The organism is Zhenhengia sp., assembly GCF_046966505.1.
GTDB lineage: Bacteria > Bacillota > Clostridia > Lachnospirales > Cellulosilyticaceae > Zhenhengia > Zhenhengia yiwuensis.
The window spans coordinates 1-57,671 of the sequence record NZ_JBKVCH010000017.1; the positions used below are offsets into that span (position 1 = coordinate 1).

A 57,671-nucleotide genomic window follows, 5' to 3' on the forward strand; every position below is an offset into this window, starting at 1 on the left:
TAATTATATATTTTTTTCTATAATCTACTAAATCCAAAATTTAAATTTCTATAATATATACTCTAATTTTCATATATAAATAACTGTGTAAAAAAGAGGAAGAGGCAGTATTTTACCCTACTGCCTCTTCCTCTTTTTATATACGAATTAAAGTATTTGTATCTGCTAAGACTTCATCTAAATTTGCTATTTTAGCAACATCCCAATAAGCATCTCTATGGAAAGTCATATAAAGTGCTTTTAATACGATAAGAATTTTCTTTTCTTTATGAACTTCATAAACTAATTGATTGTCAGCTTTAATTTTAATTAAATTACCCTTTACTTCTTTTGAAAAGGTTTCTCCATTATACTGCACTACCTGTCTACTGTCTGTAAGAAACTTTGCAAAATCGAATCTTGTTTTTATTTGTTGCACTTCATTCATCATCAAATACCTACCTCTATTAATCACTTTTTCTCGTGTATACAATATACAGTATACTGTATTATGATTATTATTATATATTTTTTATCTGTGTTATGCAAGCCTATCTTTTAAAATTTTCACGATTATTTTGACTTCCTAATAGACTAAGATTAATAGAGTCTGCTTGAATGAGTTTTTCTTGTTCATTTTTTTGAGTTTCTGTGGTACTTGGAATAGTACCTTCTAACTGTCCTCTAATACTTTGTGCACGTAATCTACCAAATGCTTTTAAGACTGTTAAAGATGCCTTATACTCATCATAACTATAAAAAGCTGTAGCATCCTCTCTTACATAATCACCAATTAAAGCATCTAACTGATCAATACGTTTTTCATAAAGACCACTTTCAAAATATGAGGCTATTGCACTTTCTAAATCATTATGATAAGCATCCTTATACTCAGATACTTCAAGAAGCTTTCCTATGATAGGACGCTCTTCTAAAGAAACTCCTGAAACAGGTGTATCAATAGGGAAGTTAATTACAGCTGTACTACTTCCACCTTGAAAAGTACCAAAAGATAAGTTATAGTCCCATGGTAACATAGAAAGTTGTCCCTTTTCTTCATAGAGATAGTAATTATGTTGCATATTACTTAAGTAACTATCTAAGTTAACGAGTATTGTATTAGCTGCAAAATATTTAAGCACTTCTGGAACATTTATATAAGTCTCTAGCTCTTCACCTAAACTTAATTTTTTTAGAGCTGTTACAACGCGCCCTTTGTCTTCGTCTGATGTTTTAAACACCGCACTTTCAAATACTGTTTTATAACTTTCTAAATTATCATCTGTATATACTAAGTTACTTCCACCACTATCTCTATCCATAGGCATACCTTGCCCTTTATCTTTAAAGTCTTCACGTGGGAACTCTCTCGATGGCATTTCAGGTGGTTTATTCCCGACCATCTGCCTATCTTCTTCGCTTGGCATAGATATCTGGCTCTCTTCACCTCCTACACCACTTGGCGTAGGCATCTGACTTCCTTCATTACCTGGTATTGGCATTTGTCCACTTTCACCTTCTGCTTCACTTGGCATTGGTATTTTTCCGCCCTCGCCTTCTGCTCCATTTTGCATTGGTATTTGTCCACCTTTATCTCCTTGTGGCATTTCAGGTCTGTCGCCTTCATTAGGCATCTTTCCTCCACCACCCATATTCATTGTTTCAGGTTTATACAGCTTACCATAGTCTGCTCCATAGTTACGTATAGCAAAAGATTCTTCAAGCGCTTCTAATGCCAAATAAAGACCCCACGGCTCTCCATTAACTGTAATACTGGTAAAAGCATATAAAGGCGTCTTAATACCCATGTAGTCCATTAAATCATAAGATAAATATTCTTTCATATAAGTAGCATCTGCATACATATTGTTCACTACTAGCTTATCAAGACCATAATAAGTCTGTCCTTTTACATAGTGGTCAAATTCAAATTTGAAGCTTACTCTGTCAGTATTAGGGTCATTAGCGACCTGCGTTAGGCTCGTATTCCCTTTAGGCCGTATACCTACATTGTAAATCGTCTCACCATTAATCACTACATCACACTTTACATACTCCTCCTGAAGTGCATTATCTAACATATTCTGCCACTCCTCAGGATCCATTTGTATATCAATAGTACTTACTGCATTTTTATCAAAAAGTTTTTCAGCATACTCAGATACATGGGGCACTGGAACAATCCCTAATACCTCAGGCTTAAATAAGAAGATACACATAAAACATGTTACAATCCCAACAGCGATTAAAGTCCACACATGAATATGTTTGCTGGTAATCATCCCATATAGTCTCCGTTATAACTTACAAGTACTGCACTAGTAACACCTTTTAAATCTGAAATTTGATTAACAAACTGTGTAGTTTTATCTTTTAAGCGTATTTCAATACTTAGTTCAATATTGCTTGCTGTAATAGTCTTAGATTTAATCATATGTTTTTTTACATTCTTTTCTACTGTACCCATTACTAAATTTTCAGCTTCATCATTGCAACAATTAATCACCAGAATATAAGGATTATCTGAAGTTTTCTTATTGACAAAGATAACCATAATAATACCGATAAACAAAGAACCAAAAAAAGCAAGTGGAATAAGTCCTGCTCCAATGACAATTCCTACAGTAATAGCCCAAAATAAAAAGGCTATATCAAGTGGTTCTTTAATAGCTGTTCTAAATCGTACAATAGATAATGCCCCTACCATACCAAGAGATAACACGACGTTAGATGTTACAGCTAAAATAATCAGTGTAGTAATAAGTGTCATAGCCATTAAGGAAAGACCGAAACTAGCTGAATACATAACACCGTTAAAAGTCTTCTTATACACTAGAAAAATAAATAAGCCTAATACGAAGGCAAGTCCTAATGCAATACACATATCTAAAGGTGAGAAAGCTGTCACCTTTTCAATAAAACTAGATTTGAAAATATCATTAAATGTCATACCTTATCCTCTTTTCTTTTTATCTTGTCTAGCCATACATCCTGCAGACTGCATATTTTGAAAAAGCTGAACCTCTTCTATTTGGTGTCTGCACAAGATCAGCCATAATTGCTGGTAAAAAGGCATCATATTTCACTTCAAGAATCATAGTGCCTGGCTCATTTACCTGAATCATAGGTGCCTCTAAGTCAAATAAGTCTGTTAGATAAAGGCCTGTCCGAATATTTCGATCTATGGTAATGCGTACATTACCTGGTTCATAAACAAAAGGCTCTCTTATGTAATCTACTAAAGTCTTAGGTCTTAGTTGCTCATTATACATTTTTATATACAGTTCCATAAGGAGAGGGTCTTCTTCATACTTCATCCACTCTATACCACCTGCAAGTATAGCCTCACACTGCATCTTTGTAATAGGTGTGGATTTCTTATGACACAGCCCATTTAATTTACTCTTTTTTTCTAGACGTATAAAATCAAAATTATCATTGTAATAACGAATGCGGAATTTTTCTCTATTATTGACACCATCAATTTTCTCTCTTAAAGCTTTGTCATGAAGATTATCAAAATAAAGGCTCCTTATACGATACTGCCCTGATACATCCACATTTTTGTCTGACTTTGCAATAGATTTAAGCCTCATTTTAAGTGCAATGTAATCGCCTATATTAATTGTATGTTTCAGCTCATGTCTAAATTTAAGCTGTTCCTCCTTCATGTTCTCACCACCTTTTTCTTAAGCTAGTACTAGATTACTCTCCTAATGTGATAACTATCTGAACATCTTCTGAAAACTAACTAAAAAAGGAGAGATGTATCATCTCTCCTTACTTCTTCTATTCAATTCAAACCAGAAGTTACTTCCTTTTCCCTTTTCACTTAGTACACCATACAAAGCATGATGCTGCTCTAATATATTTTTTACAATAGAAAGTCCTAAACCTGTACCAATCTGTGCTCTTTTATGAGTTTTATCAATCTTATAGTATCTTTCCCATACATAAGGTAGCTGCTCCTTATCAATCCCTTCTCCCGTATCTATAATTTCGACTTTAACTTGATCTTGGGTGGCAAGCTGTCTTATAGTAACCTTCTTATCTAACCCTGTATAATTAATGGCATTATTTATCAGATTATAGAGCACTTGTGAAATTTTAAGTTCATCTGCCTCAATATAAACGTCCTCTTCATATAAAAAATTTAGTTCATATCCTTGTTGCTCTATAAGCTTTGTATACCTTTCTAAAATCTCTTTAATACTTTGAGTGAGATTAAAACGCTTAAAGCTTAAGACCATTTCTCCATCTTGAAGTTTTGAAAGCTCTAACAAGTCTGTTACAAGCATACTAAGCCTTGAAGCTTCATCAATAATGACTTGTACATTATCAGTTGTATCTTCTCCTGGTAAGTCACGAATCATTTCGCCATAGCCTATAATCATGGTCAAAGGGGTTCTTAAGTCATGAGATACATTAGCAACAAGTTCTCTTCTTAATGTTTCCACCTTGGAAAGCTCCCTTGCTGCATAATTTAAAGTATCATTAAGTTCTCTAATTTCTCTATAACCTGACCCTTCAAATACAATATTATAATTACCTTTACCTAATTCTCCTGCTGTATGGGTTATTTTCATAATAGGTTTTGATATTTTTTTAGAAATAAAGAAAGCAATCAAAATAGCTACCACAAGTAAAATAAGAGTAATATATATAAGTTGTACTCTTAAAGTATCCACAGTGGCCTGAACCGGTGTCAATCTCGTCGTTAGGAAAAGCATAACCTGCACTCCATTATTCACCGTTACCATCTGTGTATAAATAAGACTCTCCATTACCTTTTTCCCGTATGGTGGCATTTTGCCAATGAATGCTCTATCTTCATGCATGAAAGGCCTTATATCCTCCTCATTAATAAAGGATAAAGCTTCTCCTCCTCCTTCTAATGTCTTATGATAGTAGGCATATAATTCACTTCTAGGAATTATTTGTATACGTTCTCCAGGTGCTCCAGCTGCCTCATAAAGTACCTGCCCTGTGGCATCTACAATTTTAACTTCCATATCATTTTGACTTGCAAGTCTTTCTAGTAGTTGGTCTAATTCTTCATGGTCGATGTTTTTTACAATAGTATAGGCAGCTTTTTTAATACTACTTGTTTTAATTCCTTTATAAAAACTTTCTAAGGATACAACTTGGAAAATCCATAAGATTACAAGCATAATCCCCACAAATCCTATGAGATAGGCATAGAGCTTCCATTTAATACTGAACCTATCAGCTTTCAAACCTATATCCCACCCCTCTTAGTGTAACTATAAATTTGCTATAGTGTCTAAGGCTCCGTCTTAATAGCTTAATATGGGTATCTAGTGTTCTATCATCTCCATAAAAATCATATCCCCATACTTGGTTTAAAAGCTGCTCTCTTCTTAGAGCAACACCTTTATTTTTAGCCATATAAAAGAGTAACTCATATTCTTTAGGTGACATATCTATTTTTTCCTCATCTATATAGACTAGACGACCTGTGAAATCAATTTTAAGTCCTTCACTCTGCATAATATCTTTCTGAGCTATTTCTTGACCTGACTTACTTCTTTTAAGAACAGCTTGTACACGCATCATAAGCTCTTTAGGTGAAAAAGGCTTAACCATATAGTCATCTACACCTATTTCAAAGCCGTGAATTTTATCATACTCCTCACCTCTAGCAGAAAGCATAATAACAGGTACCTCTGAAAACTCCCTAATTTTTTTGCAAGCTGAAAAACCATCTAGTTCCGGCATCATAATATCCATAACAACTAAGTCAAAGTTCTCCCTCTGGCACATTTCTATAGCCTGCATGCCATTTTCAGCTTCCTTTACTTCATAGCCTTCAAAGAGGGCATATTTTTTAATCAGTGCTCTGATTTTCTCTTCATCATCTACAATGCACAGTTTATACATAGTACACTCCTTCATTTTTACTTTCTTTTATTATACAGTATCCAAAATAATTTATGTGATAACTAGGTGAAAATTTAAAAGGGTACTGCATAATATTTTCATTATGCAGTACCCCTTTTTTAAAACAACACTTGTTTTAAGCAATCCCCTTAGTAATTGATTGCTCTGACTTCAAAATAAGCTTGTGGATGTACACAGACTGGACATACTTTTGGTGCTTCTGGTCCTTCATGAATATGTCCGCAATTTCTACAAATCCATTGCACCTTTTCTTCTTTATGAAATACTTGATTGGTATCTAGATTTTGATAAAGTTTTCTATAACGCTCCTCATGCTCTTTTTCAATTTTAGCAATTTCTTCAAATAAAAAGGCAATGTGGTTAAAGCCTTCTTCTCTTGCTTCTTGAGCAAAGTTCTTATACATGTCTGTCCATTCATAATTTTCTCCAGCTGCTGCATCTTGTAAGTTCTCTTTCGTCTCCCCAATACCTTCATGAAGCAGTTTGAACCAGATTTTTGCATGCTGCCTTTCATTGCTCGCTGTTTCTTCGAAAATAGCTGCAATTTGAGTATAACCTTCTTTTTTAGCTTTAGACGCATAATATGTATATTTATTTGTCGCTTGTGATTCTCCTATAAAAGCTGCAAGTAAATTACTTTCTGTTTTCGTTCCTTTTAAATCCATTTTATTTCACTCCTCTACTGTGATTTTACACTCTTTATACTATATGCTTCTGCGTCTTTTGCTCATGTCATAAAAATATAAGAAATGAAAAGCGCAGCCTACGACTATTCAGTCCGCACGCTGCACCTTCCCTAGTTTGTATAAAATTAAATGAAACGAATAAGCCTATGCTGCCTGACCAAGCTCTACTGGCTGTGTTTCGGCTTCTGGTTCTACAACATTAATTCTATTTTGAAGCTCAGTACCTTCTGTTCCCTTTGTTTGCAAATACTCAATAACAATTTCATCAAGAGCAGAGAATTCTCCTAAGCTCTTACATTCTGCAAACATGGTGTAGTTATCACCACCCGCTGCAATAAAGTCATTGGTTGCGAGCTTATAAGTTGCTTTAAGGTCAAGCGGCTTGCCACCTACTAAAACTTCTACCACTCTGCTACCTACTTCCTTTGAAGGATCAAAGGTATATCTCATGCCAGCTACATGGCTAAAGGCGCCGTTTGCTTCTGGGTATTTAGCTACGCCTACTTCAAGGGCATCTTTAATGTCCTGACCTGTTACTTCAATCATAACACCATAGTTACCAAATGGTAAAACAGTAATAACATCTTTCTTTGTAATATCGCCATTTTCTATAGAAGCACGAATCCCTCCGCCATTTGTAAGGGCTACATCTGCTCCTGTAGTTTCAAGAAGTGCATTGGTTATAAGGTTACCTAAATTACTTTCACCTTTACGCACAACTTCTCTTTCACCTACAAGTTTCATATCTGTTTGGCCTACTACTTCTGAAGTAATCACTTCAAAATCTTTCTTAATTTCTTCAATGACTGCTTTTACAGCATCATCTTCACTAAGACTCATTCCCTCTTGTTTTGTAAGAAGCACTGGTACTATATCAAAGGTACCATCTTCTTTGAAATAGAAATTAACCTGGCCAAGTTGCTCTATATACTCTCCAGCTTGAACAATAAGGGTATCCCCTATTTTCTTACCTTCTGGTAAAACAGTGTGACTATGTCCATCTACAATAAGGTCGATTCCCTTTACCTTTTCAGCTACATCAAAACTTGTTTCTACTGCTTCATCTTCATAGGAACCTAAATGTGTAAGGGCAATAATTATATCTGCCTTATCTTCAAGTTCTTTCACCATTTCTCCCGCTACTTCACTAGGTGATTTAAAGGTAAGTCCTGCTACATTTTTAGGATGTGTTTGATACGTTGTGCTTTCTGTAGAAAGTCCAAAAATAGCAACCTTTTTACCTGCTACTTCTTTAATGATATAAGGTGTAAGAAGTGGTGTGCCATCATCTTTCATAACGTTAGCAGATAAAACTTTTCCACCCATAATTTTATCAAGTTCCACAAGGCGTTCATAGCCATAGTTATAATCATGGTTACCTGATGCCATAGCATCATACCCAATAGTGTTTAAAATCTTTGTCATAGCTTCACCTTTTGTTGTGGTTACAATCGGAAGTCCATGAAGTGTATCCCCTGCATCAAGTACAAGTACATGATCTTCGCCATAACTTTCACGCATATTATTCACTTTAGTTGCAACACGTGCAAATCCCATTCCGTCTCCTGCTTCAATACGTGTATGCGTATCATTAGTGTGGATGACTGCCATATAGTCTTTATAAGTTGGATGAAGCCCTGCATGAATCAAATCTGCTTCTGTAATGGCTCTTACATTCTCTGTACGACCATCTGATGATTTTGGAATAGTCAGTACACCATCATTGACAGCTTTTACTGCTATGGTGTGAAGCTCTTCATCCCAATTGGTTCCGATAATCTTCCAGTTGTTGTTTGTAACTGGAGTCATTGTACCTTCTTTTTCAATGTACTCTTTAATATACGTTCTAAGTGCTTTTGGTGCAGATTCCATATAAGGTGTCCCTGATAGAATCTTTTCACCATCTGGGCCAATCCCACTATAACGGTAATCATTAATAGCAAGTTTAAGCACTGTATCGTCTGCAAGAGGCTCGCCTTTATACATAACATTTGTAATACGACTACCTACTGGCTTACTAATATCAATCTCATAGTCTACGCCTTCAAACATATCATAAGCATAGCCACGAATAGTTGGATTAAAGCTAATGGTCAAATCACCTGGTTTATAAGTATTGTAATAAGCAGCTGACCATTCCATATAAGCTTTTAATTCTTTACCTGTTACTTCTACCCCTACTAAAGTATTGGCATATTGATAAATATCAAATACATTAGCAAAGTTTAACTCACCTTTTGGTAAATTAGAAGTAGATCTAAAAAGTGCTGCTGCAGCTACATCCGCACCTGTTGCTTCTAACTGTACTTTATTAATAAGATCAATAAGTGCTGTATCTCTTACTTGTGCTTCTGGAATGCCTTTTACTTCTGGAGCTGGATGGAAATCTTCTGTAGCCTCGCCAATAGAGTCTTTTAAGAATTCCATTGTTTCATTATGATATTTTTCTGTGGCTTTTGTTGTAACTGGGTCTGGTTCATAATCTTTAAGTGGTAAAATAGTAGAAGATGTATGTTTTACTTCCCATTTACCATCTTTATTAATAAGCTGAATATCAAAGCGTACGACTTCTCTATCTTTCATAGGTGCAGCAATAGTTACACCATTAATCTCTTCTTGAACTGTTTCATGGTCATGCCCAATCAGGAATGCATCGATTTCTGGGCATCTTTCAGCTACAAGTTTTGCTGAATCGCTACCATCTGCTTCATGTCTGCTTTCAAGGCCAGCATGAGCTGTAGCAACGATGACATCTACTTGTTCTTTTTCTTTAAGAATCTTCACATACTTTTCAGCTTCATCGGCCATATGCTTAAACTCTAAATCTTTTACACCTTCTTTATTTGCATCCCATCTAGGAATAGAAGGCACAGTTAGCCCTAAAATACCTACTTTAACATCCCCTACTTCTTTTACGATATAAGGTGTAACAAAATTTTGCCCTGTCTCTTTTACATAAGTATTGGCACTTAAAATCGGAAAATCGGCTTCTTTTTCAATCTTCTTAATCATTTCTGTTCCAAAATTAAATTCATGGTTGCCAAGGGTCATGCTGTCATAACCAATCACATTCATAATGTCCATAACTGGATTAGGTTTTGTTAAATCTGAATTATATAAGTCATCTGTTAAGATTGTTCCTTGAATGGTGTCTCCATTGTCAATTACGAGTGTATTAGGGTTTTGTGCCTTAGTCTCTTTCACCAATGTAGCGGTTCTAGCAAATCCACTATTAGCATAGTCCTTATTGGCTTCATAAGACCAACTTGTCAAATTTCCATGCATGTCACTTGTGCCAAGTATAGTGAGCGTCATTTCCTTTGCTGCTCTATCTCTTGCCCATGTTGGCATAGCAAAAGACATTATCATGAGTAATGATACAAAAACACTGATAGACTTCCTGGCAATACGGTTCACGTTATCCCCCCTAAATCATTTGGAAAACCTATATTTTATGTATATTATAGGAGTTGTTTAAAAATAACCTGATATAAAAAATAGACTATTGTACTTTTACAATAGTCTATTAGGTCTTTTAACTAATGAAAGAAATCTTTGATTTCTTCTTTTACATCTTCTTTTATTTCATGATAAGCTGTTTGCATATGTTCCATTTTACTTTGGATTTTTTGTTTATTAAATTCTTGCTTAACTTCTTGTTTAATATTTTCAGCAGTAAGTTTTGTAATATCTACTGCATCTTTCATTTCCTTTTGGGCAGTTTCCTTTAGGTTCTTCATAAGTGTCATAGCCATCATCCTTCAAGTAGATTTAAGATAACATTATTATGTACACTCTTTCTACTTTTTATGCACGCTCTTCTAGAAACAGTCGGATATAACCTTCTTCCTTCTGTATATTTAAAATATGCCCCTTTAAATCTATTTCAAAATTAGCAAAGCTTGAATATAGGTCTACATCCCTCATAATATGAATCGTTACATCTTGTCTATAAGGCGATGTACGTACTAAGACTGCTCTTGATTTAGGAAATTGAAGACGTGACATAAGAGGGTGAGTCAATTCTAAATTTACTGGGTAGGATAAGGTCTCAATAAAGTAATCCCTATCCTCTCCTCTTTGAATCGTTCTTGCTTCTAAATTCGTCGTAAATAATGTTGTTTTCATACTGTAAATCCTTCATCCTTTATACATAAACTTTTTAATACCTCTCTATCTTACACCTTTTATAAAACATATTTACATTAATTTAAATTTAAACTAAAATAAACTAAATCTTATTAAAAGAGGCGAATACATATGTCAAAACCTTCTTGGCTTACCATTGAATTTATAATTTATGTGCTGAAATGTTTACTAGGCTTAGTTTTATGCTATTTCTTCTATTGGCTATTTCCAGAATATCGCTTTTATTGGAGTATTGTTTCCGTGCTTCTTGTCATCTCACCGGATGACTTAGATTGTAAGAAACTTCCCATTGACCGTATGAAAGCAAATATTACTGGCTCTCTAGTAGGCCTTCTTCTTTTTATCATTCATCCTCCTAATCTCCTAATGATGAGTATAGGGGTAGTCACTACTATTTTAATCTGCTATAGGATTCAGTTAGGTACTGCAACGCGTTCTGCACTAGCTGCTCTCATTATTGTTCTTGTTCAACAGCTTAATGACCACTCACTCATTAGCGCTTTTGAGCGTATGGTGAGTGTGGTACTTGGGTGCCTTGTTGCACTCTTTATTACTTACTTATTTGAATATACTCATAAATGGCTTACAGGCCGTTAATTACTTAAAGAGGCAATCACTTGTGTTTGTCTCTTTTTTGCAAGTTCATAATTGGTACTTAAAGCATAACGGCTTGGTGACTGTGGTAATCCTGCAAGAAGTGTGGCTTCATTGAAATCTAAATCCCCAGGTGCTTTATTAAAATAGCCTTCACTAGCTTCTTTAATACCATAGTAACCATCTCCAAAGTAAATCATATTAACATATAACTCTAGTATATCCTGTTTTACATAATTTTGTTCTATGTGATACGCCATAAACATCTCTTCTACTTTACGCATTATTTTTTTCTCACCTGAAAAATACATATTTTTAGCCAACTGCTGCGTAATGGTACTTCCCCCTTCTACAATCTGACCAGATTCTAAATTGGTTACAACTGCCCTTACTAGCGAAATAAGGTCTAATGCCCCATGTTCAAAAAATCTTCTATCTTCTACTGCTACAATAGCCTTTAAGAAATCCTCATCAATTTGTTTAAGTGGCACATAGTCTTCATCAGCTTGGAGAGAAGCTACTTTTTCTTCTAAAGGTACTACTTCTAATTTCTCCTTAAAACCTGTATATCCTACAGCCATAATAAGAAAGCAGCATAAAATACCTATAGCTACTACTGCTTGAAGTGTACGTCCTATTATTTTCCTCATTTTATTTCCCCCTCGCTTTTTAATATAGTTCTATTATAACAATTCTTTCTTAAAAGTCTTATGGTTTTATCTAACAATATTCTTACATTCTCGTAAGATGATTTCCTTTTACTCTATGACAAAAATTAATGAATATTTTATACTTTTATATTATAATTCAATTATGTTCTTAAAGGAGGTTGATAAAATATGGATTTTAACAATCCAAATGATAATGTTGTTATAGACGTAAACTTTAAGCAGAAAATGCAAAACTTCAGCAAAAATTTTAAATATGCTACTACAATTGTTGTAGCTATTTTGCTCCTGATTATTTTAGCAGTTGGCTCTATTTACCGCTTAGAAACAGGTACCGTAGGAGTTATTACACGTTTTGGTGCTATCCAAGGTGTTAATGAACAAGCTGGTATCCACTTTAAACTGCCTTTCATTGACCGTGTGCAAAAGGTAGATGTACAGACTATTTATAAAATGGAGTATGGTTTCCGTACTGCAACAGCAGGTAATACACTAACAGATCCTACTTATTCAGATGAAGATGCTGAAGAACAAGTGATTATTGAAGCTAAAAGCAATAATGCCTCTATTATCCTGCTTAACCTTATTGTAAGATACCAAGTAGCAGATCCTATCGATCTACTCTATGAAGTAGATGACGTAGAAGATACCATGCGCCTTGCCCTTGAAGACGTTGTAAGAAATACACTTCCAAGCTTTACTATTGATGAAGCTTTGCAAAATAAAGAACTTATTGATGAGGCTATCTTACCAAAATTTCAAAAGAAACTAGATAAATACAACACCGGTATTAAAATTGTTCAAGTGACCACTCAAAACGTTTCTCTTCTTCCTGCTGTAGAAGAAACAAGACAAAAAGTAGAAGAAGCCAACCAATACAAACAGGGAAAAGAAGAAGAAGCTCAAAAATATGCTAACACAGTTATTCCTAAGGCTGAAGCTGAAGCGACTAAACTTTATGAAGATGCTAAAGGTTATAGTGCTGAAGTCATTGCTGCTGCTAAAGCAGACATTGCAGAATTTGAAGCGCTCTATAGTGAATACCTAAAAAATCCTAATGTAGTTAAAGAAAAATACTATCTTGAAGCTATGCAAGAAGTTTTCAATAACAATGAACTCATTATTGACCAAACCAACAATAGTAATTTCCTGAAGTTTTATAATGTCCCTAATACATCTTCCAAAAAGGCAACTTTAGAAGGAGGAAAAACAGATGAAAATTAAATTTAAAATTACTTGTACCTTTGTAGGCATTGTAGCACTCTTTTTAGTTGCTAATAGTATTTATATTGTAGAACCTGATGAAGTTGCTACTATTCAGCGCTTTGGTGCTATTAAATCAGCTGTTATTCGTGAAGGTAAATATGATATTGTATCAGAAGGTTTAAAACAATACGAATCTCTTCAAAATGTAAGCCTTGTTAGTGAAAGAGGTCTTCTCTTTAAGGCACCTTTTATAGACCAGGTAGAAAAATATAGTGCAAAATATTTAACTTATACTTCAACACCTGAAACCATCAATACAAGCGACAAGCGAAAATTAGACATCCAAATGTACGCTCAATATCGTATTGAAAACCCTGCTATTTATAAAATGAAAGTTGGGTCTTTATCCAAACTCAATCAGCTTATGGATGATAACGTTTATCCTGTTGTTATCCAATCTGCCAACAAACTTACTTTTGACCAATTCTTTGATGATACCATTATGTCTGATATGATGGAAGAACGTCGTCAGGAACTTAATAAAACTTTAGTTGTTCAATATGGTATTGAAGTAGCTGACATTGGTATCTATCGTAAAAACTTCCCTCAATCCAATATTGCAAGTATTGAGGATAAAATGAGTAAAGAAATTCAAAAAGAAAGCGAACGTCTACGTGCTGAAGGAGATGCTTACTACACTAAATCGACTTCTGAAACTAATAGACGTGAAAAAGAAATTATTGCTAAAGCTACAGAAGAAAGCGCCATTATTCGTGCTGAAGCAGAACGTGAAGCTTTAGAAATTTATCAAAGTTCTCTAACAAAAGATCTGGAATTCTACCGTTTTATCCAACGTATGAATGCTTATAAAGGCTTAGAAGGTAAAACAATCTTTATTGATGAGGATAATGCATTTCTTAAATACTTAGATGGGTATCAATAAAACCAAATAAGAAGCGTGCTTAGGGATTAACTAAGCAACGCTTCTTATTTGGTTTTATCTTTATTTAGTTTTTTCTAGTCATTAAGATATTTGGCAAGGAAATTCTTAATGGTTTGGGTATAAAGCTCTGGCTCCATCTCTGCCGAAGCAGCGTGAGCTGCTCCATGTACCACTAGCTTTTCTTTAGGACAGTTAGCGGCACCATAAACTTCATCTAGCATAAAGAAAGGTACGAAGGTATCTTCTTCTCCATGAATAAATAAAATAGGTGTTTTAGACTTGGCTACCTGCTTAATGGCAGATGCTTCAGATAGAAAATAGCCTGCTCTTGCTTTAGTAACTAAATTAGCTACAGGCATAAGAGGGTAAGTAGGCAGTTCAAAAAGTGTCTCCAAATTATAGGAGAACTCATCCCATGCCGTGGTATAACCACAATCTTCTATAATGGCTTTTACGTTAGAGGGCAAAGACTCTCCAGCAGTCATCATAACAGTAGCACCGCCCATTGAAACGCCATAGAGTACAATTTGAACTTTTGGGTTCTTTTGGATAAGATAGTCAATCCACCCAAGCATATCGAGTCTGTCATGCCATCCCATCCCTACATATTCTCCCTCGCTTTTTCCCTGCCCACGTAGGTCAGGAATCAGTAAATTGTAACCATCTTCATAGTACACTCTACTACATCTTGCCATATCTTTGCCTTCTCCCATATAGCCATGTACCTCTATAACCCATGTATCTGAAGGCTTTTCATTTTCTATTTCATAAGCATGCAATTTTAGTCCATCATAAGAAGTCATATAGACATCCTCATACCCAGCATCCTCTTCAAACCACCGACTTGCTACCTCTTTATCTAAGTCTGTATGTTTACCAGACGCACTGCCAAAAATAGCTTCTTTAGAAATAGTAGGATTAAGTGCCAAATTGTAAAAATAATTAGCGCCATAAACTAAAACACCACTACCTGCTATAATACTCATCATTATGATCCATAAAATCCATTTCTTTACAGGGTGCCTACGTGCTTGTGTCATCCTGATGCCCCCTTTGTATACACATAGTTTCTATTATACCTTAGTATACAAAGCTTACTTCCTATTCATACTGGAATAATCTAACAAGGTCTTTTTTCTAAGAATCCTAAAAGCTTTAAAATCTTATGCGCAATATTTCTTTCTTTTCCTTTATAAGGATAACTGTGAATATGGATAGCTGGATTAAAGTTGAGCTCAATTACTGCATAACTGCTCTTACTATCTGCTACATTTTCAATCATCATATCTACGCCACATATTTTAGCACCTACTGCATGACTTGCTTCTACTGCAAGCTGTTTAAAATGGTCACAAATAAGATCCGTATAATCTATACTGTCTCCACCTGTGCTAATGTTAGAGTTTTCTCTCAAATAAATACATCTGCCTTCTTCAGGTATAGATTCAAAATCAAGTCCTTGTGCCTTTAAAAATAGACGTGCTGTTTCATCTAAATGAATTTTCTCCAGTGGCCTACGGTACCCTTTCCCTCTTAATGGATCTTGGTTCTTAAGACTCACTAATTCTTTAATGGTATGTACCCCATCTCCTACCACATTAGCAGGTACTCTGTACAGGATGCCTACCACTTCTTCTCCTATAACAAGGAAACGATACTCCTTGCCTTTTATAAACTCTTCTACAAGTACAGTATTATCATGTTTAAAGGCTTCTTTAAAAGCACTCTCTAAGTCTTCTTCCTTAGTCCCTCCTGGGAAGATACTTATGCCTTTACCGAAATTAGTAGATTTAGGTTTAATGACAATGGGTTTGTTTTTAAGATCTGAAAGATGGCAAAGGGCATCTTCTAACTGGTACCATTCACTCCCCATTGGTACATTTATCCCCTTATCTTTCAGAATCTTTTTAGTCACTACTTTATTTTCCATAAGTAATACACTTATATAGTTATCTTTTGTTGTTTTAGTTGCTTGTTTTACATACTCTGTTTCACCATATTTTTTAAGTGCTACAAAGTTATCGGCACGATCTAGAAGTTCTATTGTAATCCCTCTTTTAACAGCTTCTTTTAGAAGAATCTGTGTAGAAAGCTCCATATCCTCATAACCTTTAAATATAAAACGTGCCTTATAAGCCTCATCTTTATACTGCTTTGCAAGGTTTAAGCAAGCTGCTACATACCCCTCACGTTTAACAGCTTCTACAAGCTGATAAGCATAGGTAAGCTGATAATCTTTAAGACGTTTTTCCATTATCTCAATGACATCTTGTTTATCTAATCCTAAAGTATCATTAAGCTTTCTCATTTCTTGCAGCATCTCCATACCCCAGTCTTCTTTAAGTACAAGGTTTCCATCTTTTTTAAGCTGAAGTTCCTTTTGACCATGCGTAGCAATGGCTTTTTGGTTTTCAAGAGCTTCTTCTTGCCAAAGTGTATAATCGCTTTCTTCTTTAAATAATAAGTAAAGATTAAAGAGCTGCATAAAATATAAGTCATTTAAACTAATCCCTGCTCTGTCGAATGGATTAATATCAATACTTCTGTACTCTAGATAACATATACCATCCTTCTGAAGAGATTCTAATAAATTCCCATTATCTTTTGCCTTTAAACGGATTTGACTATAAAGCTCTTTATGGCTTTCAATAGTCCCTTCTTGAATAAAACGCTCTAAACTCGCAATATGTTCACCTACACTATCATAGTTAGGAAAAATAGCTGTTTTATTCTGATAACCACACTCTCCATTACGATAAGATAGGGCACCATCACTTGAGAAGCTGTCTGAAGAAATTTTCTTAAGCTGTTTACCACAAGCTTCTACATAGGTTTCATGCATCGTACTTGTACTGCCTAATAAATAAATAATCAGCCATCTATAACGTAAGTAGTTACGTGTTACCTTTAAGTAAAGGCTATTTTTAAAGCTTTTAGTATCTAACTGAGGCGCATAGGCTGTATGAAGCTTTTGAATTAAGCTCTCTTTAAAAGAAAAATTATAATGAATACCTGATACAAGCTGTTTTTTTCCACCGTATTTAAGCATAAGTTTCTGTCTGTAGCTTTCAGCATCTACACCTGGTGGACATTTACAAAAACGTGCAATAGGTATTTTTTTATCTTCTGGAATAATACATGGCATAGACTGAGGCCATATGTATTCATCTCCAATTTCCATAACCGCTATATCATACAGTTCACTTAGAAAGTCATAAGTCTGTTCTAACGTATCCATAGCTGGTGTAATCAGTTCTAATTGACTTTCTGAAAAGTCTGTGGTGATATAAGGATTACGTAGTTTTTCTCCAAAAACCTCTGGATGAGGTGTAAGTGCTAGCTTGCCTGAAATTTCACATCTTAACCCTTCTCGTTCTATCCCAAAGTGGCCACCTAATAAATCTTCTCTTGTTAATAAGCTTTTTATTTTTTCTAGCATTTCGTATAAGCTCCTTCTACATCCCTTCATTCTTATAAGGCAAATTGATATTTAAAATCATTTTTTCTAGCTACCTTGTAAGAATCTTTGTTATCACTTAACACATACGCTGTAAGTATCTTTGCACCTAACACTTTTTGCTATAAGGCTTCCTAGCATTTAAGATTTGTACCTCGCATCCTTTATTCCAGAAAGCTTTGCCATTAAAAGTAGTTAGCTTATCGTTTCCTCCTTATAGCTCGATGCCTAAGACTTTAAGTCCAGTAGCAAAATAAACATCTAAAGGAATTTTAATCACCATATGTCTTACTTCTATGTCTTGTGGTCGCCATCCTTTAAGCATATTAAAAGCATTCATGGTCTTCTCATAAAGTGCTTGTGGGTCCTCTCCCTTATTTTCAGGATTTCTTCCTACATGTAAAATAACTTGTACGCATTTTATAAACTCCATATCTTGCTCATTTAAGTAAGTAATTAAAGCTTCTTTGCTTGCTTTATCTTGCCCCTCTTCTTCCTGTACATAGTTATAAAGTAATGTCTGTAATTTTTTAAATTCATTTGTATAGTGAGTAAACATCGCTGCTCTCCTTTTTATCTTATTTTTCTAGGATTATTATAACACAAAAAGGTAACCCTTATGAAAGGTTACCTTCTACTTGATATGCATACTGTCTAAGGGCTACTTTATAACCTCATTTTATATTGAAAGCTGCATTAAATCTACTCTTTCGCGCAAAAATTTAGCCAAAAGAGGACTTCTACCTTTTAGAACAGTCTTCTTTTTACTAGTCAAAAATATAATACAGATTACGGTATGGACAATAAGGTTTATCACTTCCAACTTCTATAATTTGCTCATTATAAATTAATGCTTTTTTAGACCAAAAGTCTAAACTACGCATCAGTTCTTCTTTTGAAGCTATATTTAAATCCTGTGGCTCTTTCTCTGACGGGAAGCCAGGATACATCGTAATCAATCTATAAGTATCTTGCTCTTCTTCTACTTTTCTAAATACCATCATCACTTGATTTACTTCTTTTGGCTTACGGCCCTTAACAAAACGTGTATAAAGTTCTCTTTCCAAGCGTTTAGCATAAACCACTTCATCTTCATCTGTTGTTTCAACCAAGCTACAGTAACCTATAGGTTCATCGCACACTACTTCTAGTCTTTCTACTAGCTCTTTAAAGTTATTAAATATCCCTTTTGCCGCAATCATTTCAAAGGTTGCTTTCCATCCTTTAAAAAAGTCATCATCATGGCAAAGCATGTGACTTTCTGTCCTCTCATCAATAATAATATTCATACGTTACTCCTTAAGTTGTCTTTAAATTCATGTCTAATGTTTTTAGTATGATGTTTTTAATTTAACTTCATACTAATAAAAAAGCAATACTCAAATTTATTAAAAGACCAATTGACAAACACACAGTAATTGCATATAATATCTTTAAAATAATAATTATTAGTTAAAATTTCTTTTAAATAAATTTCAAAAATGAGATATGAAAAATCCATTACTTAGGAGGATTAAAGAAATGAAAGCAAGAGTAGATAAAGATATTTGTATCGGATGTGGACTTTGTGAAAGTACATGCCCTGAAGTTTTTTCACTAGAAGATGATGGTTTAGCAGTTGCTATTGAAGGTGAGCTTACAGCTGAAGTTTGTGACGATGCAGAAGCTGCTAAAGATGGCTGTCCAGTAAGTGCTATTGAAATTGAAGCTTAAGAAACATCTTACATAAAAAAGATAAACTTAGCATATTTGTTAAGTTTATCTTTTTTTATTTTTATCTACACCCTGATTCCAGAATTTCAAAACTTTTATAGATACAGTTGATTTTGCCTTTGCTCCATAGGGCAAACAACACTTAGGCTCACAATGTCCAAAACTTACATTATATAAGGTAGTAACCTTAGGCTATCATCTCCGCCAATACAGCTAAAAATTCCTTTAATGTGCTAGGCATCTCTACTACTCTTAGACCAAAGGCTCCTCTAGCCTTCTCTTTCCCTGTTCATATCGCCATCACAAGTTAGGCTCTCCTGCACCTCCCCAGGACAGACTTACCTTTGCAATTTTATCTCCACTTTTTAATTTTTCTGGTTTAATAAGATTAATCATCTTATCGCTTCGCTTCCTTTCCTACTCCTCCCTCAAAATACTTCTGCCAAACTCCTATTGTCATCCTCCCTAACTTTTACAACCCCATATCCTTTCTTCATACTGTAAAAGATGCCTCATTAAAGGTGCATAAGGTAAATCATCATCATAGAAAAAGTTTGTAGCAAGAAATAGCTGCATCTATTTAAACTATGTATGCACAAGATTTTTTAAAATGCATATACTTCATTCTATTCCCCTTTATTTCTTAGCGCGCCTATAGCTATTTAAATTGTATCACTATTAAAACTACTTATCTAACAATGCATCTCTTTCTTTTAATTTCCAACGGCTTTATCCGAACTATTTATTTTTAAAATAAAAAAATGTTCGTTTTTTTTGTTGACTCTTTAAAATTCTGCTTATATAATAAGTTCATAACTAGACGGAATTACAATTAGAGGAGATAAAGACATGAATAAATTAATTAAAAAATCTATGACACTTTTTGCAGTAGTATCTATGGGCGCAGTTATGATGGGTGCAGCACCAGCAAGTTCAGTTAATAAAGAAGTGATTCCAGCAGTTCAACTTGTAGAAGCAGTACAAAGACCACTTCTTATCCAAGGTGCAATGGATGTTGAAACTGAAATCATGATGGCAGCACTTGAAAATCCTGAAGATATTACTTTAGGCGTTTGGAAATATACAAAAGGTACATTAAATGGCTACCCTGTAGTCATCTCTAGAACACGTATCGGTATGGTTAATGCAGCAGCTTCTACTACACTTGCAATCGAACATTTCAATCCAGTAGCCATCATCAACCAAGGTACAGCTGGTGGACATGATCCGGAACTTCACAAATATGACATTGTACTTGGTAAAGAAGTTGTAAATATGGGTGCATTTAAAACAGACTTTACAGAAAAAGGCGATGGTATCCACCCAACAACATGGAAACCTATGACACTTGAAATTATAGACAAAGAAACTGGTGAATGGACAGAAGTAGGAAGCTTCCCAGCTGATGAAACACTTCTTGCCGCAGCAAATAGTGTAAAAGATACTTATACAAAAGGTAAAATAGTAGAAGGAACTGTAGGTTCAGCAGACGAATGGAATAAAGAAATCGACCGTATCTTATGGCTTAATGAAACATTAGGAACATCTGCAGAAGAAATGGAAACAGCAGCTGCAGCTCAAATCGCAGCAACTTATAATATTCCATTCTTAAGCATCCGTATCTTATCAAACAATGAGGTACATAAAGAAGTTTATGATCGTACAACAGGTGAAGACTCTCAAGCTTTCACATTAGAAGTTGCAAAAGCTTATATCAATGACTACTTATTAGCAGAAACCAAAGAAGCTCCACTTACAACTGAAGCAACAACTAAAACTAACTAATATATACTCCATAAAATCCAAACTAAAAACACAGGACTATTTATGTCCTGTGTTTTTTACAATTTATCAAATTTTTTACTGTAGTTTCTTTATAAATCTAATCTGTTCCTTCTCTGAATCATATCCTCGTAAGCGGTAAAAAGCATGTGCATCTCTCCTTATCTTCCCAGAGTTAAGTCTCACACCATATGCACCCGTCTCCTTAGCCCACTCCTCTACTGCATTTAATAGCCTTGCTCCTATCCCTTTTCTTTGATAATCTCTTAGCACTGCAAAACCTAGTAGGTTTTTCATAGATGGATAATAAAGTACCTCATAATTCTCCGCATGTATATAACCCACGACTTGCTCATCACAAAGGGCTACAAATACCTTCTCCCTCTCACTTGCAAGAGCAGCTTGCAATTTTATTTTAAGCAACTCTTCACCACACATATAACCTAACTCATACTGCGTAATCTGGCCAATTGCATGGGAATCTGAAATGATACCTTCCCTAATTTGTATATCCATATACGCTCATCCTTTCCCTTAATCTTCTATCTTCAATTCATAAAGAACATCGCCCTACCATTTCCAGAATAACTTTTTAAATCTAGTCATCTTTATTATGTTCTTTAAGGCAGTTTACAAAGAACTACACACACCTTGAAACGGTCTCCTAACAGTAAATGGGTTCCACCCAGCCTTTACTCTCTATCATACAAGTCGAATTAACCATTGTTCATATAGAGTTGCAAGTTTATTTAACAAGTTCTCAATCCCCCTTGTATACAGGATAGCGGTATTTATCTTCCTCTGTGATTTTTCTCATCACTCTGCAAGGTACACCTACAGCAACTACATTGCTTGGTATGGATTTTGAAACCACACTTCCTGCTCCGATAACTGAATTGTCTCCAATGGTTACGCCCGCGAGAATAGTTGCCCCTGCCCCAATCCAAACATTATTGCCAATGGTAATCGGCTTTGCAATTTCCATACCTGCCTTACGTTGTTCTGGGTCGATGGCGTGTTCGGCGGTTGTAAAACAACAGTTCGGAGCAATAAAAACATTGTTTCCGAATGATACTTGTGCTCCGTCTGTAATGATCAAATTATGGTTTGCATAAAAATAATCGCCAACCGAAATGTTATATCCGTAATCACACCAAAACGGCGGGGTAAATATTACGTTGTCTCCCATTCTACCTAATATTTCAGCAAGCATTTTTCGCTGAGTTTCCCGGTCGTTTGGATTTAGTTGATTATACCTGTAACATTTTTCTTTACATTTGCTGATTTCTACTTCTAACTCCGGATTATAGCACGCCTGAAACAAACAATTTATAGGGACTTTTGCTTTAGCTTTCATCCTATTCGCTCCTATCTTTAATGTATATGGTTAAAACTCGACAATAGTAAAAAAACAGCCGCTATCTTCTAGCTAAACTCTCGATGATCCAACTTGAAACACCCCTGCTGGCTTCAAAATGTTCTTTCTTTCTCATCTCACCTTTTGGGGCAGTCATTGTTTTTCTTCCTCTGTCAGCTTGTTGTAGAGAAGTTTCTTCTAATTACAGAAAATCAAATTTCGCTTTTCTTATGTAAATGTTAAGATATCCTAACTGGATGAGTCATATAGCCCGTCAGACCGTTACCCTGTGTAGTTCCTTATAAACTATACTTTACTATTGTTTAAATTTATTTATGAGATAACTTTATTATAACAAAATAAGGGATAACCCTAAAGCTTATCCCTTATTTTATTTTATCTTATCTATTATGTTCTACTCTTGTGAATCTAACTCGGCGCCATATACTTCTAACTGTGATAAGGCTGGAAATGGTGACGGATCCTCTGCCTTAATTAAATCACCAAGCTCTAGCCACTCTACACATTTTTTCTTAAATCTTATTTCGTGTGCATGATCTGTTTTTTCTAATTCCCATACGAGGGTACTACCATCTGAGAATTTAAACGTTACCTGTTTCCACCAAGCATCATGTGGGAAATCAGCTCTTGTATACATTCTAATGTAGTCTATACATACTTTTCTACCAAAATCTATTTTCATGCAGGCATTAGGATCTCGATTGATTCCCCATGATTCATAAGGCCAATAGCCATGGGAATGATTTTCACAATTGCCGTTAATGGCATTTTTAGCTGCAAATACAGATTCTCCTCTTGTTTCAACATTTGCACTAGCATGTGGGAAGCAATTCACCTCGCCATGTTGATCATACTTATTCAATGCAAGATTTTTATAAACATCCTTCTCTTCTTTAGTAGCTTCTCTTATTTTAAGCAGGTGTCTATTACCACTAAAAGCTTTAGGTGAATAGCAAACTTTCTTTTCTCCAAAAGGCACTTCATAGCGTAAGATGCCTTTTTGCAAATAGACAAAGGATTCTCCAATAGCATCATCTAATTGTAAAACACAAAAGAAATCTTCTTTATCACTTTCTACAATAAGTATATCCCCTTCTTGATAAGCATTTTCATAGACAAGGCCCACTTCTTTATTACCTTGATTTTGGGCAAGTATATGTCCCTTTCCATCTTCAATTCGAATTGTAAACATTTTAATCTCCTTTTATTTAGGTTGTTTACCAATGTAAGCTAAAATACCGCCATCTACATAAAGCACATGCCCATTCACAAAATTAGAAGCATCAGATGCAAGGAAGATAGCAGGGCCCATTAAATCTTCTGGTGTCCCCCAGCGTGCTGCTGGTGTCTTCGCAATAATGAATTGGTCAAATGGATGTCTTGTGTTATCAGGCTGTAGCTCTCTAAGTGGTGCTGTCTGTGGTGTTGCAATATAGCCAGGTCCAATACCATTACACTGAATGTTAAACTCACCATATTCAGAAGCTATATTCTTAGTAAGCATCTTGAGTCCACCCTTAGCTGCTGCATAAGCCGATACAGTTTCACGCCCTAGTTCACTCATCATAGAGCAGATATTAATGATTTTTCCACCACCTTTTTGAATCATAGATGGAATGACTGCTTTTGATACAATAAAAGGAGCATTTAAATCTACATCTATTACCTGTCTAAAGTCTTTAGCACTCATCTCATGCATCGGTATTCTTTTAATAATCCCTGCATTATTCACTAAGATGTCGATAACACCTACTTCTCTTTCAATAGCATCTACCATAACTTTTACAGCCTCTTCATCTGTTACATCACATACGTAACCCTGTGCATGAATCCCCTCTGCTGTATAAGCTTCTAATGCCTTATCCACTTTCTCCTGATCTAAGTCATTAAAACAAATAGTTGCTCCCGCCTTAGCATAAGCTTTAGCAATAGCAAAACCAATGCCGTAAGATGCACCTGTTACAAGAGCAATCTTACCTTCTAACGAAAAACTATTCATAATACTCATCTTGCATCCTCCTTACTTTCTACTCTTATATCATTAACGAAGTTCCTTATTCTCTACGGCATCCATATCTGTAAACTCTTGATTTTCTCCTACCATGCCCCAAATGAAAGTATAGGCTCTTGAACCGCTTCCTGCATGAATCGACCAGCTTGGTGAAATAACTGCTTCTTCATTTCTTACGACAAGATGTCTTGTTTCTTGTGGCTCGCCCATATAGTGCATCACAAAAGCATCCTCTGGCATTTCAAAGTAGAGATAAACTTCCATACGTCTATCATGTGTATGGCAAGGCATTGTGTTCCATACACTTCCTGGTTTTAGGGCTGTCATACCCATAACAAGTTGGCAACTTTCAACTTGCCCTGGAAGGATGTATTTATTTATGACGCGATGATTGGATTCTTCTAAGCATCCAAGTTCTACTTTATTTTCATCTTTAATAATCACTGTATCTTCTGAAGCTTCGCCTTCCATTTTAATCGCTACAGTAGGATAGGAAGTATGTGCTGGCGCACTGTTTAAATAAAATTTAGCAGGCTCTGCCCCATCTATACTTGCAAAAACAATATCCTCTGCACCTTTCCCTATGTACATACCATCTTTGTAATCTAATGTATAAACTTTACCATCCACTGTCACTGTTCCCTTGCCACCTACGTTGATAATCCCCATTTCTCTTCTTTCTAAGAAATAGTTAGCACGAAGCTCAGCTCCTGCTGTAAGTGTAAGAGGCTCTACTGGCACAGCTGCTCCTGTAATAATACGATCAATATGGCTATAAACTAACTTGATTTCCCCTGGTATAAATAAATCTTGAATTAAAAATTCCTCTCTTAAACGATCTGTTGTATAATGCTTAACATCCTTTGGAGATGCTGCTGTTCTAACTTCCATTTTATCGATTCCTTTCTCATAAAGTTATTGTTCTTTCTTAAGTCTAACATACTATAATCTCAATTTCTTGGTATTTACGATTAGAAATATGGCAAATTTTGAACTCTTTTACTTGATGTTATATTTTTATTCCTTTATAATAAACTAAATAATTCCACACTTTTAGTAGTAAGGAGGATTTCTATGGAAGAACTATCTTCGTGCAAACTTGCTATGGAAAATTGCATTCAGCAAAAGTACTTTTCAATTGCACATCTCTATAAAGAAGAAAAAGCCATGAATATGCATATTCATGACTGTTATGAAATCTATTATTCTATTTCTGGTGGCAAGCAATTTCTTATTGATAATCAATTCTATACTATTCAGCCAGGTGATGTATTTGTAATGAATCAATATGAAAGCCATTACTTAACCCAAATTGATTCCGAAATCCATGAAAGAATCGTAATAGCCATACATCCTGATTTTCTTAAACAGCTCTCATCCACCCAGACAGATTTAAGCGAATGTTTTACAAAACGTACTTTAGGTTTTTCTCATAAGCTTTCACTAACTAAAGAACAGCAAAATCAATTCCTCTACTACACCAAAAAGATTACTTCTACCGAGGGATATGGCCAGGATTTAGCCGAACGCGCCACCTTTATTCAACTTATGCTGCTTCTTAATGCCGCTTATCAGGCTACAACTGAAAGTAGCCTAGCCTTAAAACCTAATAAACAAGTGGATGAAATCCTCCTATACATTAACCAAAACATCTATGAAATGCTTACCATTGAAGATTTAGCTAATCACTTCTTCCTCAGCAGCTCTTACATCTGCCGTATGTTTAAATCCGCTACAGGTATGACTATTAATAAATATATTACGGCAAGAAGAATCAGTATTGCCAAGTCGCTTCTCGCTGAAGGACTAAGTGTCAATGAAGTTTGTATCCGATGTGGCTACAATGATTATAGTAACTTTGTTAAAACCTTTAATAAAGCTGTAGGCATGTCTCCAAAAAAATATGCACAAGTTTGTGTATTGTAATCAAATCATTATATAGCCTCTTAATAGGTATATTTTATCTTTTTTTATAAATAATAACCCTATACGTTTTTAAATAAAGGAGGCTATTTACTATGGCATTAACTCAAAAAGAAGAATCGCTCATTAAAGATTTACAAGATCAAGAAAAACTTTGTATTGATAAATACAATTATTATGCTGAAGCTGCCAAGGACCAAGAACTTAAAAATCTATTTAATAGACTTAAAACCAATGAACAAGATCACTTTAATGCACTCTCTCAAATCCTTAACAATGAAACAAGTAGCATTAACTATGAACGTTTGAATGCATCTCAATATTCCCCTCAAGCAACCTATGATACTACCTCTAATACAGCAGATAAAGAACATGACAAATTCCTCTGTACGGACTGTATTGCTACAGAAAAATATGTTTCATCTGCTTATAATAATGACTTATTTCAATTTGCATCCACTAATGTGCGTGAAGCTTTAAATCACATTCAAACAGATGAACAAAATCATGCTGAAATGATTTATAAATATAAAAGTACAAATGGCATGTCTTAAGTAAAATAAGAAAAAGACCTGATAGCATCTTCATGGTGTATCAGGTCTTCTTATTATATGTAGTATCTTTTTTAATGCATTCTTTCAAAAATAGGTAACCTATCTAATGGTACGTCTACAGTTATTCTGCAAGGTCCTTCTACCACTACGCCATCATCCCCTAACCATTTGCCTGTTGGGAAAGAAACTTCTCTAGCTGTAGCCCCTTTTTCTAACACTGGTGCTACTAAATATTTAGTTCCTAACATAAATTGGTCGATGATAAGTTCTAATCCCTCTTCCGGGAATTCATAAGACATGTATCTTACAATAGGCTCTACGCTTTTACTTGCCTCTTTAGCTAATGCATAAATATAATCTGCGTATTTAACATGTAGCCAAGCTGCTGCCTTGCAAGCTTCAAACTTTTCTTGGCTAAGCACTCTCCATGGTGCTGCTGAGAATTGGAGCATTGGCATAAGTGCTGCACACTGTGCGTATCTTACAAAAAGTTCTTGGTCTAGATTCTTACTTCCATCTAAGAAGTCTGTGTAGCTACCTCCCCCTATCATATCAGGGCAAGTATAAGCATAACCTAATATCCCTTGTGTAAGCTGATTTGGAATAAGTGAAGATAAACCATTACTATTCCAGCTATGACTCTTATCTGCTAAACGTTGCACAAGATGTGTACCTGCCATTTTATAACACGCACGGTATTCATTATAGGGATACTCTAAGCCAAACTGTGCCCATAACTCACATTGCTTATTAGCATCTACATTGCCATAAGTTACATCTTCATCTGAATAATACATAGCATCTCCAGCATCAAATTTAAAACCATCTATGCCATAAGTATCCATTAAATATTGACATTGTTCCTTCATCCAAGCTACTGCTCCTGGATGACTTAAATCAAGAACGCCTGAATAGCCATTCCACCATTCTTTAAGCGATACCTCCCCTTTTGTATTTTTCACAAGATACCCCTTATCTCTTAACTGCCTAAATTCTAAGCTATCTGGTGAAATAAATGGACAACACCAAAGCATAACTTCAAATCCAAGTTCATGTAAACGGTCTACCATCGCTTTAGGATTAGGGAATCTAGCACCATTAAAACGCCACCTTCCATAGTACTCACTCCAGCTATCATCAATCATGATAATACCTACAGGCATATTTTGCTCAACAATGCTTGTAGCATATTTTAAAATATCTTCTTGGTTTTGATTGTAAATGAGCTCAATCCATGTATTATATTGAGGTTTTACAAAAAAGTCTTTTGGTGGCACAATGCCGTTACCTGCAAAACTCTTTTGTGCTATTCCTTTAAAGGCCTCTTTTAAAGTTGTCCCAAACTCATAAAGCTGTACTTCTCCCTTATAACTTTGGATTTCAATTTTACCCTCTGCTACTTTTAATTTAAACCCTTCTTCACACCAAATAGCACGCCCTTTACTTGAAACAAGTAAAGGATTTACTTGATTTACACCCTTGTAATGATTTACATCTACCTCATAGGTCGATCCTCTATGTAAAGGATACATCACCCAGCTATTTACTTCTGGTCCATACCAATATTCATCTTGTTTCATCTCAAAAATGTATGTCTTATATGCCATCTTTAAAATTCTCCTCATTGTAAGATATGATGAGTATTATAGCCATTTAAGTCATAAGAGTCTATGTCTTTATGTGGGAAGATTTTGTACTTATGTTGTTTTTTATAAAAATTTATACATTTTATTTAAGCTTTTTATTGAAAGATGTCTCTTCATCAACAGCTAAAATCTCTCTCGCCATGGTTTCTTCTCAGTGAGTAGGCCCTGAATTTGCATAAAGGACTTGCAGACTGAATACCCATGCTAACACTATAATCCAAAATTCGGATAAATTTTTTATAGATGCTCCTGATATTCTTAGTCTCTTATTATCCTCTCTTGCAGATACTAACCAACCTAAAAATCTGCTCGGTTGTCTGCGTCATATTCTTTAAAGCATTTTCCCTATTCATAGCTTCTTCTAAACTCATAGCACTATTTATAATAGAAAAATAGGCATCTATACCTTCTTCATTACATTTCTTCGCTTCTTGTGCAAGAGCACCTGCCAGTCCTATTACAGGTAAGTTATATTTTTTAGCTAATTTTGCAACACCTATAGGTGCCTTTCCCATAGCTGTTTGATTATCAAGCCTACCTTCTCCTGTTATAACAAGGTCTGCATCCTTTATAGCTTCTTCTAACTGGGTTTCCTTTAAGATGATTTGTATACCGGATTCCAACTTTCCGCCTAAAAAGGCCATAAAACCAAAGCCTAACCCACCTGCTGCGCCTGCCCCTTTTACTTGTGAGAAGTCCTCACCTAAAAAATCACTTGTTACTTTAGCAAAATGCTTAAGTCCCGCATCTAAACGCGCTACAATTTCTGGCGTTGCCCCTTTTTGTGGGCCATAAATGAAAGCTGCTCCATTGGGGCCATATAAAGGATTATTTACATCACAAGCAACTTGGAATTCACACACTTTAAGCTCTGCTAAAACATTGGTTCCATCAATGTGATGTACCCTTTCAAGGACCTGACCACCTTCTCCAACATCTTGTCCCTTACTATCTAGAAATCGATACCCTAATGCCTTAAGCATGCCAATCCCCCCATCATTGGTCGCACTGCCACCAATACCTACTATAAATTTTCTACATCCTTTTTCTATACAAGCTTTAATCATTTCTCCAACACCATAAGTGGTTGTATAAAGTGGATTACGTTTTTCTTTTGGCACACTAGGAAGACCTGCTGCCTGTGCCATTTCTATAACTGCCATATTTTGATCCGGTAGGATTCCATATGTAGCTTCTACCGCTAGTCCAATAGGCCCTGTAACCCGCTGTGTGCATAGTACGCCCCCCATTCCACTTACTAGTGCCTCGGTTGTTCCTTCCCCCCCATCTGCTAAAGGCTTCACCACCACATTGGCTGATGCATCTACATTTAAAATCCCCTTTCGAATCGCTTCACCTGCTTCAATAGAAGTCAGACTTCCTTTGAGTGAATCCATTGCTACAACTATTTTCATCTCCTACACCCCTTCTTATATTTCTATTATATAATGCTTTTCATAAACTTCATCATGCTTGTATTTGTACCCATAACTCTATACTTATACTCTTATACTATCTTCACTTATAGTATATACCCATCTTTCAAGCTTAATGAAGCCCTCCTTACAAAAACAAAAATCCACAAGCTCTTTTCCCTGTCATCGTTTGCTTGATTCGCTCTAATAGCCACTCATCCGCTGGAAGCAAACTTAGGTTATTCTTAGACTTTAAAATTATATCTTTTATTCTCCTTTAGGTTCTAAAAATATGAAATAAAAAATGCCCTAAGCATCTATACATATGCTTAGGGCGAACTCTATACGTCCGTGGTACCACCTAAAGTCAGATAAAATTCAATTGCCACTTAACTTTTCTACATCTTCTTAATCTCTACCCCACTATAGTAATGTCGTAATATCTCTTTACAGGTATAACCACGACTTGCCATGCCTTTGGCACCATTCTGGCTCATACCTACGCCGTGTCCGTAGCCACCACCGTAGAAGGTTACCTTACTGATTAAGCCTTTATCATCGTAACGAATATCTGGGCTGAAGAAGGCACTTGGTAGGAGGGCCATATTCTGAATTTCACTGCCATCTTGTCTTACAATGACAATAGGATCTTTGGTACTATCTTTCTGAATTGGTGCAAAGAGCATCCTAATAAGATATTCTGTACCTACTTTAATGGTACACTCTTCTCCTACTACAATAAGCTCCATAATGTTGCCGCCTTCACCGCGTTTTGTAATCTGAATATCTTTCACCTTACCCATATTGTTGATTTCTCCAATGACCCATTTATCGCCATCTTTAACTTTCACCATATTGGCATAATGTGTAGTTAAATTATAAAGATTAGAATTCACAACATGTTCAAGTTCCGCTGCATCTAAGGTAAGTTGCCATCTAAACCAAGGTGAATCTTTATCAAAAGCATCTATTTCCTTTGCAGATTTGGTCAGGAATTTATAGGCTTCTTTTTCGTCTGTCATATCATTCACAGCTCTTTCACCTATATACTGCTGCCTTGCTACTAAATAACTAGGTGTACTGTTCGGAAAGATTTCTCCCACTGCCCATGTCTCTCCATGATTGGCTGTATAACCGCAGGAGGTAGAGAAGAAATTCCCACTAATAATCCGGTCATTAAACACCATAACCTCACCTTCCGTAGACTTAGCTGCCTCATAGGAAATAGCATTAGCAGGTACATTATTATAAACTTGTGTAGAGACTGTATCATCTAGTTGTGCACCATATTTTATATACTTGTTAGATTTCTGATGTGACTTTGCAAAACTCCTTGCCGCAATAGCCTGAGCTTTTACAGCTTCTAAACCATAATCTGTAGGCATTTCACTCGGAATAACTGCTGCTAGATAATCTTCTAAATTTAAACTATTAACGACTGTATACCCTTCTTCTTCCTTATAAATCTCAAGTTGTCCCTTATAAAGAGGATGTTGATCCTGCCTTGTAATACCCTGCATTTCTAAGCTTTTCTCTTCACTGGCAATAAGCGTTACTTTATTTTTCCCTATTTCCCAGGCAAACTCATCTGCATTAAAAACTTGCCCTGCCAAAAAGCCTTTCACTTGATCTCCATAAATAAGGGTATAATCCGCATCACTGCCTACTATAACTTGGTCATGGCTATAAGTACCTATACCATCTTCTGAAATGAGTACTCTAATACTATTAGCGAGATGATCATCTACGACTTTAATAGTCTGCACCATACCATCCTGCATAGTATAAGTAACCTTTATTCCTGAAAAAAGTTGGCTTGTATTTTTATAAAAATCTTGGCCTGTTCCATCGTAAACTGCTAACTGAGCAAAAGGGAGGCATCCTCCCTTTTCAAACTCTACATAGCTCTCTGTCATACGTAAAAGTGTATCTGTATCATCTTCTTTAACCATTTCACATCTTACAATAGCATGGTCTTGTAAGACAACATTACAAATTTTGCCTACTTCATTTTCTGTTACCACTTGATTGTCATAAGTCAAAGTATAGTCTCCTACCTTTACAGTAGCCTGACCAGATCCTACAGACTCTATGTAGCATTCTCCTATCTTGCCCTCTAAACTTAATGTATCTACAATACCTAGTATTTCATCCCCTTTTACAACAGCTTGAAGGGTATAACCTATAAAAGGATCTAAAATCAACCCTTCAAAACCATAGACCCCTTTATCTGTAAGCACCTGCCAAGGCCCTACAGCCTCATGGGTACTTGTAGTCGCTAAAATACTCAGCTCTTCATATTTTAATAAGTCTTTTTTACCGGCATGTTCAAGTGCCTGTTCAAAACCTTTTAGAAATTCTTTTAAAGTGAGCGGCTCATTTCCTACTTCTCTATCTGATGCCACCTCTACACCTACACCATCACCTAGTAAATCAGAGAAAAACTGCTTTGCTTCATTATACGTCATAACCTCCATTGCTTCTGCTTCATCAAAAGAAGCAAATTTAGGGTCTTTCTTAAGATACTCATAGTATTTGCTGTACCACAACTTGTCCTCACCAGTTGTGTCTTCAATGGTTTCGCCTTCTAAGAAAGTATAAGCTACGATTTTAGCAATATTAGCCTTTGTACAAGGCGTCATATCACTTGGAAGTGGTGTTGCCGCTACCTCCTCGGTAGGTGTTATAAATTCACTTACAGCTACCTTTGCCTTACCAATCCACTCATTAAAAGTATCTTTACCTTCCTCACCACTCAGAAAATAGGCACCTGCTACAATCATTAAAAGTAGCATAATGAAAGTAAAACCGCCTCCACCTGACTGATTTGTACGTCGGCTGTTATAGCCTCTATTTCTTCCTCTCGTTCTTCCCCTGTTGTTACTTCTATAGTTTCTGCTACGCCCGTAATCTCTATCGTACCTTTCCATACTGCTCCTCCTCCTCAATTCTATAGCCCATGCTTGTACTATATATATTCAGAAGGAGCTAAAAAAATAACTATTTCACGGATTCAAAAATAAGACTATCGCCTTGTACACCTTTGCAATAGTAATAATCTCAATTCAATAACTACAGGAATTAAAATTGGACAAACAAAAAAGCACTAGCCATAAGCTAGTGCCTAACATTCAACATTGTCCCAAAATGCCGTTCCTGAGATTTTGACGCCCTAGCTAAGCTAGGTGGGTGACTATCTATTTAAGTCCTGTTTTCCGCTGCCCAAAGGGAATTAGCTTGCGGCCTAACATTAGCTCAATAGAGTAATTTTCGTCTCCCGAACGTGAATTGTAGGTTCAAAATAACAGGGTATCGAACATTACAGGAGTTTGTTTCTTAAGTTATTTTTATTATATCACTTTCGCAGGTTTTTGCAAGTACCTATATAAAGTTCCTTTATTCCCTTATTTCTTTATTTTCTTAAGTCTAAAGAAATCTTCACGCTCTTTCTCTTCTAGAACTTCTTCAATATATTTGACCTGCTCTTTATACTTTGGAATTTGAATATGTCCAAGTGCATTGGTACGTTTTTGTGTCTTTTCTATTTCTTTTGCTAATTTAAAAATTGAATTTTCAATTTCAGCAAGCTCATACACTTTATAACGTACTTTTCTAAACTGCTCTGCAGCTAGGTCTAAGGCAGGATTCGTATTGTGAAAACCGTAAGTTGGAAAAACAGACTGCTCTTCGTACTTCACCATAGGAATATCGACACCCATAACACTTTTAAGAAGGATATCAAAGTTCTCATCCTTAGGAATTCCTCTTGCAATGTCTTCTACCTGTGTAATCCCCATTGTGATATTAACCGTTTGAAGTGCTCTATAGGCATCTTCAATAATATCATAGATTTCTGCCTGAATGCTTTTGGCCTTCTCTACAAGAACCATCATCTCACGAATCAGTACATTACGTTTTTTATCCAGAAGTTCATACCCTTTTTGTGATAAGTCAAGTGAAGACTTTGCCTTCATTAAATTGGACTTGGTAGGTGCTACTAATACAGACATAAAGTTTACTCCTTATGCGCTTTATAGTATTTCTTAATCATTTCTGGTGGCATACGGTCCAGTTCATTAGCTGGTAAAATAGAAAGGATTTTCCAACCTAAATCCAGTGTTTCTTCTATAGATCGGTTCTCTGTAGGTTTTTGTGAGATAAAACGTTCTTCAAATTCACGTCCAAATTGTAAATATAATTTATCTACATCACTTAAGTCATCCTCACCAATAATCTGTGATAAAGCACGGATATCCTGTACCTTAGAGTAAGCAGAAAAGATCTGGTTAGAAAGGTCTGCATGATCTTCTCTTGTATACTCCTCTCCTATACCATCTTTCATAAGACGTGAAAGAGATGGGAGAATGGCAATAGGTGGATAAATATTTTTTTGATTTAATTCACGGCTTAGTACAATCTGGCCTTCTGTAATGAAACCTGTAAGGTCAGGTATTGGATGTGTAATATCATCATTTGGCATAGTTAGAATTGGGATTAAGGTAATAGAACCTTCTCTATCTTCTAACATACCAGCACGTTCATAAATAGTGGATAAGTCACTATAGAGGTAACCTGGATAACCTTTACGTGATGGTACTTCCTCACGAGTTGAGGAAATTTCACGTAAAGCCTCAGCGTAACTTGTCATATCCGTTAAAATAACCAGTACGTGCATATTGTGCTCAAAAGCTAAATACTCTGCTGCTGTGAGGGCACATCTTGGTGTAGAAATTCTCTCTACGATAGGGTCATCTGCCATATTTAGGTACATAACAACGTGGTCAAGTACACCAGCTGACTCAAAACTACGTATAAAGTAGCTAGCATCATCATGACGTACCCCCATTGCCCCAAAAACTACGGCAAAGTTGTCACTGTTAGCCCCTTCAATTTTAGCCTGCTTAACGATCTGTACAGCAAGCTCATTATGGGCAATACCATTACCAGAAAAAATCGGAAGCTTCTGCCCACGAATAAGTGTCATAAGGCAATCTATAGAAGAAATCCCTGTTTGAATAAAGTTCTTTGGATATTTACGTGCTACAGGGTTAATAGGTCTCCCATTTGTATTAGCTCTTAAGTTTGAAACAATTTGATAAGCTCCATCTATAGGCTCCCCTACCCCATTAAAGGATCTTCCAAGAATTTCTTTAGAAAGAGGAATTTCAAGTGGCTTACCTGTAAATTTAACAGATGCATTTTCTGTAGATATACCTGCTGTTCCTTCAAATACCTGGATAACAACCTCATCACCTTCAATTTTGATGACTTTGCCTTTGCGCATATCCTTACCACCATCTACTTTAATGGTTACGATTTCACCATAGGCAACATCTTGTATATCTGAAAGAACAATGAGTGGTCCATCTACACGTTCTAATTTTAAGTATTCTTTTCTCATTTTGACCATCCTCTACTTGTTATTCATATTTTTCCCTTAGGTTTTGATAGGTGTCTACGATTTTCTTGCTCAGTTCATCTAAAAGATAAATCTGATCATTTGGTACGTCATACTTCATCTTGATGACATCATCAAATACACGTTGTTTTCTAATAGTAGAAAGCGGGATACCTTTTTTCACACATTTCAGTGCACTTGTATAGAGGGTGTCAATGACACAAAGCATTTTGTATTGTTTTTCAAGTGATACATACGTATCATCTTTATGCAACGCATTTTGTTGAAGGAAGCCTTTTTTAATGGTTCTTGCAATCTCAAGTACAAGATGCTGGTCATTTGGAAGGACATCTTCTCCTACTAACTGTACAATTTCATTCAGCTTTTCTTCTTCTTGAAGAAGACGAATCATCTTAGCACGAAGCTTAAGCATATCTGGTGATACGTTATCACGGTACCAGTCATCTAGCATCGTCACATAGCCGCTATAGCTAGTTAAGTAGTTAATAGCTGGGTAGTGTCTTGCATAAGCTAACTTTTTATCAAGTGCTAGGAAGGCACTTACGAAACGTTTTGTATTCTCTGTAACAGGTTCTGAGAAGTCTCCACCTGCTGGTGATACTGCACCAATAATTGTAACAGAGGCTTCTTCATTATTAAGTGTAAGGGCACAACCTGCACGTTCATAGAATTGTGCTAGGCGTGATGGCAGATAAGCTGGATATCCTTCTTCTGCTGGCATCTCTTCAAGACGCCCTGAAATTTCACGAAGGGCTTCTGCCCATCTAGAAGTAGAGTCTGCCATAATCGCTACGTCATAACCCATATCTCTAAAGTACTCTGCCATTGTAATCCCTGTATAAATACTTGCTTCACGCGCTGCAACAGGCATGTTAGATGTATTAGCAATAAGGATTGTTCTTTCCATAAGAGGACGGTTAGTACGTGGGTCAATAAGGGCTGGGAATTCTTCAAGTACGTTGGTCATCTCATTACCACGTTCTCCACATCCAATATAAACAATAATATCTGCATCACACCATTTAGCAAGCTGATGTTGTGTAACAGTTTTACCTGTACCGAAGCCACCTGGAAGTCCTACTGTACCACCTTTTGCTACTGGGAAGAAGCTATCAATAACACGTTGCCCTGTTATAAGTGGTTTATAAATAGGAATTCTTTTTTGAATAGGCCTTGGTTTTCTAACTGGCCATTTTTGGGCTAAAGTAAGATTATGAACGGTACCATCTTCAAGTTCTATTTGTACGATAGTGTCATTTAAAGTATAGATCCCATTTGGTTTAACAGATACAACTTTCCCCTTCATATCCGGAGGTACCATAATTTTATGGTTAATACTAAGTGTCTCCTGCACTGTGGCATATACACTTCCTGGCATAAGGTAATCGCCTTCCTTAGCAACTATATTTACCTCCCAAGGTGCTGTTGGATCAATAGAAATAAGTCCTATCCCTTCTGGAATAAAGTTTTTAGAGATCTTTTCAATCTGCTTAAGCGGTCTTTGAATCCCATCAAACATATTCCCAAGCATTCCTGGCCCAAGAGTTAGGGAAAGAGGAGCCCCTGTTTGATAGACCTCTTCTCCTGCCATAAGTCCTTCTGTTTCTTCAAAAACCTGAATAGTCGCTTTATCTTTTTCAAGAGATACAACTTCTCCAATAAGTTTTTGTCTACCTACTGTAACCATCTCATTAACTTTAAAGCTTTGCATATTACTTCCTTTAACAACTGGTCCGTTAATGAGTTCTACAATTCCAGTCTGATTACTCATCTAGCCCACCAACCTCTCCAATTGCATTAAAGAGCTGCTCTACAATTTCATCTTTATGATCTTCTATGACTGTATAAATAGATAAATCAATTCTAAGATTTTTCTTAGGACTATCTAAAATTAATCCACCTATCATACTTTCATCTTTTGTTTCTAGATGCAATCTCTCTTTTGCAATACCACCAAGTGCAATTTGATCAAGTACGTACTCACCATATTTTTCTAAATCCTTTACTGTCATATAAACGATAAAATCTGTATCATACGCTGCAAGGTGTTCTAGTGTTCCAATCATACGCTCTAAATACTCTTTATAACTAGGGGTTTCTTTAAATGCCATAATACGCACTTTAAGATGTTCAATGAATACACCTATGTATTTTTCTTTTGCGATCATGCTTTCTTTTTTCGTTTTCATCTTGGCTTTACTAATAAGTTCAAGTCTTTTTATTTCAGCTTTTTTTCTTGCATGTTCAATAATGTCATCTGCATCTTTATCTACTTTACGTTTCTGCTCTGCCATGATTACTTCATATTCTTTTTCCATGGCCTCTATCTTTTCACCGATTTCGGTTTTAATATCCTGTTGTAAAAGCTTTGAGAATAAGGATAATTTTTGTTCTATCGTTACCATTGTTTTCACCTCATATACGAATGCCGACTGATTCTCTTATATAATTCGTAATGGCATTTTCACTGCGCATCGTTCCATGTCTATCTGGAATCTCGATAATAAGAGGCCTTGCTACTTTTAACTTAAATTCCATGATTTCATCTTTTGCTAAATCTACAATTTTCTCAGTCATAATAATAAGACCGATTTCTTCATCTTTTCTTGCTGCATTTAGCGCTTCTAAAAGCTCATCTTTTTCATGAATAATGATGCCGTTAATACCTGCTAGGCGCATGCCTACCCAGGTATCACGGTTATCACTGATTAAAAAGGACTTCATACTACCAGCTCTTTTCTGTCTTATACAAAAAGAATTAAGATAGAAATAATCATACCGTAGATTGCAATACCTTCAGCCATACCTACGAAAATAAGTGTTTTACCTAAAATAGAAGCATCTTCTGATACAGCACCAATAGCAGATGAACCTACAGCACCTACAGCTTTACCTGTACCCATTGTAGCAAGACCTGTACTAAGAGCTGCTGCAATATATTTAAATCCATCACCAATTGAAGTTACTGAAGCTGCTGCAGTACCTGTTGCTTCTGCTGCAAAAAGTGGGCTTGGTAATAACATAAAGGCAAACATCCCTACTACTGCAAGACCAAAAATAGATACAGAAGTAAAGACAGCTTTTTTAACATTTCCTTGTCTCTTCTCTTTCATCATACGTACTCCATAAAATACTGTACCTACTGCAATAATTGCTGCTAAAACTACCATCATCATTTCCATTTTGAATATCTCCTTTATTGTTCAATTTTGATTGGGGCATAGGCATGGCCATCCCCACTAAAGTATTTGCTAAACATTTCATAATACTGAAGTCTTAGCCCTTGAATAAATACAACTAAGCCTTCTAGCGTTAAAATTAAAATGTTACCGAGTAATAAAATAATTATTTTTAATAAAAGACTATCTGTCATCTCAGACATAACTAAAAAGGCCATAAAAAGTCCAGCATGGTTCAGTGCAAAGGCCCCTACACGAATGAAAGAAATCCCATTACTTAAAGCTCCTAAAATAGTTTCTACACCTTCAAAGGCACTTTCAATAAAGTAAGAAGATACTTCTCCATGAATATAAGGTCTGTTTCCTGTCACCATATTGGTTAAAGGCTCTCTTAAAATCATGACACCTAACATAAGGACCATAATACCAAGTGGTACCCAGATTGGTACCTGTATAATTTGAACTAAAGATACAAGTGTACCTACAAAGCCCATAAAGAATATATAGCCGGCAATACCGTTTTTACCAAATACGCCTGCCTCTATATCACCACGTCTTAGGGCATTAATAATCCCTATGATATAAGAAACAGATAAAACAGCTATCCCAAATACAACCCCTGCAATAAGCACAGGCATAATATTAACAGTTGATAGTGGGCTTCCTACAATATGTGGTAACCAAGGGAGCTGCTCATGTTCGAGCCCAAATAAACTTCCATAAACAAATCCAAAGACTATAGAGCTAAGACCAAGTCTTGTTAGTACACCACCGGCCACTTCACTTTTCTTATACAGCATTACCCCTGCTAAGAAGTACACCAGTCCCTGCCCAATATCGCCAAACATAATTCCAAACATAAGCATGAAAGTAATGCCTAAAAATGGGGTTGGATCAATCTCATAATAAGAAGGAAGTCCATAGAGTTTTACAATAGTTTCAAAAGGCTTAAAGATACAATTATTCTTAAGCTGCGTAGGTGGAATAATCTTCTTATCTAATTCACTAGCATCTTTTACAATAACAACAAATTTATCTGTAATATCTCCTATTTTTTCCTCTATGCGCCTTCTGTCTTTTTTAGCTACCCATGCATTCAGTACAAACAGATTATTGCCATGCACAATCTCCTCTTTAATGCTAAGTATTTTCTGTTCAAGCTTTACACGTGTATAAATCTTGTTCAGTATAAAGGTTTTCTTTTCTAAATTTGTAAGTACTATTTTTTCTAGTTCAGCTACCTCTTTATGTATTTTATCAATCTTATCATCTGTTGCTGCTACGAGGTTACCTGGCATGTCAATTAAGTCATCTGGAATGCCTAAATCTACCCAGTTCAGAGATTTCAACAATCTCTTTGTCTCATCTTTAAACTGTTTAGGGTAAACAATGAGGTAAATATCCTCTCTTGAGTCAGGTATATCTCCTACTTTAAGTACAATAGCACTAATATTTTCATAGTTTTTCTTAATTTGAATTTTGTTATCATAAGAAAGCATCCCTATTTGAAAATCAAAATAGTTTAATTCATATAAATCCTTAAAATTGCACCATTGTGATTTAATACAAGCAGCTTTCTTCCTAAAAACAGTAAGCTTATTAATCAATTCTTTATTTTCATTAATCCTTGTAATAGGCTCACCGATTTCACTTTTCAACTGAAGTAAATCTTCCTTAGCTTCCTTCAAAAGATATTTTCTTCCTACATTAACTTTATCAATTTTAGGTGTAATACCCATTCCTTTTCCTATAGCCTCTACAGCCTCTAACATGCCGTGGTACTCAGCTTCCATTTGGGCATAGTTTTCAATAATAGGAAAAGCATCCTGTGGCATCATCGATTCATATTGATGTACCATATAGTGGTTATCATAAACATCGTTGTGCTCTAAATTCAAATGGATATTTTCGCTTAATACTAATTCTTCTAATATTGCATGCTCATCATCTAGCGACCCCACTAGATTAAGCAAGACCATTTTTTCAATAGCCATCTGCTACTCCTCCCCTCATCAAAGTGTATAGACTAGATACTTCTTTATCTCATCTTGATCAAGTCCATATCTAATCCCTTCTGTTACTGCAATTAAGTCCTCTATCTCTATTTGAAGTACAAAGATGTATCGAAGTGGTAAAGCGATAGAATTCTCTTCATTCACTTTATGAATGGATTTATAAATAATAGTATCCATACATTTCTCTAAAAGAGTATCCCCTTGTCTGTTAAAAACATCAGCACCTAAGTACTTTTCTACTTTCCTCTCAAATTCGTTAAAAGACTTAGCATATACAAGCTTTTTAAGGCTATTATAAGAAATATTTCCACCAGGTAAGCTATACACCATAATCTCTTCTCTTGAAATATCATAGTATTTCGTTGCACGATAAATCCATTGGATATTAAGACAATCTATTTTAAGTCCTATGATTTTCTTTACAACTTCGTAATCAGATGGTGTAAGTTTTTTAGCCTTTTTCATCAACAGCTTGTAATAAAGAATGTGAAGCTTCATTTCCATATGAAACTCTCTTTTCATCACATCTTCTTGCGTCATAGTCTTTAAATCTTCATAAAAAACAGTTCCTTTAAGTCCTTCTACAAACTGCGCTACATTACCGCTTGCAATAAGTTTATCATAAGCTACTTTTGTATTATGACTGGAATGAACAAAGTGTCTTTGAAGATCATTAATATTTTCCTCTCTTGCAATAGCTCTTAAAATAAGCTGCAGGTCATAAATATCATATTGCAACAGGAGAGTCTTAATAAAATCTTTGTAAGGCCCTGAAAAGTAATGAATCATCTTTTCAATCTCATAAACTACATAACGTTTTAAAATAACTTCTAATTCACCTCTATGCACATCTTCAATTTTGCTTTGTTCAAGATGTACGCTATAGCCGTAACGTTTCTTAAGAAATTCTGTAAACTGAGCAACTGTCGTATAATTTAATACTTTATTCCAGTCTTCTCTTGTTAATAAAGTTTTTTTCCTGGTATGTAGTTTACTATTGATGGCATTATAAGAAGCATAAGCATTCATACTACGCCTCCATTGTAAATAATTGTTTAAATACAGTGTCTAATAAAGGGCCTTCTACCTGCAGATACTTATTTTCGATAAGAAGCACTTGTTTTTTGGCTCTTTCTTCCTCAAATTTATACTGCTCATTAGCTGCTGCAATAATATCTTGATAGGCCTTTTCTGCTTTTTCCTTTGCATCTTCTATTCGCTCTTTTTCATAGGCAGCAATTTGAGCTTCATAATATGCCTTGCGTTCATTGATCCTATTTTCTTGCTGTTTCTTATTTTCCATTGCGTTTGAATCAATCTTCACAATTTCTTTAATAATCTCCTCCATGCCTCTCATCTCCTAACTGTCTCTTCTCGTCATAGATTTTTATGAACTATGGTTCATTTAAGATTACTCCATCTATTTTACCACTATCTAAAAAAAAAGAAAGTGTATTTTTTATAAAAAAAATAGGCCACTTATATGACCTATTTCGTGAATTATTGTTCAACTTTATTAATAAATGCTTCTCTTTTTTGACCAAAAATACAAAATTCCATACCTTGATACCCATTTATTTCTTCTTTGAACAAAACCTTACAACTTAATCTATTTTTATGTTCTTTAATTTGGATATCTTTGATAGCATCTTCTTCAACTAAATAACCAGCTATATTAAAAGCTTTATTTTCGTCTACTGCTACAAAACTCATACAGCTTATAAGACACATACCAATAATGAGAACTGTCAGTACAATACTTTGTATATTCATTCTCTGATGCCCATAAAGCGTAAGTCCATTAATAAGAATTGTGCAGACTACACAAATTTTTGCTACTGTAAAGAAAAAGTCTTTTTTGAAGATAACATATTTTTCTGCTGTTTCATGCTCTTTCAGAAAGTCGTTTACAATCTTGTTATTGAGCATTCTGATTGTAATAAGTACAAGTGTAATGATTGCAATAAGTACATAAGACCATATGATTTCCATTTGATTCACCCCTTTTACGAACTTTGTTTAAAAAAATAACTGCTCAATGAGCAGTTATTATTTGTTTATACAACATTGTTTGTATTTTTTGCCGCTTCCACATGGACATGCGTCGTTACGACCGATTTTTTTACCAATAACAACTGTTTTTGATTTTTTGTAGTCGTTTTTAATAGCTTGACGTTCTTCTTTTGAAAGAAGCTCATCCCATTGTGGTAAGTTGTAAAGCCAATCAGCTTGAGCATCTAACATGTTCCAGTATAATTTTTTAAGATCGAAGTCTAATTTTACTACTGATTCTGATGTTAATGTATCTAAATCATATGCACCAGCTTTAAGACTTTCGTTAATTCCATCTACAAATCCTACGAATTCTACTTCTGTCATAGCAAAACGTGTTGCAAGTTCAGCAACTGTTCCTTCTACTACTTCATTAACGTTTGAAAGAAGTTCGCTGTATACGTTTCTTTCCATAGTAAGGTATCTTTCAACAACTTTTTTGTATTCTTCTGTTGAACGAGCTTTTGCATCTTCACCATAATTGTCCCATTGTTTAAATAATGTCATAATCAATAACTCTCCTTTTCTTCTTTTAGCGTATGTTTACTATTTATCTTCCACTGTACTGGATACACTTTTTTAACACATACATTATACATTACTTCTTACCTTTTTACTACTCCCTATTTTCTAAAGAGATATAATTATAACAATAGCATACTTTCCTATAAGTTTTCAAGTGTTATGCCGAAAGGGTTATTTTAAAAAATTATGAACACATCTTTTTATCTCCTCTATGCCCTTTAAGCTCTATACAGATTATACCATAAGTTAAAATCACAAAACTTGCAGAAATATCCTAACATCAGTTTCATATTTTGGAATAAATTAAACAATTAATATGTCACATTATGTCTCTTTGTATCATAGACTACATTAGGGAATTTGTAGAAATAGAATAAAAAATTCCCTACTTTGCTTATAGGAGGAATGCTTATGTCATGTTGTTATTCTGATCATTTATGCAATTTAGTCGGCCATAAAGCTATTATTCATACAGGGTGCCACCGCTTTAACGTTCTGATCTGTGATATTACACCTTGCTATGTCAAAGTCATCGATGTTCGCTCTGGTAACATTAGAATCTTTAACCTAGATCATATTGATTTCATTGAGGAATGTAATTGTTAAGGAGGCCTTTAGGATGGGTAACTGTAGACCAAAAATTATAGAATGCTTAAATGACGTTAATGATTTTCTAGAAGATCGCTGTGGCCATTGCTGTGAATGTGAACGCAGACGTCCTCGTCCACGCCATAATTGCTGCTGTGAAGAAGAAAATCTATTTACACCTTGTAGACCTATAAGAAGACCTTGCTCTGATTGCTGTTGTGATTGTGACTGCGATAGATGCTGTGATTGTGATGATTGCTGCCGTGATTGTGAAAATGTATTTATACCATGTTCAGATAGGCGTGGGCATAGTATGAGTCATTGCTGTAAATCTTGTTCTTCTCCATGCTGTGGCAATAGTTTTGAACAAATGTTACGCTGCATGATTGGCAAAAAAGTTCGTATCGCTATCGGCTCTAAATGTGGCACTGTATGTATTTTAGATGTGCAAGGAAGATGCGTACGTGCTATGGTAGTTGGTTCAGGTAAAATCGTGATTATTAATACTGATCAAATCACTCAAATTAGAGAAATTTGTTAATAGGATGAGTTTAAAGGGGCTGTCGCATAAGCAACAGCCCCTCTCCTTTTATTACTTTATTATTTTATTGTTCCATTGCTTTAATAGCTACTAAGTTTAATAAACTCCAAGGTTTATTAAAGTGTGGTTGGAAGAAGAAATCTGTCATTGCAAGTTCTTCTATTGTCATATTATTTTGAATAACTACTGATAAAGTATTCATAAATTGTGTCAAATCATGTTTAGATAAAATTTGTCCACCTAAAATACGGTGTGATTTTTTATCATATACAAGTTTAACCATAGCTTCTTCATAAGTTGGCATGAATTCTGGTCTATAGTTATCTGTGAACACAATAGATGCTACATCATAGTTTGTTGTTGATTTTGCAACTTCTTCTGTCATACCTGTTGAAGCAATGTTGTAATCATAAATTTTAATACCTGATGTACCTTGTGTACCCATATATTTAAGTTGTGGTTCTACTAAGTTTCTTGCAACAAGCATACCCATACGCACTGCATTTGTTGCAAGTGGAATATAACGTGTATCCCCTGCTGGATTATAAGTTACAACACAGCAGTCTCCAGCTGCAAATACATCAGGCTCACTTGTTCTCATATATTCATCAATAATGATTGCACCATTTGGTAACATATCTAATTGTCCTTGCACAAGACTTGTATTTGGTTTAAATCCGATACAAAGTACTACAAGGTCAGCTTCATAAGTATTTTTGTCTGTTATAACTTTACTTACTTTACCTTCTGTTCCTTCAAAGCGTACTACTTTTTCACCTGTTGCAATGTTTACACCATGTTCTTTAAAAGCTTCTTCTGCTTTTGCTGTGAATGGTGCATCTAAGTATTTGTTCATAATACGTTCTTCTGCATCAACAAGTGTTGTGTTTTTGCCGAGCATCTCAAATGCTTCTGCCAGTTCTACTCCAATGTAACCAGCACCAATTACAACAATATTTTTAGCTTGTTTAGCTTTTTCAATAATAGCTTGTGAATGGTTGTAGTTTTTAGAAAGTACAATGTTTTCAAGTTCAATACCTTCAAATGGTGGTACAATAGGCCATGAACCTAATGTAATAATTAATTTATCATAAGTATCTTTAAATACTTCTCCTGTATTTAAATCTTTAACTTCTACGCATTTATTTTTTATATCAACTTGTGTAACTTCATGTTCCATTTTAGTTACAACACCAAGCTCTTTTAAACCTTCTGGAGAATTATAGAAAAGTCCTTTAGGATCTTTTACTACATCCGCTACATGTAAAGCAATTCCACATGATAAGAATGAAATATTATCATTCTTTTCATAAACCGTTACCTCTGCATCCTTATAGAGTGATTTCGTATTTACAATAGCTGCTGTACCAGCATGTGTACATCCAATTACAATAACTTTCATACCTAAATTCCTCCTTGTGCGTTTCACTTTGTTATAAATTTATTATACTCCTCTAAATAAACTTAGTCAATTAATAATTATTATTAAAAGAATTTTTATATGATACAAAAATAAAAGGAATGGATACAAAATTCATTCGTTCCATTCCCTTATCTTATCTCTTATTTATTTTTCATATACTTCTGGCTTAAGTACTCCAATGTAAGGTAAGTTACGATAGTACTCCGCATAATCAATACCATAGCCTACTAAGAATTCATCTGGCATTTCAAATCCTACATAATCTACATCCACATTTTCTTTACGTCTTGCTGGTTTGTCTAATAAAGTACAAAGTTTAATACTTGCTGGTTTTCTTGTTTCAAGCATCTCTGTTAAATATTTTAATGTTAAACCACTATCAATAATATCTTCTACAATTAATAAGTGTTTACCACTAATGCTTTGTTCAATATCTTTAATAATTTTAACAACACCTGTAGACTCTGTAGCATTACCATAGCTGGATACCATCATAAAATCAATTTTAAGTGGAATATTAATCTGTCTAATTAAATCACTCATAAAAACATTAGATCCTTTTAATATACCTACTACTAATAATTCCTTACCTCTATACTCTTCAGTGAGTTTATCACCTAATTCTTTTACTTTAGCTACTATTTCTGCTTCTGATAATAATACACGACCAATATCGTTTTGCATCCTCGTCCACCTCATATATGTCTATTCATAACTGAATTATATCAAATACACGAAATAAACTCAAACATATTTTACTACTTTTAATAAAACGTTCACCTTTTCTATGCAAGTCCTTTTATAATAACTTTAAAATAGGTTTGCGCTTTTCAAACGTTGCATAATATTTAAATCCAATATTTTTAAGCATACGTGCAGCTTCCTCCCATAGGAAGCCTACATGTTCATTACAATGACTATCTGATCCAATAGTAATGATTTCCCCACCAAGTTCTAAGTAGCGTCTTAAAACTGGAATTTGAGGATTAAAGTGACCAAGTCCATAACGTATACCTGAAGTATTAACTTCTAGCCCTTTTCCTTTGCTAATAAGGATTTGTAAGATTTCATCTATCTGTTCCCTATAATCCATAGGTGTTAAGACTTTGACAGTATATTTACCATAACGGTTCACATAGTCTAAGTGGCCATACACATCAAAGTTATCAAAGTTTCTAAGGGTATCTAGGACATGATCAAAGTATGTTGTATAAGCTTCTTTTTGCTCTTTATCTATGAAAAATCCTCCAAGAGCCAATTCCTGCATGTCACATTTATGTGTCGAGCAAATAATAAAATCAAAATTTTTATCTTTAAGAAGGGCTTCTATCTCCTGTTTATAACGTGTTTCAAAGCCCACCTCTACACCTCGTTTAATACAGATGCGTTCTTTATACTTTTCTTGATAAGTCCTAATAGTATCTATATAAGAGGGTAAGTCTAAAGTAAGTGCCCATTTATCCTGTATAAAATCATACTCAAAATGGTCTGTAATAGCAATCTCACTAAACCCTTTCTTAATAGCTGACTCTATCTGACTCTCTATACTCGCGTTACAATCTATAGATAAAGCTGTATGCATATGATAATCCGCTTTATACATGGTCAATCTCCCCCTTTTAGTACTTAGTTAAAGTTTTTATATACTTTAATAATGGCTTCTGCTACTTCAATACCATCTACACCAGCTGAAGTAATACCCCCTGCATAACCTGCACCCTCTCCTGCTGGATAAAGTCCTTTAATACTTCCTTCATAATTTTCATTTCTAGGCATACGAACTGGTGATGAACTTCTTGTTTCAAATCCTGTAAGAAGAGCATCTTCATGGTCAAAGTTTTTAATCTTTTTACCAAATATGCCTAATGCCTCTACAATGGCTTCACTCATAAAGTTTGGAAGCTCCTTACGCATATTGCTAAATACTACACCTGGTTCATAGGTTGGTTTAACAGCGCCAAGCTTCGTAGTTGTTTCTCCTCTTAAGAAATCACCAACTGTCTGGAGCGGTGCTTTATAAGTCCTTCCTCCTAATTCATAAGCTAACTTTTCAAGTTTTCTTTGAAGCTCTACACCTGCAAGAGGGTCATCACTGCCAAAGTCAGCTGGCCCAATATTCACAAGAAGGGCACTATTAGCATTTTCTGCATCACGCGCATATTCACTCATACCATTTGTTACAACCCCACCATCTTCCGAAGCAGAAGCTACAACATAGCCTCCAGGGCACATACAGAATGTATAAACAGCACGACCATTACTTGCATGGTGAACAAGCTTATACTCTGCTGCACCTAATTTATCATGATGTGCCACGCCATATTGAGATTCATTAATCCATTCTTGTAGATGCTCTATACGCATGCCCATAGCAAATGGCTTCTGAATCATAGTAAGCCCAGTCTCATGAAGAAGTTTAAACGTATCTCTTGCACTATGACCCAAAGCTAGAATACATACATCTGCATCGATCCATTCCTCATGATTAACTTCAATTTGCTTTAGTTCATTCTCTTCTACTTTAAAACCTGTAAGTTGACTTTCAAATCTATAAGTACCACCTAAGCGCTCGATTTCATGTCGAATATTTTTTACTACGCTTCTTAAAATATCTGTTCCAATATGAGGTTTATTTTTATAACAGATTTCTTCTGGTGCACCAAAACGTGCAAATTCTTGAAGCACTTTATGGCAACGTACATTTTTAATCTGTGTCGTTAGCTTTCCATCGGAGAAGGTACCTGCTCCCCCTTCACCAAACTGTACATTTGAAGCTGACTTAAACACCCCATCCTTCCAGAAAGCTTCCATATCTTTAACACGCTCATCTACATCTTTACCGCGCTCTAACACAATTGGCTTATAACCCATTTGTGCTAAGATAAGTGCTGCAAACATACCGCATGGTCCACTTCCTACAACAACCGGGCGATGCTTCATCTCTTTTGTACCCATTTCAGGGTAGTAATACGTTAAATCTGGCGTTTTAAAATCTGGATGTTTACGCAGAATCTGGGCCTCTTTTGTTGTTTCTATATCTACTGTATAAACAATTTTAATAGCATTTTTCTTACGGGCATCAATAGCTTTCTTAAAAATGCGATAACTTTTAATATCTTTTGGCTGGATATGCAATTTCTTTGCAATCTTGCCTTGAAGTGCACTCTCCTCTTCTTCTAAGGTAAGTGCTATATCTTGAACACGAATCATGGTGTTTCTCCTTTACTTGTTGTATTTAAACTGTCGCCGCTGCTTCGCCTGCAATAAGCCCTGTTGACCAGGCCCACTGCAAGTTATAGCCACCACAATCTCCATCTACATCTAAAACTTCTCCTGTTACATATAGGTTTGGTGCTTTTTTAGATGCCATTGTCTCAAGGTCTATTTCATCGATACAAATACCCCCTGCTGTAGACTGTGCAAACTTAAAGCCTCTTGTACCTTCAACTTTAAACACAATACACTTCATACACTCAGCAAGTCTTTCTATCATTTCATATTCTAAGTTCTCACAAGGTGCTACAGGACTTCCAATATTAGCTTCCTTAATCACCGCCATAATAGCACGTTTATTAAGCCAGCCTACAAAAAGATCTTCTATACTTTTACTACTACCATTGGCAAGACGCTCATAAATTTTAGCTACTAAGTCTTCTTTTGTCCAATCTGGCATTAAGTCAAAATGAATCTTGCATGCCTTACGGTCTTTGAAACTCTCGCTTGCTACTCGGCTCAGAAGGAAAATCGGTGGTCCTGAAAGGCCATCTTCTGTAAAGAGAACCTCGCCTCTTTCAATGCGTTTTAACTCATTTTCCACAAAAATACTCACTTCTGCTTTAAAGCGCATCCCTTTCATCATCTTGCAGTATTTAGTAGGTGATACAATATGCACAATAGTTGGGAAAGTCTCTATCTCACTATGCCCTAGTTTTTTTAATAAATTATAACCACTGTGGTCACAACCAAGAGCCGGTGCTGCCATCCCACCTGTTGATACAATAACACGGTCAAACACTTCTGTTTCCCCTGTCTCCGTTTCAACTTGCCATTTGTTCTCTTTGTATTTAAGACCTATAACTTTAGTATCTACTTTTACTGTTATACCTAGTCGTTCAATTTCCATACGCATAACATCTAATATACTGCTTGCCTGCTCAGAAGCAGGGTAAACTTTTGTTTTTTCTACAAGTCTTTCAATACCTAGTTCATTAAAGAACGCTAATACAGTTTCCACGTCCTTCTTTGCTAGAGGTGCAAAGCATCCTTTCTGACTAGATGTATGGAAATACTCTGGTTTTATATTTAAATTGGTCATATTACAACGTCCATTACCTGTTACAAGGATTTTCTTTCCTATACGGTTTTGTCTTTCAAAAATGGTTACATTGCTTCCTAATCTAGCAGCTGTAATGGCAGCTACAAGGCCAGAAGCTCCACCACCAATAATGGCTATATCCCTCATATACTTCATCCTTTCTTTCACTTTATTGTATGAAGAATTCTTTTCATTGGCAAGTACAAAAACAGGTCCCAAACTGAATTTGGGACCTTACTCATTATAATTTTGAAGAATTTCTTCTATATAATATGCATCTTTTTCTAGCCTATTCTTCTGCTCAATGGTTAAGCTAATAGCTTTTTCTTTAAGTATCTCTACTGTATGGCTACTAAAATCCTTGGTATATAGATTTAAGGAAATAAAAGCTGGGTTACTGCCACCTACTACAATACCAATTTCATCACCTTCCACACCTAATTTATACGAAGGTGCTTCACTGACTACATACATGGTCTTAGTCAAAATAACTTCCTTATCTGTAAAGTGCTCAAGCTCGTAACCTTTGAATAAATTTAAAAGCTCTTCTGAGTTTTTGCCAAGTAGGCTCATACTACTAATTTCCTGTTGCTCTACAATAAGGTCATTTTGATCCAGTACTTTCAGTGTAATACGCGTATCTGGCGTAATCACACTATCCTCTTCCACTTCTCCTAATACTTCATCTATATCGGATATCCCTTCAAAGGTTTCAATGAGTGCATTGGGATTAACAATGGATTCTTCTAATCCTTTTCTATAAGATACTGTATAAAATGCTGTGAAGAATATAAGAAAAATAACAACCGCTATACCTAGTAACGTTATAAATTGCTTTTTAGTAAACACCTAGACGCCTCCTTTAATACTTTCATAGGATTTGTCTAGATTATTTCCATTTTTTTAATTATTATACACTTTCACAAATCAATCTCTTGATAAAAGCCCTATAATCTTACGTCCACCTGGAATATGCTCTAAATCTTTGATTGTAATTGTATGTGTAAGAAGTCCCAATAACCCATATACACCTGCTGCAATTGGAATAACAATAAGGAGACATACACTTGCATGACCAATGAACTTATAAAGCAGTGCATAAAGAAGATAACTTACAACACCCATTACTCCTGCTACCAAAACAGGCTTAATAATAATTTGTTTAACATTTAAATGTATATGCATGGTACGCATTAAATAAATCACATTGAGTGCCGCATAAATGAAATAGCAGATAGTTGTACTATGCACCACACCATAGATGTGCATACTTGGCATAGATAATAAGATAATATTAAAAATAACTTTCACACCACATGCAACAGCGGCGTGAGCAGTAGGTACAGCTTGTTTGCCCATACCTTGTAGTACCCCTGTTGTAAGCTGTGCTATGGTAATAAAGATAACACTGATTGCACCATAAGTAAGCAACTCTCCTCCATCTGGCGCTGAAGCATAAAGCATCCCTACAATTTGTTTACCAAAAATCATAAGCCCAATAGTAGCTGGGGCAGCAAACAGCATACCGATTTTAAGGACCATCTTCGTCTTACGTCTTACATCCTTAAAGTCCTGCCTTGCCATAGAAGCTGAAATAGCTGGGATAACAGCCATACCTAATGTAAGAATTAAACTTACTGGCAGATTTAAAAGACTTGTGTACTTTGTTGAGAATTGCCCTCCTAAACTATTTACAATACTAGCCTGGTCTAATAAGACACTAGGATCTGATATAGGTAAGGTATCTAACAGCCCCATCTGACTAATCTTCTCTATGGTGTTAGGAAGAATTTGATAAATCATAGTATAGTCTATCATCCCCATGATAGAGAAAATAGAGGAGCTAATCATAATTGGAATACTCATCACAAGAATTTTCTTTAAGATTTCTCCGCTAGACTCATCTGTTGTAGTCTTACTCTTACGTAAACGCTTCTTAATACTTGGCCTCATCATATAATAGACCAATACAAGTACACCTAATGCAAATAGCGCACCTACTGATGTACCAAAGGAAGCCCCTACAACTGCTGCTTCAAGACTTGTGCTAATCAGTAAATAGGCTAAACCTACGCTGACTATAGCATGAACAAATTGCTCCACCACCTGTGAAATAGCCGTGGGTGTCATAGAATTCATCCCTTGGAAGTAACCACGCATAACTGCCATAATAGCTACGATAAAAATAGCTGGTACTAGGGCACGCATTGGCCAAGCTGCTTCTTTCATATTAAAGAAAGTAGTTGCAATAACATCTGCTCCTACCCATAATACAATAGATAAAATCGCCCCTACAATAATCGAATAACGCATAGCAATCTTATAAACACGCTGTGCGTCTTCATAAGCACCTATAGCTACACGCTCCGATACCATTTTTGAAATAGCCGTAGGTAACGCAACAGATGACAAGGTTAGCATAACCATATAAACCTGATAAGCAGGTGCAAAAATACCGTTTCCAGCATCCCCGATTGCATCTGTTAAAGGAATACGGTATAAAATCCCTATAATTTTACTGATAAATACTGCAATAGATAAAATCATGGCACCCTTTAAAATATGTGTGCCCGTATGTTTGTTCTGTTCCATGTTTGTTTACCTTTTACCTTTAATACATAAATTATTACCAAATTTTAAAATTTAAATTCTCTTACCTAGATGTTACATTATAGCATATTTTTTTATATAAGGTATTATTTAATCAAAAAATAGTGCACGCCTGTGCACTATTTTAACCTTTAATTATGTAGAGATTTTGAAAACATCTGTTTACTTTTAGGAAATATGTTATCAGCGAGCTGCAGTCCTTTACAAACCACAGCTCTATGTGCATACTAGGATCTATTTTTCTTCTGATAACGGCTCTAAAATTTTAGTACGCATCTTACGTTTGCTATAAACTTTATATCTTGCTATAATTTCTGGATATTGCTTGACAAAGCATACAAAATGATCGATTGCCTCTAATGACTCCTGAGAAAGGTATTGCTTCATGGCCTCTTTTTCTTCTTCCCTATGCTCTGTAATTTGAAGAATATCTAAAAATTCCTCAATAAGTGCATTACGAGATAATAAATATCTAGCCATTTCCTTACCCTTGTCTGTTATAGTAATAGGCTGGTAAGCAAGATAAACAATATATTTTTGAAAATGCATACGTTGAAGTGCTTGAATTGTTTTTTTCAATGGCATATTTACAGCAACGGTTAATTCACTACTTTTAATCTCAATATTTTGCTCACTTAGTTCATAGATGTGAATTAAATACTGTTCTAAACTAGGAGATAACACCTCTTTTCCCCCTTTTCTACGTAACTATAATTAATATATGCATGTATTGCTTATCCTAATGATTAAAGTACCTTGCAAAGTCTTTATTCTTCTTCTATAATGTAAGCTAAGACTATTTATGAGGAGGTGAACTAAAGTGAACGAAATTATGTTACTGACAGATACAGCAAGCGATCTAAATGAATCCGTTATTAAGGAATTTAATATCACACGTATTCCTTTTTATGTATCTTTTAATCAGGTCGATTACTTTAAAGAAATTACTGAAATATCTATTCAAGACTTCTACAAGAAAATGCGTGAAGATAAAGTTTTCCCAAAGACTTCTCTTCCATCCATTAATGATTACCTTGAAGTTTTCACACCACTTATTGAGGCAGGAAAATCCATTATTTGTGTTTGTTTATCCGGGCACTTCAGCGGTTCTTATAGCTCAGCTGTTAATGCCAAAGAACTTATTTTAGAAAATTATCCTAATGCTCAAATTGCTATTATTAATTCATTAAATGCCACAGGTGGACAAGGTCTTCTCGTAACAGAAATCGGACGCATGATTGCAGACGGTCTAGAATTTGATCAAATTCTATCTCTTACAGATAAACTCATTGAAAAAGCAAGAATCTTTTTCTTTGTAGATACATTAGATTACTTAGAACATGGTGGACGTATCGGTAAAGCTTCTGCACTTCTTGGTACAATGCTTAATGTAAAGCCAATCCTTTATCTTGAAAAAGGTCAACTTTTCCCTCTTGCTAAAGTACGTGGCAAGAAAAAAGCTATTGCTAAGATTATTGACGCAGCACGCGAGTACGTCGGGGCATCTCCTGAAAACTATAATTATATTGTAGGACATGCTGATAATATAGAAGATGCTAGCAACATTCTTCAAGCTGCTAAAGATGCTATTCCTGCTTATATTCCAGATGAATACTTCTTTATCGGTGTAACAATCGGTGTTAATACTGGTCCAGATGCTTGTGGTATCTGCGTCATTCCAAAATACGAAACTTTAATGTAAGAAAGAGGCTACCTAGGTAGCCTCTTTTTGTATGTACAATTTATTTATACTTCATAGCCTTAATTGGCTTAAGTGAGAATGCATACAAAATACTAAAAAAGCCACAGATTTCCGTTACTGTAAAAGGTGGAATCAAATTAAGTAGAGAAATGAAATACCCTAATCCATCTATGGTAAGCAAAATGCAAGCTCCAATAATAAGCATATAAGCACTTCTTAAATACTCATTCTTATATTTAAAGAAACCAATAGCACAAAGAATGATCATAATAGCAACAAAGCTCCCTTGTGCAATACTCAAATACATTAGGAATTGGCCTGTTAATTCTAACGTATATCCCATATTCTGTCCCGGCTGAATCTGAGCTGGCACGGTTATAATTAAAACTAAATAAAATATGATCCAAGGTATAAAACACAGCAGGTATTTAAGATAAGTCAATTTTTCTCTTAAATAGGGGCTAATAAACCATACAGAAGATGCCATAGGAATAGTAAGGCCTATACTTGTTGCAAAATAAAAAGGTTTCAGTACTTCTAGCTGGCTAAGGGTAGGATGATTGCCATAAACAATAAGCGTTAAATATCTAAGTATTGAAAAAGCAAAAAGTATTATACAAACCCATTTCATTAAAGGAACATCCTTTTTACTCACAACCCCTATATTGATCATTAGTACAATAATAGCCATGATACATAATGCAATCAAAAATAAATACATGAACGCGCCCTCCTCCTCATAATTTATTTTTATGGACAAAGGTGTACGTTTAGAACTTTATAAGGCATTATTTTTTCATCAAAAAAGCACAAGATCTCTCTTGTGCTTTAAAATCCTCTATTAGGCTTCTTTTTCTTTTGCATGAAGGTAACTTACCGCTTGAAGTGCTGCTGTTGTCCCTTGGCCTACTGCCTTAGCTGCTTGATAAGGTCTACCTGTACAGTCCCCTGCTGCATAAACACCTGGCATATTTGTTTCCATAAAATTATTAACTTTAATGGCTTTATCTTCAAACTCTAATCCCTTAAGAAGCTGCGTTGTTGGAATACTCTCTTTAATAATGAATACACCACTTACTTCAAGCTCACTGTCTTTTAAAACAAGCTTCTCTACGAAGTTCTCACCAGCAATAGATTTTGGTCTATCTGCAAGAATGGCTACATTTTCTCCAAAAGTACCAAAGTCTTTATAAAGTGGAATGTAGTATACTTTCTCACAGATTTCACTTAAATAATTTACATCTTCTTCTGCGTGTTTACTATCTCCAATAAGTGCTACTGTTTTTTCTCTGTAAAGAGGTCCATCACAAGTTGCACAATAGCTTACACCTCTACCTAGCAATACTTCTTCTCCTGGAAGTGTATTCGCTTTTGTAATACCATTTGCAAGAATTACAGTCTTAGCTTCAATAAATTCATTTTCTACATTAAGCATGTAAAAATCTCCCATCGGGAAGATCTCTAATACTTTTTTGTTTTCAATTTCTACGTTCATCTCTTTGGCATGGCTGTAGAAACTTTCCATCATCTCTCTTCCTGTTGCGCCAAACATACCAAGATAGTTATCGACTCTCTCAGCTTTATATAAATAACTTGTTGAAATATCATTTCCAAAAATTTTAACCTTTTTATTACGGATTACCCCATTGATAGCTGCTGAAAGACCGGCTGGGCCACTTCCAATAATAGCAATATCTAACATGTTGTCGTCCTCGCTTTCTTCTCTGTCTTATATCTACACTATACTATAGTATATTCAATTATTCAAATATATTGATTGCAATTTTTAAAATTTATTGTTAAAAAATTCCTTGACATCTTTGACAAGCTGACTTTGTTGCAGCCAAGCCTCCAAGTGCTGTCTCTCTAAGTTCAAATGGCATACTGCGCCCTACTTTATACATGGCCTCTACCGTTTCATCAAATGGTACAAGATGCTTAATGCCTGCTAAAGTAATTTCTGCACTAATAAGCGCATTAGAAGCTCCCATAGCATTTCTATTTTGACATGGTGCTTCTACAAGCCCTCCTACTGGGTCACACACTAATCCTAAGATATTAGCAAGTGCTGTAGAAGCAGCGTCTAGGCACTGTCTTGGAGTACCACCAAGTAGTTCACATACAGCTGATGCTGCCATTGCAGATGCCGCGCCTACCTCAGCCTGGCAACCCCCTTCTGCTCCTGATACCGTGGCATTACGTGTAATAATGTAGCCTATTGCCCCGGCATTTAAAAGTGCCTCTATCATTTGTTCATCACTAAAATCATTTTCTTCTTGAATAGCTCTAAATACGCCTGGAATAACACCTGATGAACCTGCTGTTGGAGCTGCCACAATAAGCCCCATGGAAGTATTTACTTCAAGTACCCCCATAGCATAGCTTATGGCTTTGGATACTAAAGGGCCACATGCAGACTTATCTTTTCTTGCATAAACTTTTTTAGCTTCTCCACCAATAAGTCCTCCCATAGATACAAGATCTTCATTAAGTGCACGACTTACAGCATTTTTCATAATATCATAGGCATGATGCATAGCCTTTAAAATTTCTTCTTCATTCATATGTGAAATAGTCTTCTCACGTTCAAGCATTGCCTTTGAAATAGGTATGTGCTGCGCTTCACAAAGACTGAGTAATTCTTCTGCAGTTTGAAAGTTCATGTTTCGTCTCCTTTAATCTAGGCTTAGATAATTCTTACACTTAAGATGGATGCATGTTCACGAATTTTATCTTGAACACGTTCATCAATATGCTCATCTGTTTCAATAATAGTAAAAGCAAATGCTCCTTTGTCTTCTCTATAAAGACGCATAAAAGCAATATTAATATTGTACTCACTTAAAGAACTTGTAATATAAGCTACAACACCAGGTGTATCCTGTTGTTTAATAATCATCGTACAGTACTCACCTGTAAACTCTACATCTACACCATTAATCTGATCAATACGCACATTACCCCCACCAATAGAAGCACCTACAACACTTGTTGTTTCACCTTTATCATCTACTACAATAACTTCAACTGTATTAGGATGATCTGTATGCTTTATCGTATTAGGCTCAAAAGTATAACAAAGACCTGCCTCTTTGGCATAAGTAAACGCATCTTTAATGCGCTCGTCTTCTGTATCCATTCCTAGAATGCCTGCAACTAAAGCTTTATCTGTACCATGCCCCTTGTAAGTTTGGGCGAAAGAACCATATAAAATAAACTTTACCTCACGAATCTCACCTTGAATAAGCTTACGTACAAGTAAAGCAATACGTACAG

Annotated in this window: 56 protein-coding genes (1 of these 56 running past the window's edge); 10 read left to right on the forward strand and 46 right to left on the reverse strand. The window is 35.4% G+C overall.

What is annotated here, in order from left to right; all coding sequences use genetic code 11:
- Positions 1–136: 136 nt before the first annotated feature.
- The 10 genes from ACLTBU_RS15050 to ACLTBU_RS15095 form a co-directional block, all read right to left on the reverse strand.
- Complete coding sequence (locus tag ACLTBU_RS15050; RefSeq protein ID WP_177669299.1) at positions 137–430, reverse strand: hypothetical protein; 294 nt, start codon at positions 428–430, stop codon at positions 137–139.
- A gap of 100 nt (positions 431–530) precedes the next feature.
- On the reverse strand, positions 531–2,261 hold the full coding sequence (locus ACLTBU_RS15055) for a CotH kinase family protein (protein ID WP_412219755.1): 1,731 nt from the start codon (positions 2,259–2,261) through the stop codon (positions 531–533).
- Positions 2,258–2,929, reverse strand: coding sequence for a DUF4956 domain-containing protein (locus ACLTBU_RS15060; RefSeq protein WP_249331288.1), 672 nt, complete (start codon positions 2,927–2,929; stop codon positions 2,258–2,260). Before ACLTBU_RS15060 ends, ACLTBU_RS15055 begins: the two co-directional genes overlap by 4 nt.
- 28 nt (positions 2,930–2,957) lie before the next feature.
- Positions 2,958–3,650, reverse strand: a complete 693-nt coding sequence (locus ACLTBU_RS15065) for a polyphosphate polymerase domain-containing protein (RefSeq protein ID WP_412219758.1) — start codon at positions 3,648–3,650, stop codon at positions 2,958–2,960.
- Between the two features lie 99 nt (positions 3,651–3,749).
- Positions 3,750–5,216: a sensor histidine kinase gene (locus ACLTBU_RS15070; RefSeq protein ID WP_412219761.1), complete on the reverse strand. Its 1,467-nt coding sequence runs from the start codon at positions 5,214–5,216 to the stop codon at positions 3,750–3,752.
- Positions 5,206–5,880 carry a response regulator transcription factor gene (locus tag ACLTBU_RS15075; RefSeq protein ID WP_177669289.1) on the reverse strand — a complete coding sequence of 225 codons (675 nt, stop codon included), beginning with the start codon at positions 5,878–5,880 and terminating at the stop codon, positions 5,206–5,208. Before ACLTBU_RS15075 ends, ACLTBU_RS15070 begins: the two co-directional genes overlap by 11 nt.
- Positions 5,881–6,029: 149 nt before the next feature.
- A complete protein-coding gene (rbr, locus tag ACLTBU_RS15080) occupies positions 6,030–6,566 on the reverse strand; it encodes a rubrerythrin (RefSeq protein ID WP_249331284.1) in 537 nt (178 codons plus the stop codon).
- A 165-nt stretch (positions 6,567–6,731) separates the two neighbouring features.
- On the reverse strand, positions 6,732–10,004 hold the full coding sequence (locus ACLTBU_RS15085; RefSeq protein WP_412219763.1) for a 5'-nucleotidase C-terminal domain-containing protein: 3,273 nt from the start codon (positions 10,002–10,004) through the stop codon (positions 6,732–6,734).
- 122 nt (positions 10,005–10,126) lie between these two features.
- The gene (locus tag ACLTBU_RS15090) at positions 10,127–10,336 is read right to left on the reverse strand and encodes a hypothetical protein (protein ID WP_177669283.1); all 210 of its coding nucleotides are present in this window, start codon (positions 10,334–10,336) and stop codon (positions 10,127–10,129) included.
- Positions 10,337–10,394: 58 nt separating this feature from the next.
- Positions 10,395–10,715 carry a hypothetical protein gene (locus ACLTBU_RS15095; protein ID WP_177669281.1) on the reverse strand — a complete coding sequence of 107 codons (321 nt, stop codon included), beginning with the start codon at positions 10,713–10,715 and terminating at the stop codon, positions 10,395–10,397.
- A gap of 132 nt (positions 10,716–10,847) precedes the next feature.
- Here ACLTBU_RS15095 and ACLTBU_RS15100 point away from each other — a divergent pair, with 132 nt between their 5' ends.
- Positions 10,848–11,333 (forward strand): FUSC family protein, encoded by a 486-nt coding sequence (locus ACLTBU_RS15100; RefSeq protein WP_177669279.1) that lies wholly within the window; start codon positions 10,848–10,850, stop codon positions 11,331–11,333.
- Here ACLTBU_RS15100 and ACLTBU_RS15105 read toward each other — a convergent pair.
- A complete protein-coding gene (locus ACLTBU_RS15105; RefSeq protein WP_177669278.1) occupies positions 11,330–11,980 on the reverse strand; it encodes a biosynthetic peptidoglycan transglycosylase in 651 nt (216 codons plus the stop codon). The two genes, ACLTBU_RS15100 and ACLTBU_RS15105, sit on opposite strands and share 4 nt — an antisense overlap.
- Positions 11,981–12,169: 189 nt before the next feature.
- Between ACLTBU_RS15105 and hflK the strand changes: the two genes are divergently transcribed.
- Complete coding sequence (hflK, locus tag ACLTBU_RS15110; RefSeq protein WP_412219766.1) at positions 12,170–13,222, forward strand: FtsH protease activity modulator HflK; 1,053 nt, start codon at positions 12,170–12,172, stop codon at positions 13,220–13,222.
- Positions 13,212–14,147, forward strand: a complete 936-nt coding sequence (locus ACLTBU_RS15115; protein WP_320650982.1) for an SPFH domain-containing protein — start codon at positions 13,212–13,214, stop codon at positions 14,145–14,147. The genes hflK and ACLTBU_RS15115 overlap by 11 nt, the downstream gene beginning before the upstream one ends.
- A 74-nt stretch (positions 14,148–14,221) precedes the next feature.
- On the opposite strand, the gene ACLTBU_RS15120 is transcribed toward ACLTBU_RS15115, so the two are convergent.
- From ACLTBU_RS15120 to ACLTBU_RS15135, 4 genes are all read right to left on the reverse strand, one after another.
- On the reverse strand, positions 14,222–15,187 hold the full coding sequence (locus tag ACLTBU_RS15120; protein WP_177669272.1) for an alpha/beta hydrolase: 966 nt from the start codon (positions 15,185–15,187) through the stop codon (positions 14,222–14,224).
- 80 nt (positions 15,188–15,267) lie between these two features.
- Positions 15,268–17,586 carry a bifunctional glutamate--cysteine ligase GshA/glutathione synthetase GshB gene (gene gshAB, locus ACLTBU_RS15125; RefSeq protein ID WP_412219767.1) on the reverse strand — a complete coding sequence of 773 codons (2,319 nt, stop codon included), beginning with the start codon at positions 17,584–17,586 and terminating at the stop codon, positions 15,268–15,270.
- Positions 17,587–17,818: 232 nt separating this feature from the next.
- Positions 17,819–18,163, reverse strand: a complete 345-nt coding sequence (locus ACLTBU_RS15130) for a hypothetical protein (protein ID WP_177669268.1) — start codon at positions 18,161–18,163, stop codon at positions 17,819–17,821.
- Between the two features lie 208 nt (positions 18,164–18,371).
- Positions 18,372–18,893, reverse strand: coding sequence for a hypothetical protein (locus tag ACLTBU_RS15135; protein WP_320650984.1), 522 nt, complete (start codon positions 18,891–18,893; stop codon positions 18,372–18,374).
- A 232-nt stretch (positions 18,894–19,125) separates the two neighbouring features.
- Here ACLTBU_RS15135 and ACLTBU_RS15140 point away from each other — a divergent pair, with 232 nt between their 5' ends.
- A complete protein-coding gene (locus tag ACLTBU_RS15140; RefSeq protein ID WP_177669264.1) occupies positions 19,126–19,317 on the forward strand; it encodes a ferredoxin in 192 nt (63 codons plus the stop codon).
- An 849-nt stretch (positions 19,318–20,166) separates the two neighbouring features.
- Positions 20,167–21,102 carry a 5'-methylthioadenosine/S-adenosylhomocysteine nucleosidase gene (locus tag ACLTBU_RS15145; protein ID WP_412219771.1) on the forward strand — a complete coding sequence of 312 codons (936 nt, stop codon included), beginning with the start codon at positions 20,167–20,169 and terminating at the stop codon, positions 21,100–21,102.
- A gap of 75 nt (positions 21,103–21,177) precedes the next feature.
- Here the strand turns inward: ACLTBU_RS15145 and ACLTBU_RS15150 are convergent, their stop codons facing one another.
- The 5 genes from ACLTBU_RS15150 to kduI all read right to left on the reverse strand — a co-directional run bounded on the left by ACLTBU_RS15150 (position 21,178) and on the right by kduI (position 25,379).
- Positions 21,178–21,615, reverse strand: a complete 438-nt coding sequence (locus ACLTBU_RS15150; protein ID WP_320650985.1) for a GNAT family N-acetyltransferase — start codon at positions 21,613–21,615, stop codon at positions 21,178–21,180.
- A gap of 244 nt (positions 21,616–21,859) precedes the next feature.
- A complete protein-coding gene (locus ACLTBU_RS15155) occupies positions 21,860–22,456 on the reverse strand; it encodes a sugar O-acetyltransferase (protein WP_177669260.1) in 597 nt (198 codons plus the stop codon).
- Positions 22,457–22,871: 415 nt separating this feature from the next.
- Positions 22,872–23,669 (reverse strand): carbohydrate-binding protein, encoded by a 798-nt coding sequence (locus tag ACLTBU_RS15160; protein ID WP_412219774.1) that lies wholly within the window; start codon positions 23,667–23,669, stop codon positions 22,872–22,874.
- Positions 23,670–23,681: 12 nt separating this feature from the next.
- On the reverse strand, positions 23,682–24,485 hold the full coding sequence (locus tag ACLTBU_RS15165) for a gluconate 5-dehydrogenase (RefSeq protein WP_177669256.1): 804 nt from the start codon (positions 24,483–24,485) through the stop codon (positions 23,682–23,684).
- A gap of 33 nt (positions 24,486–24,518) precedes the next feature.
- The gene (kduI, locus tag ACLTBU_RS15170; RefSeq protein WP_412219775.1) at positions 24,519–25,379 is read right to left on the reverse strand and encodes a 5-dehydro-4-deoxy-D-glucuronate isomerase; all 861 of its coding nucleotides are present in this window, start codon (positions 25,377–25,379) and stop codon (positions 24,519–24,521) included.
- A 183-nt stretch (positions 25,380–25,562) separates the two neighbouring features.
- Here kduI and ACLTBU_RS15175 point away from each other — a divergent pair, with 183 nt between their 5' ends.
- Together ACLTBU_RS15175 and ACLTBU_RS15180 are read left to right on the forward strand one after the other, a co-directional pair.
- Positions 25,563–26,414, forward strand: a complete 852-nt coding sequence (locus ACLTBU_RS15175; protein WP_412219777.1) for an AraC family transcriptional regulator — start codon at positions 25,563–25,565, stop codon at positions 26,412–26,414.
- Positions 26,415–26,506: 92 nt separating this feature from the next.
- Positions 26,507–26,965 (forward strand): spore coat protein, encoded by a 459-nt coding sequence (locus tag ACLTBU_RS15180; RefSeq protein ID WP_177669251.1) that lies wholly within the window; start codon positions 26,507–26,509, stop codon positions 26,963–26,965.
- Positions 26,966–27,036: 71 nt separating this feature from the next.
- Here ACLTBU_RS15180 and ACLTBU_RS15185 read toward each other — a convergent pair whose 3' ends face one another.
- The 14 genes from ACLTBU_RS15185 to ACLTBU_RS15250 form a co-directional block, all read right to left on the reverse strand.
- Positions 27,037–28,572 carry a glycoside hydrolase family 31 protein gene (locus ACLTBU_RS15185; protein ID WP_412219780.1) on the reverse strand — a complete coding sequence of 512 codons (1,536 nt, stop codon included), beginning with the start codon at positions 28,570–28,572 and terminating at the stop codon, positions 27,037–27,039.
- A 308-nt stretch (positions 28,573–28,880) separates the two neighbouring features.
- Positions 28,881–30,026: a glycerate kinase gene (locus ACLTBU_RS15190; protein ID WP_320650991.1), complete on the reverse strand. Its 1,146-nt coding sequence runs from the start codon at positions 30,024–30,026 to the stop codon at positions 28,881–28,883.
- Between the two features lie 398 nt (positions 30,027–30,424).
- Entirely contained in the window at positions 30,425–32,956 is a 2,532-nt protein-coding gene (locus ACLTBU_RS15195) for a SpoIID/LytB domain-containing protein (RefSeq protein ID WP_412219782.1), read from the reverse strand.
- A gap of 474 nt (positions 32,957–33,430) precedes the next feature.
- Positions 33,431–34,036, reverse strand: a complete 606-nt coding sequence (locus ACLTBU_RS15200; RefSeq protein WP_249331262.1) for a V-type ATP synthase subunit D — start codon at positions 34,034–34,036, stop codon at positions 33,431–33,433.
- A 5-nt stretch (positions 34,037–34,041) separates the two neighbouring features.
- Complete coding sequence (locus tag ACLTBU_RS15205; RefSeq protein WP_249331261.1) at positions 34,042–35,427, reverse strand: V-type ATP synthase subunit B; 1,386 nt, start codon at positions 35,425–35,427, stop codon at positions 34,042–34,044.
- Between the two features lie 19 nt (positions 35,428–35,446).
- A complete protein-coding gene (locus tag ACLTBU_RS15210; RefSeq protein ID WP_177669238.1) occupies positions 35,447–37,216 on the reverse strand; it encodes a V-type ATP synthase subunit A in 1,770 nt (589 codons plus the stop codon).
- A complete protein-coding gene (locus ACLTBU_RS15215) occupies positions 37,209–37,850 on the reverse strand; it encodes a V-type ATP synthase subunit E (RefSeq protein WP_249331260.1) in 642 nt (213 codons plus the stop codon). The genes ACLTBU_RS15210 and ACLTBU_RS15215 overlap by 8 nt, the downstream gene beginning before the upstream one ends.
- A 10-nt stretch (positions 37,851–37,860) precedes the next feature.
- Positions 37,861–38,169, reverse strand: a complete 309-nt coding sequence (locus ACLTBU_RS15220) for a V-type ATP synthase subunit F (RefSeq protein WP_249331259.1) — start codon at positions 38,167–38,169, stop codon at positions 37,861–37,863.
- Positions 38,170–38,189: 20 nt separating this feature from the next.
- On the reverse strand, positions 38,190–38,627 hold the full coding sequence (locus tag ACLTBU_RS15225) for an ATP synthase subunit C (RefSeq protein ID WP_177669231.1): 438 nt from the start codon (positions 38,625–38,627) through the stop codon (positions 38,190–38,192).
- Between the two features lie 14 nt (positions 38,628–38,641).
- Entirely contained in the window at positions 38,642–40,618 is a 1,977-nt protein-coding gene (locus ACLTBU_RS15230) for a V-type ATP synthase subunit I (protein WP_249331258.1), read from the reverse strand.
- Positions 40,619–40,636: 18 nt separating this feature from the next.
- A complete protein-coding gene (locus ACLTBU_RS15235) occupies positions 40,637–41,668 on the reverse strand; it encodes a V-type ATPase subunit (protein ID WP_337529316.1) in 1,032 nt (343 codons plus the stop codon).
- 1 nt (position 41,669) lies between these two features.
- Positions 41,670–41,987 (reverse strand): hypothetical protein, encoded by a 318-nt coding sequence (locus ACLTBU_RS15240; RefSeq protein WP_177669226.1) that lies wholly within the window; start codon positions 41,985–41,987, stop codon positions 41,670–41,672.
- 152 nt (positions 41,988–42,139) lie between these two features.
- Complete coding sequence (locus ACLTBU_RS15245) at positions 42,140–42,631, reverse strand: hypothetical protein (protein ID WP_337529319.1); 492 nt, start codon at positions 42,629–42,631, stop codon at positions 42,140–42,142.
- A gap of 57 nt (positions 42,632–42,688) precedes the next feature.
- Positions 42,689–43,198 carry an SEC-C metal-binding domain-containing protein gene (locus ACLTBU_RS15250; RefSeq protein ID WP_177669222.1) on the reverse strand — a complete coding sequence of 170 codons (510 nt, stop codon included), beginning with the start codon at positions 43,196–43,198 and terminating at the stop codon, positions 42,689–42,691.
- Between the two features lie 429 nt (positions 43,199–43,627).
- Between ACLTBU_RS15250 and ACLTBU_RS15255 the strand changes: the two genes are divergently transcribed.
- Both ACLTBU_RS15255 and ACLTBU_RS15260 read left to right on the forward strand, forming a co-directional pair.
- Positions 43,628–43,822, forward strand: a complete 195-nt coding sequence (locus tag ACLTBU_RS15255; protein WP_177669220.1) for a hypothetical protein — start codon at positions 43,628–43,630, stop codon at positions 43,820–43,822.
- 13 nt (positions 43,823–43,835) lie between these two features.
- Positions 43,836–44,345 carry a hypothetical protein gene (locus ACLTBU_RS15260; protein WP_337529327.1) on the forward strand — a complete coding sequence of 170 codons (510 nt, stop codon included), beginning with the start codon at positions 43,836–43,838 and terminating at the stop codon, positions 44,343–44,345.
- Positions 44,346–44,409: 64 nt separating this feature from the next.
- Here the strand turns inward: ACLTBU_RS15260 and ACLTBU_RS15265 are convergent, their stop codons facing one another.
- The 8 genes from ACLTBU_RS15265 to ACLTBU_RS15300 form a co-directional block, all read right to left on the reverse strand.
- Positions 44,410–45,747, reverse strand: a complete 1,338-nt coding sequence (locus ACLTBU_RS15265; protein ID WP_249331254.1) for an FAD-dependent oxidoreductase — start codon at positions 45,745–45,747, stop codon at positions 44,410–44,412.
- A gap of 165 nt (positions 45,748–45,912) precedes the next feature.
- On the reverse strand, positions 45,913–46,452 hold the full coding sequence (gene hpt / locus ACLTBU_RS15270; protein WP_177669215.1) for a hypoxanthine phosphoribosyltransferase: 540 nt from the start codon (positions 46,450–46,452) through the stop codon (positions 45,913–45,915).
- Positions 46,453–46,567: 115 nt separating this feature from the next.
- Positions 46,568–47,371, reverse strand: a complete 804-nt coding sequence (locus ACLTBU_RS15275) for a histidinol-phosphatase HisJ family protein (RefSeq protein ID WP_249331253.1) — start codon at positions 47,369–47,371, stop codon at positions 46,568–46,570.
- A gap of 23 nt (positions 47,372–47,394) precedes the next feature.
- The gene (locus ACLTBU_RS15280; protein ID WP_177669211.1) at positions 47,395–48,978 is read right to left on the reverse strand and encodes an NAD(P)/FAD-dependent oxidoreductase; all 1,584 of its coding nucleotides are present in this window, start codon (positions 48,976–48,978) and stop codon (positions 47,395–47,397) included.
- Positions 48,979–49,003: 25 nt separating this feature from the next.
- Positions 49,004–50,239, reverse strand: coding sequence for an NAD(P)/FAD-dependent oxidoreductase (locus ACLTBU_RS15285; protein WP_412219787.1), 1,236 nt, complete (start codon positions 50,237–50,239; stop codon positions 49,004–49,006).
- A gap of 78 nt (positions 50,240–50,317) precedes the next feature.
- Positions 50,318–50,932: a hypothetical protein gene (locus tag ACLTBU_RS15290; protein WP_177669207.1), complete on the reverse strand. Its 615-nt coding sequence runs from the start codon at positions 50,930–50,932 to the stop codon at positions 50,318–50,320.
- A 78-nt stretch (positions 50,933–51,010) separates the two neighbouring features.
- A complete protein-coding gene (locus ACLTBU_RS15295; protein ID WP_249331251.1) occupies positions 51,011–52,675 on the reverse strand; it encodes a polysaccharide biosynthesis protein in 1,665 nt (554 codons plus the stop codon).
- A gap of 252 nt (positions 52,676–52,927) precedes the next feature.
- Positions 52,928–53,377 carry a metal-dependent transcriptional regulator gene (locus ACLTBU_RS15300; protein WP_177669203.1) on the reverse strand — a complete coding sequence of 150 codons (450 nt, stop codon included), beginning with the start codon at positions 53,375–53,377 and terminating at the stop codon, positions 52,928–52,930.
- Between the two features lie 136 nt (positions 53,378–53,513).
- Here ACLTBU_RS15300 and ACLTBU_RS15305 point away from each other — a divergent pair, with 136 nt between their 5' ends.
- Positions 53,514–54,395 carry a DegV family protein gene (locus tag ACLTBU_RS15305; protein WP_177669201.1) on the forward strand — a complete coding sequence of 294 codons (882 nt, stop codon included), beginning with the start codon at positions 53,514–53,516 and terminating at the stop codon, positions 54,393–54,395.
- 40 nt (positions 54,396–54,435) lie between these two features.
- Here the strand turns inward: ACLTBU_RS15305 and ACLTBU_RS15310 are convergent, their stop codons facing one another.
- From ACLTBU_RS15310 to sdaAB, 4 genes are all read right to left on the reverse strand, one after another.
- Entirely contained in the window at positions 54,436–55,116 is a 681-nt protein-coding gene (locus ACLTBU_RS15310) for a hypothetical protein (protein ID WP_249331250.1), read from the reverse strand.
- 120 nt (positions 55,117–55,236) lie between these two features.
- Positions 55,237–56,097: an NAD(P)/FAD-dependent oxidoreductase gene (locus ACLTBU_RS15315; protein WP_177669197.1), complete on the reverse strand. Its 861-nt coding sequence runs from the start codon at positions 56,095–56,097 to the stop codon at positions 55,237–55,239.
- Positions 56,098–56,194: 97 nt separating this feature from the next.
- A complete protein-coding gene (sdaAA, locus tag ACLTBU_RS15320) occupies positions 56,195–57,058 on the reverse strand; it encodes an L-serine ammonia-lyase, iron-sulfur-dependent, subunit alpha (protein WP_177669195.1) in 864 nt (287 codons plus the stop codon).
- Between the two features lie 23 nt (positions 57,059–57,081).
- Positions 57,082–57,671, reverse strand: the 3' portion of a protein-coding gene (gene sdaAB, locus ACLTBU_RS15325) for an L-serine ammonia-lyase, iron-sulfur-dependent subunit beta (protein ID WP_177669193.1). It continues 73 nt past the right edge of the window; the window shows 590 of its 663 coding nt (coding positions 74–663); its start codon lies beyond the right edge, outside the window — the gene reads right to left on this strand; the stop codon is at positions 57,082–57,084.

What these genes read in the sequence shown, in the direction of transcription:
- ACLTBU_RS15100 (WP_177669279.1), top strand. Translation starts at nt 10,848, where the DNA reads ATGTCAAAACCTTCTTGGCTTACCATTGAATTTATAATTTATGTGCTG.
- ACLTBU_RS15115 (WP_320650982.1), top strand. Translation starts at nt 13,212, where the DNA reads ATGAAAATTAAATTTAAAATTACTTGTACCTTTGTAGGCATTGTAGCA.
- ACLTBU_RS15055 (WP_412219755.1), bottom strand. Translation starts at nt 2,261, where the DNA reads ATGATTACCAGCAAACATATTCATGTGTGGACTTTAATCGCTGTTGGG.
- ACLTBU_RS15240 (WP_177669226.1), bottom strand. Translation starts at nt 41,987, where the DNA reads ATGGAGGAGATTATTAAAGAAATTGTGAAGATTGATTCAAACGCAATG.
- gshAB (WP_412219767.1), bottom strand. Translation starts at nt 17,586, where the DNA reads ATGCTAGAAAAAATAAAAAGCTTATTAACAAGAGAAGATTTATTAGGT.
- ACLTBU_RS15185 (WP_412219780.1), bottom strand. Translation starts at nt 28,572, where the DNA reads ATGGCATATAAGACATACATTTTTGAGATGAAACAAGATGAATATTGG.
- ACLTBU_RS15060 (WP_249331288.1), bottom strand. Translation starts at nt 2,929, where the DNA reads ATGACATTTAATGATATTTTCAAATCTAGTTTTATTGAAAAGGTGACA.
- ACLTBU_RS15295 (WP_249331251.1), bottom strand. Translation starts at nt 52,675, where the DNA reads ATGGAACAGAACAAACATACGGGCACACATATTTTAAAGGGTGCCATG.
- ACLTBU_RS15260 (WP_337529327.1), top strand. Translation starts at nt 43,836, where the DNA reads ATGGGTAACTGTAGACCAAAAATTATAGAATGCTTAAATGACGTTAAT.
- rbr (WP_249331284.1), bottom strand. Translation starts at nt 6,566, where the DNA reads ATGGATTTAAAAGGAACGAAAACAGAAAGTAATTTACTTGCAGCTTTT.
- ACLTBU_RS15245 (WP_337529319.1), bottom strand. Translation starts at nt 42,631, where the DNA reads ATGGAAATCATATGGTCTTATGTACTTATTGCAATCATTACACTTGTA.
- ACLTBU_RS15265 (WP_249331254.1), bottom strand. Translation starts at nt 45,747, where the DNA reads ATGAAAGTTATTGTAATTGGATGTACACATGCTGGTACAGCAGCTATT.
- ACLTBU_RS15120 (WP_177669272.1), bottom strand. Translation starts at nt 15,187, where the DNA reads ATGACACAAGCACGTAGGCACCCTGTAAAGAAATGGATTTTATGGATC.
- ACLTBU_RS15130 (WP_177669268.1), bottom strand. Translation starts at nt 18,163, where the DNA reads ATGTTTACTCACTATACAAATGAATTTAAAAAATTACAGACATTACTT.
- ACLTBU_RS15215 (WP_249331260.1), bottom strand. Translation starts at nt 37,850, where the DNA reads ATGGTAACGATAGAACAAAAATTATCCTTATTCTCAAAGCTTTTACAA.
- ACLTBU_RS15075 (WP_177669289.1), bottom strand. Translation starts at nt 5,880, where the DNA reads ATGTATAAACTGTGCATTGTAGATGATGAAGAGAAAATCAGAGCACTG.
- ACLTBU_RS15180 (WP_177669251.1), top strand. Translation starts at nt 26,507, where the DNA reads ATGGCATTAACTCAAAAAGAAGAATCGCTCATTAAAGATTTACAAGAT.
- ACLTBU_RS15310 (WP_249331250.1), bottom strand. Translation starts at nt 55,116, where the DNA reads ATGTATTTATTTTTGATTGCATTATGTATCATGGCTATTATTGTACTA.
- hpt (WP_177669215.1), bottom strand. Translation starts at nt 46,452, where the DNA reads ATGCAAAACGATATTGGTCGTGTATTATTATCAGAAGCAGAAATAGTA.
- ACLTBU_RS15195 (WP_412219782.1), bottom strand. Translation starts at nt 32,956, where the DNA reads ATGGAAAGGTACGATAGAGATTACGGGCGTAGCAGAAACTATAGAAGT.
- ACLTBU_RS15220 (WP_249331259.1), bottom strand. Translation starts at nt 38,169, where the DNA reads ATGAAGTCCTTTTTAATCAGTGATAACCGTGATACCTGGGTAGGCATG.
- ACLTBU_RS15145 (WP_412219771.1), top strand. Translation starts at nt 20,167, where the DNA reads ATGAATAAATTAATTAAAAAATCTATGACACTTTTTGCAGTAGTATCT.
- ACLTBU_RS15150 (WP_320650985.1), bottom strand. Translation starts at nt 21,615, where the DNA reads ATGGATATACAAATTAGGGAAGGTATCATTTCAGATTCCCATGCAATT.
- ACLTBU_RS15140 (WP_177669264.1), top strand. Translation starts at nt 19,126, where the DNA reads ATGAAAGCAAGAGTAGATAAAGATATTTGTATCGGATGTGGACTTTGT.
- ACLTBU_RS15095 (WP_177669281.1), bottom strand. Translation starts at nt 10,715, where the DNA reads ATGAAAACAACATTATTTACGACGAATTTAGAAGCAAGAACGATTCAA.
- ACLTBU_RS15135 (WP_320650984.1), bottom strand. Translation starts at nt 18,893, where the DNA reads ATGAATATTATTATTGATGAGAGGACAGAAAGTCACATGCTTTGCCAT.
- ACLTBU_RS15105 (WP_177669278.1), bottom strand. Translation starts at nt 11,980, where the DNA reads ATGAGGAAAATAATAGGACGTACACTTCAAGCAGTAGTAGCTATAGGT.
- ACLTBU_RS15210 (WP_177669238.1), bottom strand. Translation starts at nt 37,216, where the DNA reads ATGAGTAATCAGACTGGAATTGTAGAACTCATTAACGGACCAGTTGTT.
- ACLTBU_RS15190 (WP_320650991.1), bottom strand. Translation starts at nt 30,026, where the DNA reads ATGAAAATAGTTGTAGCAATGGATTCACTCAAAGGAAGTCTGACTTCT.
- ACLTBU_RS15230 (WP_249331258.1), bottom strand. Translation starts at nt 40,618, where the DNA reads ATGGCTATTGAAAAAATGGTCTTGCTTAATCTAGTGGGGTCGCTAGAT.
- ACLTBU_RS15155 (WP_177669260.1), bottom strand. Translation starts at nt 22,456, where the DNA reads ATGAAAGCTAAAGCAAAAGTCCCTATAAATTGTTTGTTTCAGGCGTGC.
- ACLTBU_RS15225 (WP_177669231.1), bottom strand. Translation starts at nt 38,627, where the DNA reads ATGGAAATGATGATGGTAGTTTTAGCAGCAATTATTGCAGTAGGTACA.
- ACLTBU_RS15255 (WP_177669220.1), top strand. Translation starts at nt 43,628, where the DNA reads ATGTCATGTTGTTATTCTGATCATTTATGCAATTTAGTCGGCCATAAA.
- ACLTBU_RS15205 (WP_249331261.1), bottom strand. Translation starts at nt 35,427, where the DNA reads ATGAGAAAAGAATACTTAAAATTAGAACGTGTAGATGGACCACTCATT.
- ACLTBU_RS15315 (WP_177669197.1), bottom strand. Translation starts at nt 56,097, where the DNA reads ATGTTAGATATTGCTATTATTGGAAGTGGCCCAGCCGGTCTTTCAGCA.
- ACLTBU_RS15050 (WP_177669299.1), bottom strand. Translation starts at nt 430, where the DNA reads ATGATGAATGAAGTGCAACAAATAAAAACAAGATTCGATTTTGCAAAG.
- ACLTBU_RS15090 (WP_177669283.1), bottom strand. Translation starts at nt 10,336, where the DNA reads ATGACACTTATGAAGAACCTAAAGGAAACTGCCCAAAAGGAAATGAAA.
- ACLTBU_RS15285 (WP_412219787.1), bottom strand. Translation starts at nt 50,239, where the DNA reads ATGAAGTATATGAGGGATATAGCCATTATTGGTGGTGGAGCTTCTGGC.
- ACLTBU_RS15160 (WP_412219774.1), bottom strand. Translation starts at nt 23,669, where the DNA reads ATGTTTACAATTCGAATTGAAGATGGAAAGGGACATATACTTGCCCAA.
- ACLTBU_RS15250 (WP_177669222.1), bottom strand. Translation starts at nt 43,198, where the DNA reads ATGACATTATTTAAACAATGGGACAATTATGGTGAAGATGCAAAAGCT.
- kduI (WP_412219775.1), bottom strand. Translation starts at nt 25,379, where the DNA reads ATGGAAGTTAGAACAGCAGCATCTCCAAAGGATGTTAAGCATTATACA.
- ACLTBU_RS15165 (WP_177669256.1), bottom strand. Translation starts at nt 24,485, where the DNA reads ATGAGTATTATGAATAGTTTTTCGTTAGAAGGTAAGATTGCTCTTGTA.
- ACLTBU_RS15065 (WP_412219758.1), bottom strand. Translation starts at nt 3,650, where the DNA reads ATGAAGGAGGAACAGCTTAAATTTAGACATGAGCTGAAACATACAATT.
- hflK (WP_412219766.1), top strand. Translation starts at nt 12,170, where the DNA reads ATGGATTTTAACAATCCAAATGATAATGTTGTTATAGACGTAAACTTT.
- sdaAA (WP_177669195.1), bottom strand. Translation starts at nt 57,058, where the DNA reads ATGAACTTTCAAACTGCAGAAGAATTACTCAGTCTTTGTGAAGCGCAG.
- ACLTBU_RS15175 (WP_412219777.1), top strand. Translation starts at nt 25,563, where the DNA reads ATGGAAGAACTATCTTCGTGCAAACTTGCTATGGAAAATTGCATTCAG.
- ACLTBU_RS15280 (WP_177669211.1), bottom strand. Translation starts at nt 48,978, where the DNA reads ATGATTCGTGTTCAAGATATAGCACTTACCTTAGAAGAAGAGGAGAGT.
- ACLTBU_RS15235 (WP_337529316.1), bottom strand. Translation starts at nt 41,668, where the DNA reads ATGAATGCTTATGCTTCTTATAATGCCATCAATAGTAAACTACATACC.
- ACLTBU_RS15275 (WP_249331253.1), bottom strand. Translation starts at nt 47,371, where the DNA reads ATGTATAAAGCGGATTATCATATGCATACAGCTTTATCTATAGATTGT.
- ACLTBU_RS15200 (WP_249331262.1), bottom strand. Translation starts at nt 34,036, where the DNA reads ATGTCTGTATTAGTAGCACCTACCAAGTCCAATTTAATGAAGGCAAAG.